Origin of the sequence: Streptomyces durhamensis (assembly GCF_000725475.1) — a bacterium.
In the GTDB taxonomy this organism is placed as follows: domain Bacteria; phylum Actinomycetota; class Actinomycetes; order Streptomycetales; family Streptomycetaceae; genus Streptomyces; species Streptomyces filipinensis.
In genome coordinates, this window is sequence record NZ_JNXR01000004.1 from 284,732 (window position 1) to 341,848 (window position 57,117).

A 57,117-nucleotide genomic window follows, 5' to 3' on the forward strand; every position below is an offset into this window, starting at 1 on the left:
TCCCGCGCGGCCCTGACCGCTTTGAAGGAGTCGCCGCCCAGGTCGAAGAAGTCGTCGTCGATGCCGATGTCGCCCGGGGCCGTACCGGCGAGCACCAGGCTCCATGCCCGGGCGATCTGCCGCTCGAGCGGATCCCTGGCCGGTGTCGGGGTCCGGGAGATAGCAGGGGCGGGCGCCGGGAGGGCGGCACGGTCCAGCTTTCCGTGCGCGGTCAACGGGAACGCGTCCATGACGACGACGGAGGCGGGCACCATGTAGCCCGGGAGGGTGTCCTTGAGGGCGGTGCGTAACGCCCCGGACGCGGGGGAAGCGCCGCGGGCCGGTACCGCGTAGGCCCTGAGGACCGCGTCACCGACGGCGTCGGTGCTCACGAGGGCCCGGGCGTCGGCGACCTCGGGCAGTGCCTTCAGCGCGGCTTCGATCTCACCCAGTTCGATGCGGAAGCCGCGGACCTTGACCTGGTCGTCCGCGCGCCCCCGGTACTCGAGCAGGCCGTCCGGCAGCCAGCGGGCGAGGTCCCCGGTCCGGTACAGGCGCGCCCCGGGTGGGCCGAAGGGGTGCGGCAGGAACCGCTGTTCCGTCAGCTCGGGCCGGTGGAGATAGCCGTCCGTCACCTGGTCCCCGCCCACGTAGATCTCGCCGGTGATCCCGGCCGGGACCGGACGCAGGGCACGGTCGAGGACGTACACCTCCACATTCGGCAGGCCGACTCCGATGACGCTGCCGGGGTCGTCCGCCACCAGCTTCGCGGTGAGGGGCAGATGGGTGGTGTGGACGGTGGTTTCGGTGATCCCGTACATGTTGACCAGGCGGGGCGCCTCGTCGGTGTGCCGCTCGTACCAGGGGGCGAGCCGCCCCAGGTCCAGGGCTTCGCCTCCGAAAATCACGTAGCGCAGCGCGAGTTCTTCCGCCAGATCCGGAGCGTCCTGTTCCGCCTGCATGAGCTGGTGGAACGCCGACGGTGTCTGGTTGAGAACCGTCACCCTTTCTGTGGTGAGCAGCGCGAGGAAGGCTTCGGGGGACCGGGCCACCGCTCCGGGGACGACCACGAGCCGTCCGCCGTGCAGCAGCGCCCCCCAGATCTCCCAGACGGAGAAGTCGAACGCGTAGGAGTGGAACAGGGTCCACACGTCGTCCGGGCCGAAGCCGAAGAGACCCCGGGTGGAGGAGAGCAGGCTCATCACGTTGCGGTGCGTCACCACCACGCCCTTGGGCGTGCCGGTGGACCCGGACGTGTAGATCACATAGGCCGGGTGCGTGCCGGCGAGGGGAGCCGTGCGCTCGGTGTCCTGGACGTCGTGTGAGGGGTACGAGGCGAGCGCCGCGCGGGTGCGGGGGTCGTCGAGCAGGAGACGCGGGCGACCGTCGTCGGGCAGGCGCGCGGCCAGCGCGCGGGTGGTGACGAGGAGTTGGGGCCGGGCGTCACCGAGGATGTGGGTGATGCGGTCGGACGGATAGTCGGGGTCGACCGGGATGTAGGCCGCACCCGACTTCAGGACGGCGAGGAGGGCCATGACGAGGTCGGGCGAGCGGGGCAGGGCGAGGGCCACGTGGCGGTGCGGGCCGGCCCCGGCTTCCGTCAGGCGGCGTGCGAGCTGGTTGGCCCGGGCGTTGAGCTCCCCGTAACTCAGCCCTGTTCCTTCGCATGTCACCGCGGTGCGCTCCGGGAACCGGCGGGCCTGGGCTTCGAACGCCCCGGGCAGGACGCCCGGGTCGGTCGCGACGGTGCCGCCGGAACGGGCCCAGCTCAGCAACTGCCGTCGCTCTGCCGGGTCCAGGATGTCGATGTCATCCACAGCGCGCTCGGGCTCGGTCACGAAGGTGTCGAGAACGGTCAGGTAGCGCTGGAGGTGTCCGGCGAGTTCGGCGGAGGTGTACCGGTCCGGATTGGCGTTGAGCACGAGGCGCAGGCCGCCCTCGCGGGGGATCACGGCGAGCGTGAGGTCTTCCACCGGCCCGGTGGCCAGGGCGTGCGAGACCGCGGTGGCGTCACCGAAGGCCAGGTCGTAGTCGAAGGGCATCAGGTTGATGTGCGGCCCGCACAGTGCGCCGCCGTCGTGCAGGAGGCCGAGGTCCCGGCGGATGTCCTCATAGCGGTGACGCTGGTGCTTGAGGGCGAGCCGGGTCTGGGCGACGACGTGCCGGACGAGCTCGGACAGCGTCATGCCGGGGGAGACGGTCAGGCGCAGCGGGACGAGGTTGGACACCATGCCGGGGGTGCGCTGCGCGGCCGGTGTCCTGCGCGCGGTCACCGGCAGGCCGAGGACGATGTCGTCCGCTCCGGTGACGCGGTGGGTGTACGCGGCGAGCGCGGCGATCAACAGGCCGTTCCAGTGGGAGCGCAAGGAGCGTGCCGCGGTACGCAGCCGGGCGAAGTCCGGTTCCGGGAGATGGTGGGTGTCGTGCAGGCAGCTGTGGGCCATGGCCGCTCTCCGCTCGGAGAGGGACGGCACACGCTCCACGCCCGACATCGTCGCCCGCCAGAACTCCCGGTCGGTCTCTGCGGCGGGTGAGGCCTGGTAGTCGGCGTCGTCGCGCACCAGGTCCTGGAGCTGTCCGAAGTCGGCGGGGGCGGGTTCCCGGCCGGACGTGACATCCGAGTAGAGGTCGGCTACCCGCCGGGCGATGAGCGAGTGGGAGAATCCGTCCATGACGAGGTGATGGAACTTCTGGTACCACATGTGTCTGTCCCCGCCGAGGGACAGGAGGGTCTCCGTGAACAGGGGTCCGCTGTATATGTCGACCGGGGTGGCCAGGTCGTCGCGCATCCATTGTTCGGCAGCGGCCTGCGGGTCGGAGGCCGTGCTCAGATCGAGGAGCGCGACGGGGATGTCCTCGGGTACGTCGACGATCTGCCAGGGGCCTGTGCCGTCCTCCCCGCACCGGATGTGCAGGCACCGTGCCTCGGCCAGGGCGCGGCGCACCGCGCCGCGCAGCGCCTCGACGTCGACAGGGCCGTTGATCTCGACGTATTCAGCCGTGATGTAGGTCGGGTTCGTCGGGGCGAGTCGCTGGGCGAACCAGATCCCGTGCTGTCCGGCGGTCAGGGGCAGCCGCATCGGGTGCGGGGCTTGCTCGGGCATGCCGTCCTCTCCCATTCCTTCTCTTCCGTCGTCGGGTCACCTGGGCACGACACTCGGGGGCGGAGGCGGAGAAACGGTGTGGTGCAGAATGCCATGGCCCCGGTGCGGCGAGACCGTGGCGAACCGGCCGTGGAATTCCTCGCTTTACGGCCGGAAACTGTTCGAATCACGCTAGTGGCGCCCGGCGTCGAACGGCCAGATGCACAATTCACGAGAGTGGATTAATTCTGCGCGGTGACGTCGAACGTCACGACGGCGGATTCTTCGGCTCCCCTCTTGAGCCGTCGCCGAAAGCCCTGCCGTGCGACACCGAAGGCGGCCAGTAGGTCGGCGATGTATTTCCTCATGGTCGGCGGGTGCGGCGTCGACCCGGCGCGGTGCAGCCAGCCCCAGGCAGGCCGCATACGTCATGCTCGCGAAATGCCGGGCCTGATCAGCGGGACGGCCCAGTTCGGCGACGGCCGCCTCGATGATCGCCGGCCGTCGCCGGGTGACCCGCTCCACGACCGGATCGGCCGACTCGGTCAGCAGCCGCAGGGCCAGTGGTCCGCGCCCTGCGGTGCCGTCATGGCATGGCGTACGAGCACCCGCAGCGGTTCAGCAGGGTCGCTGACCGCCGCGAGCGGAACAACCGTCACCTCTACAACCCGTACGGAACTGAGTGCGGGTACCGCCGGCGGCCGAGCCGGATCTCGGTCAGCCGGAGCCGATCCGCCCCGCGTGGGGCTGCCCGGCCGCAGCGCAACGGGTCGGCGGTCCGGGCCGTTCCGCGGCGGGATCCTGGCGGCCGGTCACGCGGGGGAAGGAGCGGGCGGCGATCAGGAAGCCCAGAGTCGTCAGCACGAACGGCCAGGTGAGCGGGTGGCCGCCGGACGGGGCGAGCAGATGGGCGAGGGTCGGAGTGATGGTCGTCGCCGTCGCGGCGCCCAGCAGCGCGTACAACAGCGTCGCCGGGGTGGGGGACAGGAACACCCCGCAGAGGGCCAGCGCGACGAGCACCGCGTTGTAGCCCATCGTCCCGTCGGCGATCCGTGCGGCCGGCGCGCCGAGCGCCCAGGCCGTCAGGATGCCTGTGGCACTGCCGGCGCAGGCCACCCACCCTGCCGCCCGGCTCGCCAGGAAGAGGCCCGCGAGCAGCAGCGCCCCCGCGTGCCACTGGTTCAGGAAGAAGACCTGGGCCACGTTGCGGAAGAACGCCGCCACCACGTCGGCCGGTGCCAGCAGGGTGGATCCGGAGGCGGCGCGGCGCCGCCGGCGTCCTGAGGCCAGATCCGCCCGAACGCGGGCGCGGCCACGGTGATCGCGCCCGCCAGCAGACAGTAGGGGGTGGTCAGCGCCGGCAGGGCCCACAGGTGCAGGAGCCGCACAACGGCCGCCGCGACGACGGTGACCACGACGCAGGCCGCGGCGGCGAGCAGTGCCGTGGACAGCCTGCCCGCGTCCAGGAACACCGCGCAGCAGAGCGCGGTCAGGCAGGAGTTGAAGCCCTCCAGCCCCGCTCGCACCCGGTCGCGGGCCACCCCCAGCAGATGCGCGGTGCCGGTACCGAGGACGGCGCCCCCCACGGCGTAGGCGCCGTACCGCCAGTCCGCCGTCAGCAGCGCGAGGGCGAAGACGGCGCCTGCCCAAGCGCTGTCGAGGAACACGACCTGGGCCACGCCGCGCAGCACGAACACCCCGAAACCCGGACCGCCGCGCGAAGACTGCCGGCGAGGACGCCTCGACGCCTGCCCGCCCGACCTCTCCCCGGACGCCTCACCACGACCGAGCACCCGCACCCGCACCTGGCGCCACATACCCCACCCCACAACCAGACTCTTCCGCTTCGCGGCATTATATTTCCGCTATACGACATAGTCTCGGTCGTCCGGCAGTCGGATCCCGACGATCACGCTGAGGTCTGCTGCGAGGCGCAGTTCAGTGGCTCGCAGCTCCGGGTGCTCCAGCCAGTGCAGCCGGGCCTGGTCGGGTACGCCGGCGAAGCGGGGTGGCCATGTGGTGGCCGGGGTGAAGTCGTCGATCACGACCGTGCCGCCCGGGCCGAGCAGGCGCGCCGGGTCCGCGGTCCCGTCGCCCTTGGCCTGGCCTCCGCCGTCCAGCACGAGCAGGTCGTAGGGGCCGTGGTCTTCGATGCGCCGCCAGTCGCCGTGGAGGACCTCGACATGGTCGCGGCCTCGGAAGACGTCCGCGGCGATGCGCGCGCGTTCAGCGTCCCGCTCGACGCTGATCAGCCGGGTGCCCGGACGGGCGCCCGAGGCCAGCCAGGCAAGGCCGACACCGCAGCCCGTCCCGGTCTCGGCGATGCGGTGCGGTGCGCCCGCGGCGAGCACCTGCAGCAGCCGTCCCTGTTCGGGCCTGCAGGAGTACGCGAACCCGTGCCCGCGCGCCGCCTCGACGGCCCGTCGGACCAGCGCAGGCAGTGCGTCGTCGTCCCGGTGGGCGTCGGTCCCCCGCAGCGACATGCCGAGCATTATGGCGACCTCACCAGCCGGTCGGGCGGATCGAGCAGCCGGCGTCGGGGCGCGGGACGGCGCGGGGGTGCGGTCGGCGAGGAGGGCGATGACCGCTGCCGTATCGGACAATCTGGGTGTACGCCCTTGGACGTCACACAGCTGCACGTGTCGGTCGACGCATGGCCGGGAGGCATGATGAGCCAGCAGCCGGTCCTTCTCCCGTACGACGACCCCGCCTTCGTTGCGGACCCCTTCCCGCTGTACCGACAGCTCCGTGAGGACGGCCCGGTCCGGCGCGCGGTCATCGCCGGCGGCCTGGACGCCTGGCTGGTCACCCGCTACGAGGACGGGCTGGCCGCCCTGTCCGACCCCCGGCTGAGCAGCGATGTCCGCGACGCCTCGGACCCCCGCCTCATCGCCCAGCTGCCCGAGTTCGAGCGCGAATCGATGATGAGCAACATGCTGCGTTCCGACCCGCCCGACCACACCCGGCTGCGCCGCCTGGTGTCGAAGGCGTTCACCGCGCGCCGGGTCGCCGACCTGCGGCCCCGAGTCCAGGAGATCACCGACCGGCTGCTCGACGCGGTGCTGCCGGCCGGCCGGGCCGAACTCGTGGCGGACTTCGCGCTGCCGCTGCCGGTCACCGTCATCAGCGAGCTGCTCGGCATTCCGGTGGACGACCGGCACGACTTCCAGCGGTGGACCGACGCGATGATCGTGCGCGGCGAGAGGATGCCCGACCCGGCCGTCGTCAACGAGGCGTGGCTGCGGATGCGCGCATACGTGACCAAGCACCTGGAGACCAAGCGGGCCCGGCCCGGGGACGACCTCCTCAGCGCGCTGGTCAGCGCCCACGACGAGGAACAGCGGCTGAACCACGACGAGCTGATCGCCATGACCTTCCTGCTGCTGGTGGCCGGGTACATCACGACGGTCAACCTGATCGGCGGCGGCATCGCCGCGCTGCTCGCCAACCCCGACCAGCTCACCCTGCTGCGGGAACGTCCGGAACTGCTGCCCGACGCGATCGAGGAGTTCCTCCGCTACGACGGCCCCGTCAGCCCGGGCATCGCCCGTTTCGCACGCGAAGACGTCGAGATCGCGGGCGTGACCGTCCCCCGTGGGGCGACGGTGCTGGTCGCCTCCGCGATCGCCGACCGGGATCCGGCTCGGTTCGCCGACCCCGACAGGCTGGACATCACCCGGCAGGACAACGGCCATCTGGCCTTCGGACACGGCATCCACTACTGCCTCGGGGCGCCACTGGCCCGGCTGGAGGGCCGGGTCGCCATCGGAACGGCACTGCGCCGGCTGCCGGGCCTGGCCCTGGCCGTGCCGCCGGCCGAGCTGAGCTGGCGGCCCGGCGGTCTGCGCGGCCCGGTGCGGCTTCCGGTCACGTTCACCCCGGCCCACCGGGCGGGCTGACCCCGGGAGGCGAGGCGAGGACGGTCCGGCGGGTGGGGTCAGCGGAGGCTTGCACCCTGTGCGCGGAGTGCTCGCTGGACCGCGGCCGCCGGGATGTCCCTGGGCTGCCGGCCCCGGGTTGCCGCGAGGGCCGCACAGACGCCCGCCGCCTGCCCGGTGGCCATCGAGATCGGCATCACGCGGTAGGAGGAGTGCGCCACGTGGTCGCCGGAGATGCAGCGGCCCGCGACCAGAACCCGGTCCAGGCCGCGGGGGAGGAGACAGCGCAGGGGGATGTCGTAGGACTCGCCGCGCGGCAGCCGCTTGAGCGTGGTGCCGCGCCCGCTCGGATTGTGGATGTCCACCGGGTAGGCGCCCCGCGCGACGGCGTCGTCGAACGTGCGCGCCGTGAGCACGTCGTCGCCGGTCAGGTGGTACTCGCCCAGGATCCGGCGCGTCTCACGGACCCCGACCTGGACGCCGCTCTGGACCACGTAGGAGTCGGCGAAACCCGGCACACGGTCGCGCAGGAAGCGGGCGATCTGCGCCATCTGGCGGTGCGCCGTGAACTCCGCGCGGGTGAGGTCCCAGACGCTCGTGCCGAGCACTTCGGTGACCCGGGTGGAGTTCACCGCCACCTCGCCGGCGTTCGGGGTGGCGAAGAAGAGCATGTCCTCGCGGGGCAGGTCCAGCTCCCCGGCGTCCGTGGCGGCACGGACCAGGTCCCACAGCCCGTGCACCCCCTTCCACTGGTCGGGGTGGGCGCGGGCGTAGGCGGTGAACTCCTCGTGGTCGAAGCGAACCATGCGGAACATCAGCGTCATGGGCTGTGTCCAGCCGTCCTCGGGCCGTCCGACCTCGTACGCCGCCCCGGCCGCCGCCGCGATGTCCCCGTCCCCGGTGCAGTCGACGATCACGTCGGCGTCCATGACGAGCGGGCCCGACTTGGTCTCGAACACCGCACGGGCGCGGTCGGACAGGCTGAGGACGTCGGAGGCGAAGGCGTGCAGGAGCGTCCGCACCTCATGGGTCTCCAGCAGCTCGTAGGCCACCAGCTTGAACAGCTCCGCGTCGAAGGGCACGGTGTAGCCGGTCTCCGGTGAGGGACGGATCGCCGCGCCCGCGCGCACGAGCTGGTCGAGGAGCACCCACAGCACACCGCCGACGACCGGCTCGCCCTCGCCGTGGTCGGGCGGCAGCAGGCGGGCGGTGTCGCCGGCCACGGCCTGCTTGACCTCGTTGTGGAAGCTCATCAGCGGCATCACCAGTGCCGCGGTGGCGTTGCCGCCGAGGAACCCGTAGCGCTCGACGAGGACCACCTCGGCGCCCGCGTTCGCGGCGCCGAGCGCCGCGCCGATGCCGGCCGGCCCGCCGCCGATCACCAGCACCTGGGTGGATCCCGCATGCAGGGCCTGACGCGGCGGAAGCTCCACCTTCCTGGGGATGCGAGGCGGCGTCAGATAGGACACGGTGACTCCCTCGGGAACGGTAGCGGCCGGATTCAGCCAGCTGTGGAGGCGGGCACCGGCGTGCCCTCTCGGACGACGTGGTGCGGAGCGATCTCCTCCAGCCAGCCAAGGAGCCGCTCAGCGGTCTCGGCCGCCCGAAGCCGCAGCTGTGCCGTACGCGCGGCCGTCTCGGCGGCCCGCCCGGGCCGCTCGTCCCACAAGCGGTCCACTTCCGCCAGCAGCAGCCCCGTCGTCTCCCGGATCACCCCGCGCAGGGCGGGCGCGCCGATCCGCTGGGCGAAGTCGAAGACCTTGCCCGCGTAGGGCAGGGGCAGCACGGGGATGCCGCAGAGCGCGGCGAAGATCAGAAAGTGCAGCCGCATGCCGACGGCGAGGTCCAGCTGGGCGACGATGTCGAGCACCTGCTGCGGTGCGTAGTCGCCGCGCAGCACCGTGCAGCGGTCCGCCGAGGCCATACGGGACGCCACCGCGTGCGCGTGCCTGATGTCGCCGCGCTCCATGGAGACGAAGACGACGTGGGCATCGAGCCGGTGGACGAGGAAGTCGCCCACACCGGCCAGAAGCTGGTGGTAGCCGTCCTCGTCGAGATGCTCCGCCGCGCGCCCGGGTTCTCGTACGCTCATCCCCACCAGGCGGACCCCGCGCGGCACGGCCTCCGCCCGCAGGAGCTCCCCGCCCTGATCACCGGGGGCGAGCAGCAGCGCCGGATCGGCGGTGACGGAGACGGGCCGGGTGAGTCCGGCCGCTTCGAGCACGAGTTTCGACTCCTCGTCACGCACCGTGACCTCGACCGCGTCGGAGAGCACCTGACGGACCCAGGCGCAGTCCACCTCGTCGGTCAGCGGACCGGCCCCCACCGCATAGGTGAAGACGGGTACGCCGAGATCCTGTGCGGTGCGGGCCATCCGCAGGTACCGACGCGCCTCGGTGTCGTAGAGGATCCCGCCACCGCCGAGCACCAGCGCACTCAGCCGGCGCAGATACCCGGAGACGCCCTCCCTGCACACACCCTCCCAGCCGGCGACCTCGACATCCGGATGGACGCGGCGGGTGTGTCCGGGATCGCGGGAGAAGACCACGAAGCGCGTCTTCGGCCGCCCGGCCCGGACCCGGTCCAGCAGGGCGGTGAGGATCGCCTCGTCACCGACGTTGCGGCCCCCGTAGGAGCCCAGTACGCCCACGGTCACGCTGTCTGCGCGGTCCATGGCCGCTCCCTCACGACGTTCACCAGAAGTGCTCCCGCGACTTGTGTGCCGGAAGGCGGGCCGTCTCCAATGTGCCCGTTTTCGGCGTTTCTCTACCAGAGGGTGTCCGCCGGCCGGCCACGAGGTTTCGTCCCTCCGCCGGCCGCGTGTCATCGTGGCTCCCATGGAGACCGGAGTAGAGGTGGCCGTGCTGGTCGGACTGCAGGCCTCTGGGAAATCCACGTTCTACGCGCAGTGCCTGTCCGACCGGTACGCACTGGTCAGCAAGGATCTGTTTCCGCGGGGCGCCAGGAACAAGCAGGTGCGGCAGCAGCGGCTGGTGGCGGAGCACCTGGCGGCCGAACGGCCGGTGGCGGTGGACAACACCAATCCCTCGCCACAGGAGTGGGCCCCGCTGGTCCAGGTGGCCCACATCCACGGGGCGACGGTGACGGCCTACTGGTTTCCTCCCGACGTGGACGGCTCGCTGCGACGCAACGCCCTCCGCGAGGGCCGCGAGCGCGTCCCGGACGTCGGCGTCCTGGCCACGTTGAAGCGGCTGCGCAAGCCGTCGCGGGCGGACGGATTCGATGAGGTACGCGAGGTGCGGTTCGACGGCCGCGGCGGCTTCGAGGTGCACGCGTGAGAAGGGAGAGCCCCCCGGGGACCGCCGTCGGACCGTTCGGACGCATCAAGATCCGTGTCGCCGCGGCCCTGTTCAGCGGCGACGAGATCGCCCTCATCCACCGCACCAGGAACGGTCAGGACCAGTACACGCTGCCAGGCGGCAACGTCGAACCCGGCGAACCCATCCCGCAGGCCCTCGCACGCGAACTCGACGAGGAGCTGGGCCTGGACCTGACCGATGCGATCGGCGTCCCGCAACTGACCTGGATCCAGGACGCGATGGTCACCCGCCCGGGCAGCACCCCACCCCGCAAGCTCCACCTGGTCTTCCGCGTCCACATCGCCGACTCCACCCGCGCCCGCCTGCGCACCGTCGAGCACGACGACACCGTCGGCGCGGGCCACCTCACCTGGAGCCACTACAAGGACACCGCCGACAAGCCGCTGTTCCCACCGGTCCCGCTCGCCGAACTCACCACACCCACCGCGCCGCTCGACGTCGTCCAGGCCTTCCTGCCGGCTCTGGACGACACGAACTACCACTGGATCTGACCCCGCGCGGACCGCGGCGGGGCCCGCCCGGTCCCACGCGCAGCCGACGGCGGAGCGCTGGGCGCGGCCGTGCACGGCGGCAGCGTGAGCGAGCGGCCGACCCGATCGCACCGCCGTCGGCCGCGCGCGCAGGCGTCGCGGGCACAGCGCCGCCCGGTGCATCGGCACCAGCGGCGAGCGGCGGGTGTCGTCCCGGCCGCCGCAGGGCCTGGCTGCCGGCCGTTCCCCTCGTGCCGGCCGGCAGCCGGACCCTGGCCATGACTCTTCCTGCCGGCGCATTGATCGGACAGCCGGTTCCGCCACCCTGATCAATGGCCGGCTTCGCAGGTCACAGGCCCGGCGACCGGCGATGACCAAAGAAGGCGCCGGCGGATCTCCCTCGGTTGGCGCCGAGGGGTGATCTTGCCGACGAGAATCGGGGCAGGGGGCCGCGCGGCGCCCTGCCGGAGCAACGAGGACCAGGCCGCCGCTCACCGGAAGAAGACGGTGAACCGCGCTCTTCCCGGCGGGCGCTGACCGGCGGATGTCGACACGCGCCAAGGTGGGTTCAGGCGGGCCGCGGGGCGGGCGTTGCCGGAGCGGCCGCGACCTCGCGGGTCTCGCGCATGAGCAGCAGGCCGTTGACCACCATCAGTGTCGCGGTCAGGCCGTGGACGCCGAGCGCGGTGGCCACGGAGCCGTGGTGGGCCAGCACGGTGGCCATGTCGCCGTACGCGGCGAGGGCCTCCACCAGCAGTACCCAGCCCAGCGCCCGGCGGTGGCCCGTGACCAGCAGGATGCCCAGGACCGAGGCCAGGACGACGTCGCGGATTCCCTTGACGATCAGGAAGCCGCCGCCGTCGCCGGACGGCCAGCTCGGCAGGCCGAAGCTCGGCGCCGTCGTCCCCGGGCTCAGGATGAACTCCGTCCCGAACCAGAGGATGAAGAGGATGAAGGCGGCGGCAAAGACGGTGTTGGTCTTCTTCAGCGACATTGTTCTTCTCCTTGCGGGTCTTCGTCAGCTTGGTGGGCTTCGTGGAGCTTGCTGAGTCGTGAGAGGCCTGAACTGGCCGCTCGGACGCGGCTGATGGAGAGGCGTGCCGGGACGTACGGGTCGCTGGAGCGACCGGGAGGGCAGGGCTTCTCCGGCTGCCCTCCTCCGGCTACAGCTGCCGTGTCATACGTCGATCCGCTCGAAGATGTGCGGGTACGACACGATGTCGTCGGGGAACTCGGCCGCCATGCGCTGGAATTCCGGGTTGCCGAACGCCGTGGCGAGCGCCTCGGTCGACTCCCACACCGCGACGTTCATCAGGAGCTGACTGTCCGCCGTTCCCTTGTGCATCTGCAGGGAGACGAATCCCGGCTGAGCCTTCATGAACTCGGCCTGCCTCGCGAAGAGGGCCAGGAACGCTTGCGTCCTCTCCTTCGGGACGACGAAGGTGTTGGCCAGGACGATGGGCCCGGTCTTCTCCTTGAACTGCGCGAACATCGGCGTGTGCGGGTCGAGACTCTGCAGCTTGGCCATTCTCGGCACTTCCTCTCGCTGTCGGTCCGTGGGTGTCGCCGGCGCCCGTGTCCTGGGGATGCCGGCGGAGTTCGAGGGTGTTGGGGTCCGGGTCCGGGTCCTGGATGTGGATGAAGGTGGCGGTGCCGCGCTGCGGGCGCACGGCCGAGCGGTTGCGGCTGAGCACCGGGCGGGTGAGCCCGTGGGCTCAGGTGAGGGCGGTGACCAGCAGGGCGAAGGCGGCGATGATGACGGCGACGCGGACGTAGTGGAAGCGCTCCCAGCGGTTCAGCTGCTGCTTCCAGTCGGCGGGCCGGTTGTCAGGGGTCCACGTCTTGTTCCGGTTGTTGATCGGGACGAGCAGCAGGATCGACATGATCACGCTGAGGATCAGCAGCGCGGCGGCGGTGACGACGAGGCCGGTGCCGCGGTGGTGCCATCCCGCGATGGCCCAGATGGCGGCGAGGACGAGCGAGCCTGTGTACCAGACCGGCATCACGGCGCCGAGCATCCGGCCCCCGTGGGCGTGGCCGAGCTGGGCGCTGTCCTCCGGGAGCGCGTTGAGGATCCGGTTCATGACGAAGGCGACGGAGAACTCCACCCCCACCATCACGCCGACGACCACGGTGGTGACGATTTCGAGCGCGTTGAGCATGCTGATCCCTCCCGGCATCTAGCGTTGCTAGCTGATGAGGCAACGCTAGTGCTTCTGCCGCTCGATTGTCTAGCGGTGCTAGGATCGAGTCATGTCGGTACAGGAACGCAAGCAGCGCGAACGGGCGGAGCGCGAGCGCCTCATCGTGGCGACGGCCCGTGAACTCGCCGAGGAACAGGGCTGGGACGCGGTCACCACCCGCCGGCTGGCCGAGCGCATCGAGTACAGCCAGCCCGTCCTCTACAGCCACTTCCGCGGCAAGCGCGAGATCATCGGCGCCGTCGCCCTCCAGGGCGCCACCGAGATGGCCGTGGCGGTGCGGGCCGCGACCGCCGCGGCGGACGGCCCGCGCGCCCGGGTGTACGCCCTCGCCCGCGCCTACCTCGACTTCGCCACCCGCAACCCGGCGGTCTACGACGCCCTCTTCCAGCTCGACGGCGGTCTCGCGTACGCGCAGGAGGACACCCCGGAACCTCTCAAGGACGCCTTCGCCGCGCTGCTGGAGAGCCTGGGCGAGGTCGCCGGGGACGGCGTCGACCCGGGGCTGTTCACCGAGGTGTTCTGGGCGTCCCTGCACGGGGTGGCGACCCTCACCCGATGGGGACGGCTGCCGCCGGAGTACACCGAGCAGAGGCTGGAGCTGCTGGTGGACCGGCTCGCTATCGCCTGACACACCATCCCGGCGCGCACGCGGCCGGGGCTCCCAGGCCCCGCCGCTGCCTGCCTGCGGCATCGCTTCCGGCCACTCGCGCCCACAAGGCGCAGCCGCAGATCGCCGGGTCCCGTCACCCAGACGGGCACCTCCCGGAAGCCGCGACAGCCGCGATGCTCATCGAGCACGACCCGGCGTCCGCCCTGACGCCGCGTCATGCGCCGGTGCTCCCGCCGCACTCGTCCAGGACGTCATGCTCCCGCTCCTCGGGCGGCAGGGCCCCAGGCGGTCGACGGCGGCGCCGGGATGGCGGTTGTCCAGAGCATGGCGGCATCGAGGACCAGGCCGAGTGCCCGAGTCGGCCCTCCTGCCCGGTCCTGTATGCGTCCGTGCTCTGTCGGTGCTCGCCCTGGCAGATGTGGATTCACACCGCGTCAGGCCGTCGACCGGCCGTTGAGGCGGTGTTCCTCGGAGGGTATCGAGTCCCATTCGGTGTACGCCCCGTCGCGCGGCACCATGAACAACGGACGCGATCGGAGGACCTGCCCCACCGGTTGCCCGCGCATCACGACCCCGGAATCATCCGGTCCCGCGTAGCCCTCGGGCGTGTAGCGGAAGTGCACATCCATCGCCTCGGCATACGCGATCGCGTCGCTCTCCAGCTCCGACAGGTCTCTCCCGACCAGCGGGACCCCGTCGTACGCGACCTGTGGACCGTGCACGGCGTCGGCAGCGATGCAGAACAGCCCCACAACCTGGCTCACATAGGCGGTCACGGCAGGCGGTGAAGGAGTCACCCCGCGACGGTGGACCTCGACCCTCCAAGTCGGCGAGAAGATCGCGTAGCGCCGTGCACAATCGCTGACCTGCGTCTGGCCGATTGTCTGAGCCGCCTCGACCACTTCATCGAGGGTCATACCGAACCGGAGGGGTCCGACGCCGACAGCCGGCGAGTAGGACCACTCGTCCCGTTCGGCGGCTCCGGCGTCGGGTTCGACCGTGAACGCCATACTCGCTCCTCCGCAGACACCAGACCCTTGTCGCTACCCGTCATGTCAGTCGCCGACCGGCACACCGTCGGGTGCCGCCGTGCTCGCGCAGATCACTCGGCGCGAGCCCCGTCTGGGCCCGGCCGGCACCTGAACATGCGAGCTCACCAGTCCCGGGGCCGTTGCCCCTCCCGGCCCGGCCTGCTGCGGAGAGGGGCGGCCGGCAGGTGCCTCGACGACAACCCGCCGGATGCCACGCCGGCCCGCCGGACGCAGGAGCACCCTGCCCGGCGTTGCCGCCGTCCTCAGCTTCCAGACCGGCTCGTGCCGCGGCCCTCGGTCAGCCGCAGGGTCACAAAGGCCGCGATTCCCGCCGTGACGCCGAAGGTGAGCGCGGCCGGGACGCCGTCGCCGAGATCAGCGAACAGGTACATGAAGCCCCACACTCTGGCGGTGTCGTCCATCGCCATGTGCAGCACCTGGCTCGCGAACAGGCCCAGCACGGTCGCGCAGACCGCGCCCACCGCCATCGCCGGCACCGTGGTCCGGGTGAGCAGACCGGGCAGCAGCCGCAGCGCCCACCACACCACCGCCAGCATGACCACGTCGGCGGCTCGGTACAGCAGCCAGTGGCCCAGTGGCGTGGTCGCCGGGCCCGACCAGCCGCCCAGCAGCAGCCACTCGCGCAGCAGGTCGCCCGGCTCGGACAGCATCCCTCCACCACCGAACGAGGTCTGGATCCAAGCCGCCACCGACTGGTACGAGAGGACCACCAGCGACAGCGCGACCACGGCGGTCCCGACGCTCGCGGCGAGGCGTGCGGCGCGTGGCGGCACACTCCGCCGGGGCAGCGGATCCGCACCCTTCGCGGTGACGCGCGCCAGGAACACCGTGAGCAGGGCGGTCAGCAACGCCGTGAAGACGACGACCGGACCGCTCGAGGCGACCACGACCGCCAGCTGCGGCAGGACCCGGTAGCTGCCGTGCCCCCCGGACACGATCAGCCACGGCGCGGAAACCGTCACGGCGAGCGTTCCGGCCACCGGGCCCCAGGCCCACAGCGCGAGCAGCGTGGCCGGCGTACGGCGCTGGACCGGCGGAAGCCTGCGGACCAGGAGCAGCGCGCCGGCCACGAAGAACACGAAGACCGCCACGAACCTGATCTGCATCGCGGTGTGGTACAGATCGGCGTACTGCGTGCCCCCGCTCAAGGCGGTGCCGCCCGTGCCCGCGGCCGCAGGCCCGTCGGACAGCAGCCCCGTCGGGGGTTCGTACGACCAGGGGAGCAGCCATCTTCGCAGTTCGGCCGCGGACTGGACGTCGAAGACGCTCGTCGTACCGCGCAGTTGCAGCGCCTGCGCACTCGCCCCCGCCCACCACAGCAGCAGCGTGATCAGCAGGCCCCCGGCCAGTGCCGGTATCACCGCACGCCGATATGTCATGTGTGTTTCCCCCGCTTGGTCCCGCGTCCAAGAGTGTGTCGATCAGCCGAAGAGTAGGGCTTGTTGATCAGTGTGGCCTGAGTACGCGTACTCAGGCCACCCCGGCCCCGAAACGACAGAATCCCCGCATGAACAGACCTGTGAAGCTCGGCATCGCCGGGACATGCACGGCACTGCTCGTCGCCGGGGGAATCGGCACCTACAACCTCGTCCGCGGGTTGACCGGTGGCGCATCAGGGGACGGCCGCCCCGACACGGCCCGCACATTCGACCCGTCCACACTGTCGAGCACGCCTCCGTCGAACGCCACGGCGGTCAAGCTGACACGTGCCTTCCTGGACAGCTGGTCCAGGCAGCGCTTCGAGGAGGCCGCCGGGGACACCGACACGCCCGCCACGGCGACGCGAGCGCTGCACTCCTACAAGGAGGGCCTGCGTCTGAAGAAGCTGACGTTCGACCACGTGGAATCGGCAGGCCCGTCCACGGTGACACCGGGCGCCACCAAGGTCACCTTCGACGTGCGGGCCGAGGTGGCGGGGGGCACGTGGACCTACCCCAGCGCCGCGGCGGTGGTACGCAGCACGAACGGCGTGCCGGCGGTGCACTGGAACAACTCGGTGCTGTATCCCGGTCTCGGTGACGGCCAGTCACTCACCGCCGGCAAGCTCCCCGCCGGTGCGAGCTCGGCGAAGGTGGTGGCGAGCGACGGCAAGACCGACCTGACCACGTTCTCCTCCTTGCGGGACATCGCGGCGACCATCCGCCAGAAGGTCAAGCCCAAGGGCGGCACCGTGGGTACCGGTGTCGCGGTGGTCGATGGCGCCGGTGCGGGGGTGAAGACGCTGGAGGTCTTCTCCAAGGGCCGGACACCGGTCATCAGGACGACGATCGACGCCCGCATGCAGACCGTGGCCGAGCACGCGGTGACGGACGCCCACCTGCAGAACAAGCCGGCCGGTACGGTAGCGCTCGACTGGAGCAACGGCCACATCCTCGCGATCGCGCACACGGGAGCAGACGGGGACATCGCCATCAACGGCATCAAGTCGCCGGGCTCCACCATGAAGATCATCACCTCGGCGGCCCTGTTCGACCAGGCGGGCCTCACCGCGGACAGTCCCGCGCCCTGCACGGACTCCCTGACGGCCAACAGCCAGCTTTTCCACAACGACCCGGGCGTGAGGGCCAACCCCGGCTCCACGCTCACCCAGGCGTTCACGGTGTCCTGCAACACCTCCTTCATCAAGGACGGCTTCCACTACCTCGTGCACGACGGCGACGCCTCCGCCCTGCACGACGAGGCCGTCAATGTCTTCGGCATGGGCAGCTGGTCCATCGGCGGCGGGGTCGCCACCACCGATCCGAGCATCCCGGCCGACGCCCAGGGCGGCGACCAGGCAGCCCAGTTCATAGGCCAGGGCAAGGTCACGGCCACGCCGTTGTTCATGGCGTCCGTGGCGGCCACCGTGCGAGGCGTCGGATTCAAGCAGCCCGTCATCCTGCCGGGTCAGCACCAGCAGACCGCCCCCCGCCCCATCACCGGCCGCACCGCGGGCTACCTCCAGACGATGATGCGCAGCGCGGCCTCCACCGGTACCGCGGCCCCGCGCCTCGCGGGGCTGCCGGGCGTCGGCGCGAAAACGGGCACGGCGGAAGAAGGGGACCACACCAACGGCTGGCTGACCGCGTACGACTCCCATACAGCGGTCGCGGCCCTGGTCGAAGGAGGCAGCTCCGGCGTGGACTCCGCCGGATACGTCGTCCGGCAACTGCTGACCAGCAGCTGACCACGGCCGACACCTGACAGGACACCGGACCTGCCCGGCACGTGATGTGCTGTGCGCCGCTTGCGGAGCGCGCCGCACAGCACCTTCATCCCACGCTCGTGAGGAATTCGCGCGACATCGAGCGATGCTTCTGGAACGCTGCGGGCTCGGGCCCTTCGGCCCGGATACGAGCCTGTGCCGACGTGGGAGTGGCGAGCGATGAGTTTCGTCCTGGAAGGACCGGTTCTGGAAGGCGCACTGGTGCGGCTGGAGCCTCTGGATCACGGGCATGCGGCGGACCTGGCGGTGGCGGCGGAGGAGGACCGCAGCTCGTACCGGTTCACCTGGGTTCCCACGGCGGACGAGGTCCACGGGTACATCGATGCCCAGCTCGCGCGAGCCGCTGCCGGCAAGCTCGCCCCGTACGCGCAGGTGGACCGGGCGTCAGGGCGGGCGGTCGGGACCACGGCCTACTGGGATCCGAGGCTGTGGCTGGACGGAGACGGTCTGAGCGCGATCGAGGTCGGGTTCACCTGGCTCGCGGCGTCGGCGCAGGGCTCGGGGGTGAACACCGAGGCCAAGTACTTGTTGTTCCGGCACGCGTTCGAGAACTGGGCGGTGGCACGCCTCGACCTGAAGACCGACGCGCGCAACAGTCGGTCGCGGGCCGCGATAGAGGCGGCCGGCGCACGGTTCGAGGGCGTGCTGCGGAACTGGTCCCGGTCATGGGTGCCCGGTGAGGAGGGCCGGCTGCGTGACTCCGCGATCTTTTCGATCACCGCGCAGGAGTGGCCCGACTGCCGGGCAGGGCTCGAACGCCGTATCGCGCGAAGCCTGGCCCGGCACCGGCAGGCGACCGCTGTCCCGGCCCCGAAGTGAGCGGCCGGCCCGCGGCCTACCATCGGGAGTGCTTCCCATCAGGCGGCGATCGTTCGGACGGGTGATGTCGAGATGACCGCAGAAGCGCTGGCCATCCTGCAGGCGGCCGGAGCCGAGGAGATCGAGCATCCCGGTGGGACCCTGCTGGCCCACCTGAAGCGAGTCAGCGCACTTCTCGCCGCGTGGGGCGCTCGTCCGGCGCTGGTGTCGGCCGGGCTGTGTCACGCGTTCTACGGGACGGACGGGTTCCCCGTCGCGCTGCTGGACCTGGGGCGCCGGGCGGAACTGGTCGAGGCGATCGGCGCCGAGGCGGAAGCACTCGTCTACTTCTACGCTTCCTGCGACCGCACATCCTCCTACCGGGGCCTGACCGATGACGCAGGCACGTTCGTCGACCGGTTCACCGGAACGCACACGCAGCCAAGCCTGACAGCACGTCGGGACTTCGCCGAGCTCACCGCCGCGAACGAGCTGGACATCGCCGCCGTCAGCCCAGAGGCCCGCTCGCGCTACGGGGCGGACCTGCTCGGCCTGTTCACCCGATGGCGGCCACTGCTGTCCGAGTCGGCCTGGGCACACTGCCGCACCGTGCTGGACCGGTCCGACGGCTAGCGGTCCGGCCGCTCCCCTGAGGACCCGTCATGCTCACTGCTGTCCGTTACAGCAGCCGTGCCGGGGCGTGGGGTCTGCGAAGGTCTCCAGACGACAGAAGCACGACGCTTCGATCGGTACGTCGGCCATCGCTGCGGCGAACTTCAGCTGCTGGGCCACGATCCGCGCCTCTCCCTGCCTGCCGAGGCGCATGAGGCACTCGTGGAGGCCGTGCAGGGCCCAGACGTTGCCCGGGTGCTGCAGGGGGCGTGGCAGCGTGTCGTCGAGTCCGAGGTCGGCGCGGTAGACGGCCTCGGCCTCCTTGACCAGGCCCCGTTCGAGAAGCAGGGCGCCGTACGCGTGCCGGGTGGGCTGCATCCACCCCCAGGGCTCGTCGTACGGAAGGCCGTCGTCCAGCTCGATCGAACGGCGCAGCGCCGCGAAGGCCGATTCGTACCTCCCCTTGCGGTAGTCCAGCTCTCCGTCCAGCATCTGCGCGGCGATCGCCAGGATGTCCGCGCAGGTGTTGTTGAACAGCGTCCGAGTCTGCGGGACACGGGCGGCCGCGTCGCGGAAGAGGGCACGTTCGGCGTCGGCCTCGTCGATGCGGCCCGTGGCCGACAGGGCGATCCCGCGCGCGTAGCGCAGCATCGCCGTGGTCACGCAGTACAGCTGGGCGTCGGCGGGCAGCGGAAGGCGCAGGATGTCGGCCCAGCGCCCGAAGCGGATCAGTACGTGCACCCGCATCGCGAGGAAGCCCTCCAGCCAGTCCGCCATGGGCGGGCTTTCCATACGCAGCAGTTCCTCGGGCACAGCCGCTTCGAGCCGGTCCGCCGTTTCCGTCGCGTCCTGGAAGCGGCCGAGGAACATCGCACCGTAGATCTTGAAGTGGTAGTTGTGACACCGGTAGAGGGTGTAGAAGTTCATCGCCCCGGCCCTGGCGTGGAACTTCTCGTCCGCCGCGATCGCCGCGGTGTTGTCGGAGATCACTCGGCGGAAGTCGCCGCAGAGCACTTCGAGGTGTGACGGCATGTGCTGGAGATGGCCCGCGTCCGGCACCAGACCGCGCAGCCGGTCCGCCACGGGCAGAGCCGCCTCGGGTGTCGGTGACATCTCCATCAGGTGGATGTACATGTGGAGCAGGCCTGGGTGCCGACCGCCGGCCTCCGTTGCGATCGCCTGTTCGAGCACTGATGTGGCTTCGACGGTGCGCGAGCCCCGGGCCGGACTGCCCGTGCGGATGTCCCACAGCTGCCAGGGCGTGAGGTTCATCAGGGCGTCGGCGTACAAGGTGGCCACGTCGAGGTCGTCGGCCGCCAGACGGTGCACGGCCCGCATGCTGTCGGCGTAGTCCGCGTTCCACACGGAGCAGTCCTCGACATCCGGGGCCTGGGCTCGTGGGTAGCGGGCACACAGCGCACCGATGAGGGCCTGTTCGACCGGGCCGGCGCCGGGAGCCTTGGCATGGGCGCGCTGCACGGCCGCGTGCGCACGCTCCACCGACCGTCCCAGATCCTGCTCGTCGAAAGCCTCCCAGGGCTTGTTGTAGTTCGGACCGAGCGCGTAGGCCACGCCCCAGTCGGCCATGGCGCAGTCGGGATCCGCCGCGGCGGCGGCCTCGAAACAGCGGACGGCCTCCTCGTGGTTGAAGGCGTACGTCCAGTTCAGCCCGCGGTCGAACCACGTCTGCGCCTCGGTGGACGACGTCGTCACGCGCCGTCCGTGGCTGCCGAGGTCGTAGTAGTGCATACGAGCTCCTCATGGCCGACGGCCAACCGTCCCGGTGGCGGGGGGGGGGGCACGACGGCGGCCGGTGCCATGACCCTAGCGAAAGGCGGCACCGATACGGCCTGTTCATGGAGGAAATCACCTGGGTGCAACATCTGTGCGCACATGCGCCACCTGGCAGGCGTTCTCGTCCGCTCTCAGCGCCGAGCCGAAGGAAGCGGCCTAGCCCGCAAGGAAGGCGGCCAGTGCCCGCGCGGTCTCCTCGGGCGCTTCGACCTGCGGGTAGTGGCCGATGCAGGCCTGCACGGTGAAGGCTGCGTGGGGGAGCCGCCGGCGGAGGCGATCCAGCACATGGGCTCCGCTGACGGGGTCGTCGGGACCCCAGACGAAGAGCAGCGGGCCCTCGTACTGTTCGAGGGAGCGGGTCCAGCGGTGGAAGTGGGTGCGGCGGTCGTCGATGTAGCGCAACAGGCGCGGGGCCAGGTGATGGCCGTCGTCCCGGGCGACGGACGTCCACATGTCGTGCAGGAGCTCGTCCGGGACGGGCTTGGCCAGGACGCTGCGCAGGTTCGCGGTGAATCTCCTCTCGTCGGTGAGGCGGGCCAGGAGCGGGCCGACGCGGCTGTGCAGGAGGCGCTGGAGCGGGATCGGACGGTGGAGGTCGGCGTAGAGGCCGCCGTTCAGCAGGGCGGTGCGGGTGATACGGCCGGGGGCACGGGCCAGCAGCTCCTGGGCGACCGAGACACCGTAGTCGTGGGCGACCAGTGCGGTCTCGCCGATGTGCAGCCGCTCCCAGGCGGCCTCGACCAGGTCCGCTTGCTCGTGGACGGAGTAGCGGTGGTGGCGGGGCTTGTCGCTCTGACCGAATCCGAGCAGGTCGAGCGTGGTCGTCCGGCATCCGGCCTGGACCAGGTGCGGGACGGTCATCGCCCAGTCGTGCGAAGAGGTGGGGAAGCCGTGCAGGAGCGTGACGGGTATGCCTTCTCCGTCCTGGCGGATGAACAGGTGGTGGCCGTTCAGCTCGATCCTGGTGCCACCGGTGATCCAGTGGGCGAGATTCATCTGGTGTCTCCCATGCTGCCGGGCCTCGCGCTCATTTCGAACTTCCGGCCACCCGGGCAACCCAACCAGAGCGCCGGCCGCGCGCACAGGACCGATGGGCCAGCGGGACGGCGTGGCGTTGTGCGTCGCGGACAATGGCGGGGTGACGAGCGAGGGCGTGCAGGAACTGATCCGGCTGGCCGGCGACGACCGGTCGTTGCTGGAGGAGACGGTGGCCACCGCGCGTGCCAGGTCGCCGCAGGTCGGTGCGCTGCCGGAGCACGAGGTCAGGCGGCACACGCAGGCCGTCCTCGAAGCCGCGTCCGCCGCCTTGGTGCGCGGCGGGCCCGACGAGGACGACCTCGCCGCGGCCGACCGGCTGGGAACCGACCGGGCCCTGCAAGGCGTGCCGGTCGCCGCGCTGCTGGACGGCTTCCAAGCCGGACGGTCGTGGCTGGTGCGGACGGTCGTGGAGCGCGGCCGGGCCGCCGAGATGACAGCCGAAGCCCTGCTGGACGCGGTCACCCGGATCGATACGATCACCACGGCCCTGGAACACCGGATGGTCCACGCCCACCGGATCACCGAGCTGGAGTTGGCCAGGACGGCCCGGGAGAGCACCGCCCAGCGGCTGCGGGCGCTCCTGCGCGGCGAGCCCGTGGACCGGCCACTGGAACCCGGGCGCGCCTACCACTGCGTGGTGAGTGAGATCAGCGACCCTTCGACGGCGCGGCACGTGGAGGCCGTGCTCGGGTCTGCCGGGCTGACCGGCATGGTCGACGGAACGCTCGCCGCCGTACTGCACCACATGCCCGAGCTGCCCGCGGGCCTGCCACCGCTGGTCGTCTCGCCGCCCGTGCCACCCGCGCGCCTGCCCGGGATGTACGAGGTGTGCCGCCGAGCGCTGCGGGCCACCACGGAGGCCGGCCCGCAGAAGCTGACGGCACTGGCGCTGCCGACGGCCCTCGCGGCGCAACCCGAACTGGGCCGCCTGCTGGCAGCGGAACTTCTGCCCGTCCTGGACCCGGCCGACCCCTTCCACCGGGAGCTCGCCCGTACGGCCGTGGCCTACCTCGACCACGGTGCCCGCATCGGGCCCACGGCTTCCGCCGTGCACGTGCACCCGAACACGGTGAAGTACCGCATCCGCCGCCTGCAGGACCTCACAGGCCACGAGCTCACCGGTTCCCTCGTCCACTGCGCACACCTGTGGTGGGCCCTTCGCGTCTGGCTCAGCTCCGGCACCTGAGTGCGAACGGGCCGTACGGGCCTACAGGTTCTCGCACGTGTTGCCGAACGTGGGGTTCAGGATCCCGACGACGGAGACACTGTTGCCGCATGCGTTGACCGGCACGTGTACGGGCGCCTGGATCAGGTTGCCGCTCAGCACCCCGGGAGAGCCCCAGGCAACACCTTGGGCCCCGGCGTCAGCGGCTGCGGCGCCTGCCCAACCGAGGACTGCGGTGGCGGCGAGAGCGGCGGCGGCGAGAGCAGGACGTACACGCATGGTGTTCTCCTTCGTCTGGAGGGCGATCGACCGATAGCTCTCCCGGCGCCCGGCAGAAAAACGCCGATACAGGGAGCAGCGGGAGAAACCACCTGTTCAGTTGGAAGCGTGCACAGTTGACGGAAGTCCCCGTAGGGGGAGGAGGAAGTTGCCCTTACCTTCGCGGTACGGCTGGTGCGGAGATCGGCCGTGTCGAATTCACAGCCCGGGAACGCTTCCGCGTCACCACCGCGATGATCGTCCCGACCCCCGCGACACCCAGTCCGAGCCCGCTGAAGATCAGCGGCAGCAGCCACAGCGAGGCGAACCCGTTGATCCGCGCGTCCTCGGGGGAGTCCGCCCGGTAGAGCACCTCGACCCCCTCACCCTTCTCGTACGCCGGTGGGCTGGAACCCGTGGAGTCCCGGAACGTCCTCGGTGTGCCATCCGCTGACGTGAACCTGACGACCGGGTACGCCATGGGCTTGTCGTTCACCCGCTTCCCGCGAGACGTGCTGCTGTGGTCGGTGCGCCACTCCAGGGCCACCACTGTGCCGCGGGCACGGTTCGCATCCGTCAGGAAGGAGACCGACACCCCCGCGAGGATCAGCCCGATGACCAAGAACAGCGACCCGAACCCGATCAACCCGAAGGCGACCCACCGGCGGCCACGCTGCCCGCGTATCTCAACTTGCACGACGTCCCTCTCACTTGTTCCGGAGTGAGAGGGACGCTATCCCAGACATCCGGGCCGCCGCGTTCCCGTCCCGGGCGGCCCGGGTCGGTCCGTGGCACCGTCAGTGGTCGCCGTCGCGTCCTGCGTGGCTGTGCCGGCGCGCCGCCGATCCGGCCCGCCGGACCGCGGGCGGCTGCGCAGGCGTTCCCGCAGCATGACCGTAGCCACCCAGGCCACCAGGCCGACCAGGACGCCCCCGATCAGTGCGCCATACACCACCCAGCGGCACCGGCTGACGCGGTCGGGGAGGCGGCGACCTGCCGTGGATCAGCCGATACGGATCAGCACGGGTGCGGGTGCCGGCGCGGTGATCGCGGGCGTGCCGGGGGCCTGGGCGCCGCCGCTGATCGGTGGCTCGCCCTGACCGGCGGCACCGCCTGGGAGCGGGCCGGTGGGTGCCGTGGCCGGGGCATGCGCGAGTCCGGTGGCCCACAGCTGGTCGACACGCGAGCGCTCGGTGGCGTTCGGGTAGCGGCTGGTGCAGGACGGGCCGGCGCTGCCGCCCGACATCAGCTCACTGCACGGCCCGCCGTAGTCGTCCGGCAGGCCCAGCACGTGCCCGGTCTCGTGGGTGACGACGCGGACCGAGTCGTACTGCTGGTTCTGGGTGTAGTCGAGGAAGACGATGCCGCTTCCGTGGCCGTTGGCGGAGGTGTAGGAACCGCGCGGGTCGTTGCCTTCGCGGTAGGAGAAGTCGGCACTACCGGTTGACGTCTCCTGGAGCTTGACGTTGGACTCGGAGCTGTTCCAGATCGAGGCCGCGCTCGCTATCTGCGAACGGAAGCTCGGTGCCTGGGAGGCGTTGTAGTGGAGAGTCACCGCCTGCGCGTTCGGCTGTGCGGCACGCTTCTCGGCGACGGACTTGAGCACGGCCTCGAAGAACGCCTTGTTGTTCGCGGCCTCCTCGACCGACCCGGTGTACTGCGGCGCGGAGGTACCGGTGGCACCGGAGGGGGTGTCGGCCGTCTGGGCGCCGGCCGGCACCGCCGCGCCCAGCGCGCCGGAGGCCAGACCGAGGCCGAGAGCGAGGGCGAGGAGTCTCGCGGACGTTCGGGACGACTTCATGTGGGGGGCTCCTACTCACTCGGTGACGCCGAGCCCCCGGTGCGTGGTCGACTCTGTGTGAACACCGGTTCCGAACTGCGGCGACGTCCTGTGGGTCGTCATTCTTAGAACGGCTCGACAGGGAGCGCAACGGGCCCCCGCCACTACATCGCCTCGTAGGTCCCGGAACCTCGCCAGGGCAGTGCATGGGTCTGCGGTCCGCACAGGGCGGGCGGGAGGGAAAGCTGCCGCGGCGTCAGATGCCTTACATCACGCGGCGAGGGGCGCGTGGGCCGACCGGGGGAACCCCAGGACGCGCGGCGGGATCCACATCTGGGCTAAGTCGGACAAATGCTTGATTGTCTTCCATATCGCCTCTACTAAGCGTGCCCCTATATCGGCGGAGTGCTGTGACCGACGCCATAGCACGGCGCCGCCGAGTGCCGCGCCGCCGAGGAGGTGGTCACCGGCAGACCGTCCCCGCCGAGGAGCGGGCCTGCCGAGCAGGCCCGCTCCGGGTGTCATGGGGTGTGCGGGGCGGCGGCTTCCAGGTCGGCGACACTGCCCGACATGAGGGTCCGTACGTGCTCCGTGATGTGCTCCGCGGGCCAGTCCCACCAGGCCACCGCCAGCAACCGAGCGATGTCCGGGTCGTCGTAGCGGGTGCGGATGAGCCGGGCGGGGTTGCCGCCGACGATGCCGTAGTCGGGCACGTCGCCGGTGACGACGGCACCGGAGCCGATGATCGCTCCGTGTCCGATCCGTACGCCGGGCATGATCGTGGTGCCGTGGCCGAACCAGACGTCGTTGCCGACGACGGTGTCACCTCGGTTGGGCAGGCCGGTGAGCAGATCGAAGTGTTCGGCCCAGGAGCCGCCCATGGTGGGGAAGGGGAAGGTCGAGGGACCGTCCATGCGGTGGTTGGCGCCGTTCATGATGAACCGCACCCCCGTGCCCAGCGCGCAGAACTTGCCGATGACCAGCCTCTCCGGCCCGTAGTGGTAGAGCACGTTGCGTGTCTCGAACGCGGTCGCGTCCTCAGGATCGTCGTAGTAGGAGTACTCTCCGACTTCGATCAGCGGGGACTTCACCAGCGGCTTGAGCAGCACCACCCGCGGCTGCTCGGGCATCGGGTGGAGGACCGTCGGATCGGCGGGTACGGGCATGACGAGGGGCTCCTCGGCGGTCGCGGGACTGTGACTGGTCCATGATCGCGACGATGAGCCCGCCCGGGTACCGATTTCGCGCCGGCCGGTCGTGGACCGCGCTGCGGAACTCGCAGGGTGTGCGGTGACGTTGCCGGCGATGATCGTGAAGGCGGGTGACGGGCCTTGCCGGTCACCGGCTGGATGCTTGTGGTCAGCTCGCGGCGGGGGCGTCGAGGCGGCCGGTCACGACCAGGTTGCCGTCCGGGGTGCGACGCGCGAGGTCGCCCGTGCGGAAGTAGCCGTCGGGGGTGAAGGCGCGTGCGTTGTGGTCGGGCGCCCGGTAGTGGCCCCGCGGGGTGTACGGGCCGCGGGTGAGGAGTTCGCCGGATTCCCCGTCGGGCACGTCCTTGCCGTCGGCGTCGACCACGCGGATCTCGTCGTCGGGCGAGAGCGGGCGGCCCCGCGTGGTCAGCATGGTCTCGTCCGGGTCGTCGAGCCGGGTGAGTGTGAGCAGTCCCTCGGCCATGCCGAAGACCTGCTGCAGGCGGCATCCCAGTTCCGGACCGACGCGTTCGGCGGTCGCCCGGTGCAAGGGCGCACCACCGACCTGGAGGAGACGCAGAGACCCCAAGTCGGCCTGGACCGTGGGAAGTACGTCGAGCCACGACTGGGTGACGGCGGGTTCCAGCGATGTGACGGTGACCCGCTCCCGGTCGATGACGGGAAGGCACTCGGCGGGTTCCTGGCCCTCGACCAGGACGACGGTGCCGCCCACGGAGAGGGTGCCGACGATGCCGGGACAGCCGAAGGCCAAGTTGAACGCGGCGGGCAGTGCGGCGAGATACACGTCGCTCTCGGTCAGTGACACCAGTTCGGCGGCGGCCCGCGCCTGGTAGGCGTAGTCGTTGTGGGTGCGCGGAACGAGCATGGGCGCGGTGGTCGAACGGCCGGAGAGCAGGAAGAAGGCCACCTGGTCGGCGCTCTGCGCGAGGGGCCCCTCGGGCGGGGCGTCGATGGAGCTCAGCGGGAAGTAGTGGCAGCCCGACGGGTCGGTCCTCAGACCGCCGTACGGGAACGAGGTGGCCGTCTCAAGGGTGAACACCCGCCGCAGGAAGGGTCCCTGGGCCGCGATGTCCGCGGCCATCGCCGTGTGGTCGAAACCCTGGTACGTCGACGGACCGACGTAGCCGGCGGCCTCGGTGACCCGCGCGACATGGGACACCTCGGGCGCGCGGAGTGGGACCGGGCAGAACACGGGGACCGCGCCGGCGCGCATGAGCGCGAACGCGGTGATGACGAACTCGGGAACGTTCGGCAGCTGGACGACGACCCGTTGCCCGGGTCGAAGGCCGCGCAACCGGAATCCGGCGGCCATGCGGTCCACGCGCCGGTTCAGGTTCGCGTACGTGATCCGGGTCTCGGCGTGCACGAGCGCGGTCCGCGGTCCGTACTGCAGGGCCCAGCCGCGCAGCAGGTGGTCCAGCGTGATGCCGCGCCAGTGCCCGACCGCCCAGTAGCGGTCGGCGAACTCCTCGGGCCAGGGCGTGCAGCCGTCGAGCATGGAGACCATCTGCTTCTTTCCCCTTTCCCAACGCCCGGGGGCAACCTCGCCGCCCTGACCTGGGCCATCCCAGCTGTCAACTCCTCCGGGCGCAATGTGCCTTCCCGACCAGGCACGCCGGACGCCCTCGGCAGAACGTCCAACGAGCGCCGCTGACCAGGGGGGACGCTCACAGCGCGCCCAGCCCTCATTCCCGGTCCACGGGGACGGCCCGGGTCTGCCTCACTCGGTGTGTGCTCTGCTGGTGAAGGCGGGGTGGGGGAGTTGTCGTATCTGGTCCACGCGCGTAGCGGATGCTGCTCGGGCTGGGGTTTTCTCATAGGTGTATCTCCAACCCCCCACATTCCATGGAGACTTCATGCACAGCGCCGCTTTCGGGCTGCCCGCCACCGCTCTGCCCCTGATCAGAGCAGGTGCCGTTCCTTTCCCCGGTGAGCCTCCCGCGCCCCCTGGCAGGGACGGCCGCCCGCGCTGAGCCGGCCGGCCGTCTCGCTGTGGGACCGCCGCATGCGAGGAGCGGTGACTCCCACGACTCCGGTCCGCGACGACACCACTGTCCCGATGTCACCGAGGCCGCCGTCGAGCACATGGTCTCTCCGTGAGGTGTGGCGCTCCGGTGTCGAAACCCGGTCCGCGGGTCGGTGCGGGCCGACGGTGAGAAGTCGGCCATGTCGTTCCTGCTCGACACCTGTACCGGCTGCCCGCCCCAGAGGGTGTGTGCAGCCGCCCAGCCCTTCAGCCGTGCCGGTCGGTGCGCGGAATCGGGCGGCCCGCGAGTGACACATCACGTCACACCAGGCCGACCGCCGAGGGGAGTTCTCCCATGCCGCGGCACGGTATGTGCGCGGCCTCGGTCCTCGTTCGCGGATTGGCGGTTTGTCGTCAACATCACCTTGAAGTTGATGACATGAGCATGTCATTCATGGCAGTCTCTCTCCCACCGCCGCACGAGCACGACAACGTCCACAACTGTCCCGGTCGGCCCCATACCGGCCGGACATTCCCCCCACAAAGGAGCTTGTGTGACCTCCCGTTACACACATCACCGGCGTACGGCACTGGCCGCGGCCACTGCCGTCGCCGCAGCCGCGGCACTCATGAGCACCACGCTCACCACCACGGCCACCGCCCAGCCCGCCGACGGCGCCTCCCGGCTGACCGCGGCTCCGGTCACGCTGTCGGCCGCTGCCCGAACGGGTCTGATCCAGAAGGCGCAGGCCGGCGCCGCCGCGACCGCGCAGCAGATAGGCCTGGGGGCCAAGGAGAAGCTGGTCGTCAAGGACGTCGTCAAGGACGCCGACGGCACCGTCCACACCCGCTACGAGCGCACCTACGCGAGGACCGAGGGTGTGACCAGAGCGACCAAGGCGGCCATCAAGGTTGCCTCGCTCAAGCCGCGGTTCGCCGCCGCCCAGGCCGAGAAGCAGGCTCTGGGCCTGGCAAGGACGGCGGGTTCGGCGAAGACAGCCGCGGACCAGGCTCCGCGCAAGATCATATGGGCCGTGAGCGGCAAGCCCGTGCTCGCCTACGAGACGGTCGTCGGCGGTCTGCAGGACGACGGCACCCCGAACCAGCTGCACGTCATCACCGACGCGGCCACCGGCAAGAAGCTCTTCCAGACACCCAGTACAGCGGCAAGGTGGACCTGACGACGGCGCAGTCCGGGTCGTCGTACTCCCTGACCGATGCCTCGCGTGGTGGCCACAAGACCTACAACCTCGACCACGCGACCTCCGGTACCGGCACGCTGTTCTCGCAGTCCAGCGACACCTGGGGCGACGGAAAGGTCTCGAACGCGGCGACCGCCGCCGCCGATGCCGCCTACGGCGCGCAGGAGACCTGGGACTTCTACAAGAAGACCTTCGGCCGCAGCGGCATCAAGAACGACGGTGTCGGCGCCTACTCGCGGGTCCACTACGGCAACTCGTACGTGAACGCGTTCTGGGACGACAGCTGCTTCTGCATGACCTACGGCGACGGTGAGGGCAACAACGACCCGCTGACCGCGCTCGATGTCGCCGGGCACGAGATGAGCCACGGCGTCACCGCCAACACCGCGGGCCTGGAGTACACCGGTGAGTCCGGCGGCCTGAACGAGGCGACCAGCGACATCTTCGGCACCGGCGTGGAGTTCTACGCCGACAACAGCTCCGACCCCGGCGACTACCTCATCGGCGAGAAGATCAACATCAACGGCGACGGCAAGCCGCTGCGCTACATGGACAAGCCCAGCAAGGACGGCGGCTCCGCCGACTACTGGTCCTCCAGTGTGGGCGGCCTGGACGTGCACAACTCGTCCGGCGTCGCCAACCACTTCTTCTACCTGCTGTCGGAGGGCAGCGGCGCGAAGACGATCAACGGCGTGAGCTACGACTCGCCCACCAAGGACGGCTCCAAGGTCACCGGCATCGGCAGGGACAAGGCGCTGCAGATCTGGTACAAGGCGCTGACCACGTACTTCACTTCGACGACCGACTACAAGGGCGCCCGCACCGGCACCCTCAAGGCGGCGTCCGACCTCTACGGCGCCTCCAGCACCGAGTACAAGACGGTCGAGGCGGCCTGGTCCGCGGTCGATGTGAGCTGACCCACCGCAGGCCAGGGGCGGCAGCCGGGACTCGTCCCGGCTGCCGCCCCGAGCCGTGCCGAAGCGGACACCCCCCGGATCAGGGGTGCGGCGCCACGCCCTCGTCGACGGGCAGTGCGACGGGCTCCTCCGCCGGCCGTGTGCCCGCTGCGGTGGAGGCCGCGCCGGCACCGCGTGTTCCACGCGTCCCCCGTGCGGGGGCTCGCGGGCTGATGCGGTGCAGGACCAGATGAAGGACCGGTATCAGCACGCAGGTGACGGCGGCGGACTGCCACAGCAGTGCGTCGAGCCGGCCCGCCGCCAGATACGCGCCCGCGGCGATGGCGGCCACCGCACACACACCACGGTCCACGATGCTCTCGACCGACAGCAGCGTGGCACGCGGCGCCCCCTTCGGGATGGCGTCGTTGATGAGCTTGCGCTGTACGGGATAGCCGAACCCGGTGATCGCGGCGAACACGCACAACAGCCCGACCACGGCCCAGGGACCGCCGACGGTGGTGCCCGCGAGTGCGGCGGCGAGCAGGACGCTCAGCAGCGACACCCAGGCCGCGGGCGACAGCCGCGGGCTCAGCCACTGGGGCCGGGCGGAGGCCACCGCCTCGGCGACCGTCATCGCCGCGAGGACACCGCCGTGGGTGCTCTCCGCGATGCCGTGCCGGAGGAGCACCGGCTGGAACAGGTTGACCTGGCAGATCCGCGACAGCGTGAAGACCGCCACGCCCTGCACCATGAGCAGGGCCAGCCACGGTGACGACCGAAGCGTGCGCAGGGCGGCCCGCATGTCACGCAGCAGGGCTCCGCCCCGCCGCCGGGGAGCGCCCCGCCCGTCGCCCGTACCAGCAGCGGCGATCCGGGGCAGGGCGAGTGCGCAGCCGAGAGAGCCGGCCGCGCTCGCCGCGCTGAGCACGTACGGGGACTGCGGGGCCACGGACATCAGCGGTCCGACGAGCGGCCAGCAGACGACCTTGGCGGCGAGCCCGAGGGCACGCGCCGTCCCCTCAGCCCTGAGGTAGTGGGCGTCCGCTCCTTCGGCGCGCAGCCCGTCGTACAGGCAGGCGCTCGCCGCGCCCGACGTCAGGGAGCGACCGGCGGCGATCGCGAGGAAGTGCACGAGGAAGCCCGTGTACGAGGGGGCCAGTACCGGCACCAGGTTCGCCGCCGTCATGACCACCGCACCCGCGCGCAGGCAGTTGCGGGCACCGACGCGGTCGGCGACGACTCCCGTCGGCACCTCGAACAGGCAGAAGGCGACGTAGTAGATGCTCTGGATGCCGAAGATCTGGCCGTCCGACAGGCCCGCGGCACGCTGGTAGGCGTAGAACACGGGCATCCACCACAACAGGTTGAACAGCAGCTGGAACCCGTTGTTCAGACGGATGATGCGGCGGGCGGCCGGGGTCATCGCCGGATCCGGAGAGCGGGTCCACAGCGAGGACATGGCGCGCCTCACCGGGCGTAGGGACGGATCTGGACCAGATGGAACGCCCCCTCAGCGGTCATGAGCCACTCGATGTCCAGGGCGTCGTCGGGATCGGCCGCACTGAAGTGGGACTGCAACAGGCGCCCGGCCAGCGCCAGTTCCCCCAGCGACGTGCGCGTGTCCGCCGGGAGGTCCTCGCCCGCCGAGCCGACGTCCACTGTGCGCCCGCCGCCCTCGACCGTGTTGTACAGGTACTGGTGGGGCAGGACCCTGCCGTCGACCACCCGCTCGGGCGAACCGGTCGTGCAGTTGAGGTACACGTTGCGGAAGTCCTCGCGCCGGGTCGGATTGCAGGTGACCAGCACACCTCCGAGTCCGGCCGGCACATACTCCTGGATGATCACTCCCATGTAGGTGTCGTCCAGCACGATGCCGGCCTCGTGCCGCAGACGCACGCTGCGCGGCGACAGCAGCGAAGTCCACACCTGCCGTACGGCGTCCATCAACTGCTCCTCGCCGCGTACCGTCGTCACCGAGTCGTAGATCCCGGCCGCCGAGAATCCCGGCAGGTCCTCGGCGTTGGAGGACGAGCGCACGACGAGACGACGCCCGTCGGCCAGCAGACCCGGCACCGCGCCGGTGACGGCCCGGGCCACCTCGTCGGGGATCGGCGTGCTGTGCATCAGCCGCTGCAGGTCCAGACACAGCGAGTCGATCACGTCGAGCGCCTCCAGCTCAAGCGCCATCTTCAGCTTTCCGATGCCCTGCTGGAGCGCGGACGACGAGGTCAGGAAGAGATGGTGCAGGCGGAACGGGAGCGCCACCCCCTCGGGCGCCCGGACGGTGTCCGCCACGCGTTCGGCCGCCGCGGCCTGCAGCCGTTCCACGGGTGCTCCCGGCTCCCCGAGCCGTAAGGCCAGATGGGTGAGCAGATCGGGCCGCGGCGGCCGCGGACGCGCGTAGAACGCGGTCAGGTCCGCCGTGCGGCTGTCCAGGACGTGGTGCAGTTCGCCGAGGTTGGCGGCCTTGGTGCCGTAGCTGTCGCGGTCGGAGCGCCGCAGCCGGTGCAGCGCCATGACCGGCGCCTCGTCGAGCAGGGGCGCGTCCATGCGGATGCGCTGCTGGTGCCAGACCGGCCTTTCCAGTACCGGGGCGCTGGACAGCCTCTCCAGGGTGACGGCGTCCTCGCACACCCGGTAGCGCACCCAGGCGCCATCCAGTCCCTCTCGCCGCACCAGAGCGTCCAGGTCACGGACGATGGCGTTCGGGATGCCCCAGCCCGAGGCCAGGACGTTGGTGTGCGAAAGCGGCGTGGTGGGCGCCGTGTTGATGAACCCGGCCACCCGGGGTATGTCATCGGGCAGGCAGGACATCGCGACGATGTCCGCCCAGCCGGGCTGTGCGGCGGCGCCGCGGTACTCCTCCGGACTGCGGAAGTAGCGCAGCCGGCCTTCGGCGACCCCCGGATTGAGGCAGGTCCGGATCCGGTTGCCGAACAGCTCCTGGCTGAGGATGCGCGGTACGCGTGCCTCGCTGACCGAGGCGAGTTCGTGCTCCTGACCGTGGTTCGCCGGTTTCAGCAGCAGCGGCAGGCGCCCGTCCACCCTCGTGCGGACGTAGTGGTAGAACTCCTCCAGCAACGCGGCGTGCATGGTGTCCGCCTCGGTCGTCTCCAGGACCAGGAAGGGCCGCTCGGAGCCGTCTGTGTCCTCGTCGCTGTGCAGGGACAGCACCCCGAGCAGGAAGCGGCGGTCAGGCGCCATGTACACGGAGGCGTTGAACGCGTCGAGTTCCGTGTCGAGTTCGTCCGGCCTCATACCGAGGATGCGCGTGGCGATGTAGTCGACGTGGAAGGGGTGCACCCGGGTGTCGAGCAGATGCCAGGTGTCCTCGGCCCTGTCCACCACGACCTTCAGGTACGGGTGTCCGGCGAGCACGCCGGACAGCGCGCGGAACAACGGCAGCGACAAGTTGCCGCCGACGACGGTACGATCGCCCGCCACGTCGGGGACCCCGGCTGCGCGCGGTGCGTGTGTCATGGCCGGGCCCCCTCGGTGACGTCCGTCGGCAGGATGCGCGGCAGCGCGTCGACCAGGGCGGTGAAGTCACGGACGACGGACTGCGGCTGGTCCGCCGACAACAGGCACAGCCCCGCCATGGTGTTGGCCCCGGCGGCGGGGTCGTAGACCGGCACGGGGCACCCGTCCGGCAGGGAGCTCTCACGGACGACGGACAGCGTGCTGCCGGCACCGACCGGCGCCGAACGGACGACCGCCGAGGAGTCCCATCGATGGCGGCGGGGCCAGGGGCTGCCGTCGGCCTGCACGGCGAGGACCACCAGCGATCCGGCCGCGCCGGTCGCGTCCTCGGGCGTCAACGCCCGTGCGGGCCAGCCGGGTGAGCCGCCGAGCAGCTGGTCGGTGAACATACCGGCCACATCCAGGCCGAAGACCTCCTCGATCTGCGGCACCGTCATCGCCCCGCCGAACCGTGCGGCCGTCTCGATGACCCACATACGGCCCTCCCCGCCCAGCTTGATCTCCGTGTGGGTGCCGCAGTTCTCCAGCCCCAGGGCGTCCACGGCGCGCCGGGCGAGGTCCACGATGGTGCGCTGGGCCTCGCCCTGCACGGCGGCCGGGGTGATGCCGGCGCGCTCGGTGAAGGGCGCCACGGTCGGCATCCGCCCGCTCAGGCAGACCGGGCGGAAGACGCCGTCGACGACCGCACCCTCGACGCTGACGTAGTCACCCCAGCCGGGGCCGTCGAACCACTCCTCGGCGCAACCGCTGACGATCTCCTCGACGATGAAGTCCTCCGAGGCGCCGGGAACGTGCAGTTCCGCGAATCCGAGCAGCGCGGACTCGGCCATCACCGCGCGCGACCGCTGCCAGGCGTCGAGGGCGTCCCCGGGCCGCTCGATGATCTGGTGTGCGGTCGAGCCGGCGCTCCAGGCCGCCTTCAAAAGGAGTGGGCATGACAACTCGATGGTCGCCTGCTCCAGTTCGGCGGCGCTGGTGACGGCGCGGAACCGCGGCTGCGGTATGCCGCGACGCTCCCACGCGGCCCGCATCAGGCGTTTGTCCCGGGCGAGGGCGGCGGCAGGCCCGGCGCCCTTCAGGCCGAGCCGCCGCGAGGCCTCGGCGACCGCGACCACCGCGTACTCCGAAAAGGTCAGGACGGCGTCCGCCCCCACCTCCCGGGCTCGGGTGGTGATGAGGTCGACCAGGTCATCACCGGGTGCGTCGAGGGCGGCGACGACCGATGCGCACAGCCTCGCCGCGTCATGCGCCACGGGGGCGGGCAGTTCGCTGAGGGCCAGTAGGTGCACCGCGGACCTCGCGGCCACCCGCGTCAGTGCATGACCCACCGGGGGCCCGCCCTTGGCATGCACGTACAGCACCTTGCTCACGGAACTCCAACTCCTTTGATGTCATCGGACGGGCCGGGGTCGCTGCCCGTCCGTGGTCCGCGGCTGCGTCAGTACATCGACCACCGTCACGCCGTCTCCCTCAAGCGAACCAGCACCGTCCCGCCTCCAAGACGCCGAGATCCGCGAACCACTCAGGCAAATGCCTTACTGCTCCCGCCGGTTGACGCCATGGGCAGGTCCGGCCGTGCGCTAGCCCCGCCGGCGCGGCAGCGCAGCGACTGCCCCCTCGCATGCCCCATCCGCTACGGGATACGCATGAGGTATCACCCAAAGTGATGTTGGTGCAGGGTTGAAGGAGTTGGACCGTGGACGAGGCTGATTTCAAGGCACTGCTCGCGCCCCTCGCGGTGTCCTGGTGGGAAGCCGACAGCGGCATGAGCGTGGTCGACAGCGGGGGTGCCGCGTTCGACGACCAGCACACCACCCGCCGCTTCCTCGACGCCCTCCTCGCGGACGGGGGCGGCGTGTCCGGAGCACCCGGCTACGGCCCCTACCGCACGTGCTTCGAAGGCCGGACCTTCGATGTGCACTGGCCCGACGTCGGGGACGGACCGGGCCGGCACGGGAGCAGAGGCGTGGCGATCGAGGTGGACGACCGGCCGGAAGACGACCCTTACGCCACGTTCGCCGACCTGGCCCCGGCCGCGGCCTTCGTGCGCGACGCCGCAGGCCGCTACGTATGGGCCAACCACGCCTATGCCCACCTGTACGGCACCACACGCGACGCCGTGATCGGCCGCCACCTCGCCGAAGTCGACGAAGCCGGTGACATCACCCGGTTCCTCGCCCTGGACCAGGAGGTCCTCACCCGTGACCGGCCCGTACGGCACAGCCTCACCTACCGGCGCGTCGACGGGTGCCCCGGGCACGCGGCGGGCTACCGCTTCCCCGTCCGCTGGGGCGCGGCACGCTGCGTCGCGGGCATCTACGTCGACGTCACCGACTACACCCGGGTGCTGGACCAACGACACCAGGCCGAGGCCGACTTACAGGCCCTGCGCGACCACAGCGGACTGCTGTGCCTGCGGCTGACCCCGGACGGACGGGTGAGCGAGGCCGGTACCGCGGTCGCCGATGTCCTGCGCGTCCGCCTCTCGGACCTGATAGGCCTGCCCGCCGACACTCTGCTCGCGGAGACCCCCGAACGGAGCACGCTGCACCGGATCTGGGACGACCTGATCGGCGGCCGGCGCCGGAGTGCCCGCACCTGTGCGGTACTCGTCGACCAGGAGGGCTGGCAGCGCCGGGTCAGCCTCCATCTGAGCACGGTGTGCGGCAGGACCCGCGGTGTGTCCGGCGTCTGGGTCGTAGGCACCCACCTCGGCCTGCGCCACCAGCACCGTCCGGACCTCACAGCGGCCCAGGTGCGCATCCTCGCCCTGCTGGCGGCCGGGCACAGCAACGCGGACATCGCGGCGACGCTGCACCTCTCACGGCAGACCCTGGACTACCACCTCAGCCGGCTGCGCGTTCTCCTCGACGCAGCGACCCGTCCGGCGCTGGTCGCCCGAGCCTATGTGCTCGGCATCCTCTCATCGGGGACCTGGCCGCCCCGGTCCTCGACGGCGGTGAACCCTTCGAGCCCGGTCTGAAGGACCGGCCGGGACGCGTGCGGGCCCGTGGACGAGCGCACCGGACGGCGGTGTGGTCGCGCTCCCGGTGTACCTCGAACGCGACCACGACCGACGCTGGGATCAGGGACAACGGTTGGCGTGCCGGACGTCCAGGACGAAACGCCCGGGGGAGTGGAGCCTGAAGGTGTGGTAGTCGGGCTTGGCGTGGAAGGCGGCCCCGAAGCCGACCACGCCCTCGAAGTCACCGGTCAGGGCGAGGCCCCTGAGCTGGGGAAGACGGATCTTCGCCAGCCGGGGTCCTTGATAGACCGGCTTTCCCGCCGTGTTGTGCGCGGCGGCTGGAGACAGCCTGATCTGGAGGAAGTGCTCGCCGGGAAGGGGGACCCGCTTCCCGGAGGGGTCGTAGCGCAGTTCCTTGACCGGGTTCACGGTGACGGAGGGCAGGGCGCCCCGGACGTCGATGACGAGCCGGTCGAAGGTGCAGTGCCCGCCCCACCGGGCGTCGACGACGAGCGTGGTCGCCGGGGCCTGCCCGGTGCCCCCGGTCCGGGCGGCGGCCGAGGCGGGAATCGTGGCACAGGCGGCGGTGAGAAGGAGGCCGGCGGCGACGACCGCACGGCGAGAGGGATGTTGCATGTCGCCCCCCGATCTTTCTGTAAGGGGACAGTACTTTCACCATGGGGGACACCTGGCCGAGCCGCATGGTTGCATCGCCGTCTGTTCCTGCAGGCACCACCGCGGGTCGGGATCCCTATAGGGTGACTCTCATGCGATGGGGGGATCGTCCGGTATGGGTCCGGTGTGTGGCGGCGGCGTACGTGATCGGGTTCCTTGAAGGGACAGGCTGGCACGCGTACTGTCTGGTGGCCGGCGGCCTGCATGCCTACAGCTACGCGCCCCTGCTCATCCAACTGCTCTTCCACGCGCTCCTGCTGCTGGATCCGCTGGTCGCCCTGTTGATCGTTCGGGCCCGCCCGGGTGGACCGCTGCTCGCTGCCCCGGTGATGCTCGCGGACCTGGTCGGCAACTGGGGCACCGGATGGAGAGCCGTGCTGGCGCATCCTGCGGCATACCTACGGCCGGTCGGGCTGCTGCCGATCACCCTCTTCGGCATCTTCGTGCTGCTCACGGCCTTTCCACTGCGTCGCGCCCTGACGCCCGGCGGTGACGCCGCCCGCAGCCCACGGCGCCGACGCCCGACTGCCGAGCGGCGGCAGGGCCAGGACCTGCCTCTTTGAGGGAAAGGCCGATGTCAAGGCCTGGGTCCTCGGTAGCTCTGCCGAGGGCAGGGCGGCCAGGGGAGCGGCTATCTCCTATGGCGCCCAGACGACGAACGAACCTGCGACGCCGTCTCACGCGTCGCTGACGCTCGCTCAAGCCCCCTTGGCGTAGGACCAGGCCGTCGCGAGATGAAGGAAGGCGAGGAGGCCGGCGGAGACGGCCATGCCCTTGTTGCGCTGCTGTACACCGATCGCGGAGTCGCCCAGCTGGGCCAGGCCGGCGATGGCGAGAACGGGGGCGACGGCAGATGGGTCGCCCATGGCGAACAGGGCGAGGGTGACGGCGGCGAGGGGGATCGCCCGGGCTCCGTAGGCGTTCGCGTAGAGATGCGTGCCCCCGTTGACGGCCGTGCCTGCGGGCAGTGCGAGGCCGGGACTGATCATTCCGGCGACGCAGAAGCCGGCCGAGGCGAGGGAGGCGAGACTGTTGGCGGCGATGAGGAGGATCTGGGCGGTGGACGAGCTCATAGTTTCATCTCCCCATGAATCATTCTGATCGTGAATGGTTTTGAGAGGCTATCATTCTCGGCATGAGCGAAGCTATGGGTGCGACGGCCGGCGATGCCTCGGGCCTGACCTCGACCGTGGTGTTCAGGCTGGGCACTCTCGGCACGGTGGTCACCGACCGGTTCACACGGGAGATCGAGGGGCTGGGCCTCAAACCCAAGCACGTCGGCCTGATGGCCGCGCTCGGTCATGCTGCCGTGGCGTCCCAGCAGGAACTGGCTGCGCGCATGGGCGTCGCGCCGAGTCTGATGGTGTCGCTGGCCGACCACCTGGAGGATCTCGGCGCGGTTCAGCGGGTCCGGGATCCGCGGGACCGCCGACGGCAGGTGCTGACACTCACCGAGGAGGGGCAACGCCTGCTGGACCGCTGCGCGTCCATGGCGCGGACCCTGGACGAGGAGGTCATGGCCGGGCTGACGGAGAAGCAACGGAAGGCGCTGGCCGAGGCGCTGCACGTGATGGCGAACCGCGCCGGCCTGCCGTAGAGGAGGAGGGGCGCCCGCTTCGGTGGGACGGGTTCAGCGGATGCGCACGCAGGCCAACGTCAAGGAGAGGGCGCGCCCGGCTGTTGTCCGGCCCGCGGCGCAGACCCCCCCGTGCTCCAGGTGAAGCGCGTGTTCGGCTTCGGCCGGAGGCCTCCCGCGCCTGGCACCTGGCCTCAGGAGTCGGACGGCGCCTTGTAGAGCCGTACCGTGCCGGCGATCTTCCGTACGGTCGCGTCCGGGACCTCGGCGGGCACGTTCTTGGCGCCGAAGAACGACCAGGAGACGAGATCTCCCGCACTGTTCTTGAAGGCGAAGGTCCATGCCTTGCCGTCCGTGGTGCACTTCTTCGACTTCTTCACACCCACGGACCACGCGGTGCCAAGAGTGCCCTTGAGGCCCGAGTTGGTGGTGAACGCCTCGACGGTGCCGGTCTTCGCCTTCGACCTGTCCGGCTGGGTGTACCCGCCGTACACCCAGGTCTTGGGGTCGGAACCGGCTATCTCCCGGGTGCTCCGGTAACCGTTGTTGCCCCTCGTGCCCACCTGGGCCAGGGGTGTGTCCTGCAGCGTGCCGTTCCGGTCGTCATCCGAGGAGCACCACTTCTTCTGGAGCATCGCGACGTTGCGTATCGCGATGAGCGGCTTGTCGTTCGGATCGCCGTCCTTGGAGACATAGGTGACCCAGTCGGCCGACTGGATCTCCCATCGGGGCGGGATGTCGAAGGCGATTCCCTGGGTCGGATTCGTCACGACCTGCCAGCCCTTGATCGTGGCGGTCCGGGTGTCGGCTCCCCTGGGGTTGGCGGAACTCTGCGAAGGCGACGCGGTGTCGGTCGGCTTCGGGGCGGGATCGTCCCGCTTGTTCCCCCCGAGCACGAGGAATCCGGTGACGCCGGCCGCGAGCACGACGGCCGCCGCGGTGATGACGGCGACGAGTCCGCCCCGGTTCCGGCGGCCGCCCGCCGGCGGCGGCACGGGTGCCTGGCCGCCGGGCTGGGTGGGCAACTGCCAGGGCTGAGGCTGCCCGTAGGAGTTCGGCTGGAACGGGCCGGGGCCAGGCTGCTGGTACGGGTTCGACTGGTGTCCGACCGGGGGCTGCTGCGGATTCTGCCCGCCCCCCGACGACTGCTCTCCTGGCCACATGGGCCGATACGATACGGCACGCTTTCAGACAGCAAACTCCGGGCTTGCCGGCGCTGGCCCACCGCGCCTCATGGCGACGTCACCCGCCCGAGACCGCTGCTCTGGCGGCTCGCTCGTTCGCGAAATCACCGATCACGGAGCACGAGCCGGTCATGCGCCGTCGGCGTGGCTCAACCTGCGCCGGGCGTGACTGCGGGGCTTCAGCGTCGGCGGACTGAGGCGGCCCACGCTCGACATGGAGGGCATACGCCCGCTTGACGCGGCCGGTGCCACACCTCGCAAGCCGGCCGGCCGACGGTGACCGGCGACCGCAAGACGGGCCTAAGGCCACCGACAGACCCCCGGCCAGGATGGTGCCAAGGCAGGAACAGCAACGCCGGAGGCGACGATGGACCGAACGGCACAGACGGGTGACGGTCCCCGGGATGTCATCTGGGACATCACCTACGCGTGCCCGCTGCGGTGTACGCACTGCTACTCCGAGTCGGGCCGGCGCCCCACCCGGCAGGCGGACCGTGACCGGATGCTGCGGATCACCGACGCGATCGTCGCGCTGCGCCCCGGCGTGGTGTCGCTCGGCGGCGGCGAGCCGCTGATGGTGCCCTGGATCGACGAGGTCGCCCGACGGTTCACCGACAGCGGCATCAAGGTGCTCCTCTACACAGGGGGCTGGCCGGTCACCCGGGCCATGGTGGAACGGCTCGCGGACGTGTGCTACCGCTTCGTGGTCAGCCTCGACGGACCGAACGCCGAGGTGCACGACGCGATCCGGGGCAGGGCGGGATCGTTCGACCGGGCCCTGCGCACGCTGGAACTGCTGGACGAGGTCTCCCGTGCGCGCCGTGGACAAGGGCTGAAACCGCTTCAGTTCGGCACCGAGTGCGTCGTCGTGCGCAGCAACGCCGACCACCTCGACGCGTTCTGCACCCGGATCGCCCCGCGCTTCCCCGAGATGCGGATCCTGTCGTTCCAGGCGGTGATTCCCGCCGGGCTCGCCAGCCGGCCCGGATTCGTCGAGCGGGAACTGCCGGACGACGAGCAGGTGCGCCGGCTGGGCAGTGAGCAGGAGCGGACGCGTCTGGCCGCTCTCGCGCCGCCGGGCGTGCTGGTGCTCACCTCGGACAACCTCGAACTGCGGATGGCTCCCGACCAGGTGGCGCGTGGGCTGGGCTTCCAGGTCATCCAGGTGGAGCCGGACGGCGAGGTGCGGGCGATGCCCGTGTACGAGGGCACGGTCGGCAACGTCCTCGATGAGCCGGTGGACGTGCTCTGGCGGCGGGCTCTGCAGCGGTGGGACGACCCGTTCGTGGCCCGCACGCTGTCCGCGGTCCGCACCATGGCCGACTGGGCGGAAGCGGTACGGCTCATGGACCACCGCTTCGGAACGGACGCCGACCGCGCCCGCTTCGCTCGCCGCCCCGACCTGACCGTGCGTCCCGTCGGCTCGAACGGAGGCAGGTGACATGAACCAGGACACGGTGCTGTTCGACGTCGTCACAGCGGTGCTCGCACGCGCCGGGGACGGTGACGCGGGCCCTCTCGGCGGGTGGCGGGTACGGGCCGGGGACTTCTGGTGCTACGTCTCCCCGCCGCGCGAGCCACAACAGGCACAGGGCTGGAAGCTGCACATCTCGGCGACGCCGCTGTCGGCCCCCGTCGTGCTGTCGCGTGCCGCCGAGGTGCTGGTACGCCGTGGCTGCCGGTTCAAGTTCGCCGGGACCCTTGAGCGTGCGGGCGAACTGATCTCCCGGCACTACGAGCGCGGCGGCGGCGGGAAGTTCCTCACCGTCTACCCGGAAGGCGACGACGACTGGCTGCGGGACCTGGCCGGCGAGCTGCACCGGACAACCCTGGGGCTGCCCGGGCCGGGCATCCTGTCCGACCGTCCGTGCTTCCCGCACAGCCTGGTGCACTACCGGTACGGCGTCTTCAGCGGGGTGAGCACGCTGGACGGCGACGGGATGCGCGCCGCGATGCTCATCGCCCCGGACGGTACGCTCGTCCGCGACAGCCGCCGGCCCTGGTTCGCTCCGCCGCCGTGGGCCCCGCGCGATCCGTTCGCGCCCGAACGGGGCACCGAACCGCCCGAGCCCGCGCCGGTGCTGCTCCACGGGCGGTTCCTGGTGCGCGCGGTGATCCGGCACGCCTACGCCGGAGGTGTCTACCGGGCCGTGGACCAGGACACCGGGGGCGCGGTCGTCATCAAGCAGGCGCGCCGTCACGCGGCGGCCACGCTCGCCGGGGGTGACGCCCGCGATCTGCGGCGTCACGAGGCGAGGATGCTGGAGGACTTCGCCGACAGCGGCTTCACCCCGCGCCCGGTGGCCCTCTTCGAGCAACAGGGCGACCTGTTCCTGGTCCAGGAGGCCGTCGCCGGTGTCACACTGCGCCGCTGGGTGCTCGACCGGCTGGTCCTCGACGACGGCGACGCATGGGGACCCGACCCTGACGAGGCGCTCGCCACGGCCCGCCGGCTGGCCGAGATGATGCGTGCGGTTCACCACAGGGGCTGGGTCCTGCGGGACTTCAACCCCAACAACGTGATGGTCACCGACGAGGGAATCCTGCGGCTGGTCGACCTGGAGACGCTCGCCCGGCCGGGAGAACCCGTGCTGCGCGTCCACACCCCGGGGTACGCGGCGGCCGAGCAGGTGAACGCGGCACGCATCGATCTCGCGCCCGGGATCGAGTCCGACCTGTACAGCCTCGGCGCCACCCTGTTCTATCTGGCCACCGGAGTCGATCCGCTCCTCGCCCCCGGTGACGGCGGCGTCGGCGCGGAGAAGGAGCGGCTGGGCTCCTGGCTGGGACGGTTGTCGGAGGGCAACCCGGCCGCGCGTCGCCTCGCCCCGCTCGTACGGTCGTTGCTGGACGACGACCCCGCGGCACGTCCCGCCCTGGACGAGGTGCTGCACCGGTTGCGCGAGGCGGACGCCGCACGGGCGCCGTCCGGTCCGGCTCCGGTGTCACGGTCCATCGGGGAGGGCGAGCTCAAGCAGCTCGTCACGGACGGTCTCGATCATCTGCTCGCCACCATGGACCCACGGCGCTCCGACCGGTTGTGGCCCTCCGGCCCCGTCGGCACCGCGTCGGACCCGTTCAACGTCCAGCACGGCGCCGCAGGAGTGCTCGGCGTCCTGGTCCACGCCCATCGGCTCGAACCGCAGCCGGCCCTGGGTGCGGCGGTGCGCGCGGCGGCGGACTGGATCAGCGGGCTGGTGGGGCGCGAACCGCGTCGTCTGCCGGGGCTTTTCTACGGGCGGTCCGGTACCGCCTGGGCGCTGCTGGACGCGGCCGGGCTGCTGGAGGACACGTCGCTGCTGGCACACGCCATGGACCTGGCGGAGGGGACGCCGCTGGAGGGACCCGTGCCGGATGTCTGCCACGGTGTGGCCGGGGCCGGGCTGACCCAGCTGCGGTTCTGGGAGGCCACCGGGGAGCCGCGGTTCCTGGACCGGGCGCGGCGGGCGGCCGACGCGGTGGCGGCCATGGCGCTGCGCCGGGACGGGCTGTTGCTGTGGCCCATTCCCCGGGAGGTTCTGACAGGCTCCGACGACCTCGCCCACTACGGGTTCGCGCACGGCGTGGCGGGGGTCGGCGCCTTTCTCCTGGCGGCCGCACGGGCCACCGGCACGGCCGCGTACGCCGAGCTGGCCGTCGAGGCCTCCCGCACGCTGCTGGGCGTGGCCGAGGCGGAGGACGGGGCGGCGTACTGGCGGACCGGGGAGCCGGGCAGCCCGCGCAAGACCCACTGGTGCAGCGGCTCCTCGGGGGCGGCCACGTTCCTGCTGCACGCCTGGCAGGAGACCGGCGACGAGGGTCTTCTGACGGTGGCACGGCAGGCGGCCGTGGCCGTGCGCCGCACCCGCTGGCACGAAGGGCCCACCCAGTGCCACGGCCTCGCCGGCGACGGCGAGTTCCTGCTCGACCTCGCTCAGGCCACCGGTGACGGCACATACCGGGGCTGGGCCGAGGAGCTCGCGGCGGGCATCCATGCCCGCCATGTCGTACGGGACGGGCGCATGGTCGTCCCCGACGACACGGGCACGGCCGTGTGGGCCGACTTCAACACCGGGCTCTCCGGAGTGGTCGCCTTCCTGACGCGCCTCGCGCACGGCGGCCCGCGGATGTGGCTGCCGCGGTCGCTGACGGCAGCCGGACCCGAGGACTCCGGTGCGGAGGCGGCCCATGCCGCTCCCGCACCGGCCGACCACCCGCGATGACGAAAGGAGGTGAATGGCAATGGAGTTCGACGTGAACGCCCTGCAGGTTCTGGAGCAGGAGGAGCCCGAGAGCGGCGCCTGGCCCGAGCCGACGCGGTGCTCGTGCTGCAGCACCTTCTGACGGCTGCGGCCGGCAACCAGGTCACCGCCCTCGCTCCGACGGGGGCGGTGACCGACCCACACCACCGACCAGGCACCGGGAAGGGCACACCATGCGGACACGCCGGGCCCACGGCAGGGCACTGAGGCCGCTCTTCGCCGCCCCGGCGGGGGCCGTCGTCCTGGCCGCACTGCTGGCACCGCCGCCCACGCCGGCGTCCGGACCTTCCTCCCTTGACCGTGCCGTGCTCTCCACCGACCGGGCCGTGCCCCGCCCCTGTCACTCGGCCGTCCTTGGCCCGGGCGCCCCGGGAGTCTCGGTGCGCGAGGTGACGTCGCCGGCGGACGGTGTGCTGCGGGCGCGGCTGACACCACGGGGCGACGCGACCGGAGACTGGGACCTGGCCGTGTTCGACAAGGCCGGCGGGACCCTGGTCGACGCCTCCTCCGGGCCGCACAGCCGGGAGCTGGCCGAGGGCACCGTCACCCGAGGGCAGCGGCTGGTGGTGCAGGGCTGCCGCTATTCCGGACGGGCCCGTACGGTGTCGCTGGATGTCGAGGTCGTGCCCGGGCAGGGGCAGCCCGCCCCCGCTCGCCCTGCTGCCACCCCGCCGACGCCCCCCTCCGCGCTGCCCTCCGGCCGCACCGCGTATCGGCAACTGTACGACTATCAGTACGAGTTGAAGGAGCTCGCCCGTACCCATCCATCCCTGGTCACGTCGATCACACTGCCCTACCTCACCGCCGAGGGACGGGAGGTGTCCGGGGTGGAAGTGGCCACCGACCCGGCCCGGACCGAGGACGGCAAGCCGGTGATGCTCACCCTCGGCCTGCATCACGCCTCCGAGTGGCCCAGCGGGGAGATCGCCATGGAGTGGGCGTACGAGCTGACCTCCGGCTACCGCACCGATCCGCGGATCCGTGCGCTGGTACGCCGGACCCGCAGCGTCATCGTGCCGGTGGTCGACCCCGACGGCTTCGCCGTCTCCCGCACAGCGTCACCCAAGGGCGACTTCTCCCGCTTCGACTACGAGGACAAGCGCAAGAACTGCGAGGCCGGGGACTCGCCGCCGGAGTACCGCACGGGGCCGTGCTCCGCCAACCCGGCCGGCCGGATGCGCGGAGTGGACCTCAACCGCAACTACGCGGGCTTCTGGGGCGGTGCGGGGGCCTCCCCCCTGTGGGACGACGACCACTACCGCGGCTCGGCGCCCTTCTCCGAGCCCGAGACCCGCAATGTGCGCTCCCTCGTCTCCACCCGGCAGGTCACGGACCTGGTGACCCTGCACACCTATGGCGACCTCGTGGTGCGCCCGCCGGGTTCCAACGACACCCAGCCGCCGCTGGACGAACCGGCGTACCGGGCCCTGAGCGACCGGCTGGCCTCCCACAACGGCTACCGCAGCATCCCGGCGCGGGAGTTGTACGAGGCGACCGGGATGACGGAGGACTGGTCGTACTGGGCCACCGGAGGGTTCGGCCTGACCCTGGAGATCGGCCCGCGAACAGCCCATCCTCCCTACGCTGAGGGGGTGGTGGCCGAGTACAACGGTACGGCGCCGGCGGCCGGGGCGGGCAAGGGGGGCAACCGCGCGGCGCTGCTGGAGATGCTCGCCGACACCGCCGACCCGGCGACGCACGCCACAGTGACGGGAACGGCGCCGCGCGGATACCGGCTGCGGCTGCACAAGTCCTTCCGGACCCCCACCTCACCGGTCCGGCGGCCGGACGGTTCGCAGGGGCCGCCGCTCGAGGTGGCCGACACGCTCGATTCGAGGCTGCTCGCCCCGGGCGGGCGGTTCACCTGGTCGGTCAACCCCTCCACCCGGCCCTACGTGGCAGGGCGGTACGGAAGGGAGCCGCAGGCCCCCGTCCAGCCGGCCCTCCCCCTCGCCCACCCGTCCGCGCTGCCACCGGTGAACACCGACTACCCCACGAACCCGGCGGCGGACCGGGTCCCCTTCACCGTGGAAGGACCGCCACGGGCCGACAACGGCAGAATGACCGTGTCGGTCAACTGGCGGTCCCGGCAGACCGAATGGGACCTGTACGTCCTGGACCCCGCCGGGAAGACGGTGGGCGAGTCGGTGGTGGGCGACACCGACTCCCAGCAGGTCGTCATGTTCGACCCGCCGCCCGGCCGGTACACGGCCGTGGTGGTCGACTTCCAGCAGGCCGACCCCGCCACCCCGGACGCCTGGACGGGCCGGGTCGACTTCCGGTCACCGCTGCCCACCGTCCACGGCCCCACCGAGGCGTACACCCTGACCTGTGCGGACCGGGCCGTACACCGCGTGGGGAGCACCGAGGTCACCGTCGGCCGGGGACAGCGGGTCGATGTCGGGCAGGTGTGCGGGAGCGGCGGCCGGCGGGCGGACCGTCAGGGTGCCGGTTCGGGGCCGTACCGCAGGTAGGTGAGCACCGCGGTCACGCGGCGGTGCAACTGGGTCTCCTCCGCCAGGCCCAGCTTGGCGAAGGTGGAGTTGACGTGCTTCTCGATGGTCGACTCCGACAGTGACAGGGACTCCGCGATGGACCGGTTGTTCTTGCCCTGGGCCATGTGCCGCAACACATCGAGCTCCCGGCGTGTCAGCTGCGACAACGGCGCGTCCGTGGTGCGGGTGAGACTGCCCACCAGGACCTCCACGATACGCGGGTCGATCACAGAACGTCCGGCGGCGACCTCCCGCAGGGCCCGTAGCAGCTCCTCCAGCTCGCCGATGCGTTCCTTGAGCAGGTAGGCCAGCCCGTCGGTGCCGTGCTGGAACAGCGCGAAGGCGTACTGCTCGTTGGCGTGCTGCGACAGGACGACCACGCCGATGCCGGGGTGAGCGGCGCGGATGGCGTGGGCGGCGGTGATGCCCTCGGTGTGGTGGTCGGGAGGCATCCGGATGTCGGCGATCACGGCGTCGGGACGGAACCGGTGCACCGCGTCCAGCAGTTCGTCCGCCGTGCCGACGGCCGCGACCACGACGACCTCGCCGGTGTCCTCCAACAGGCGTCGGGTGCCCTCGCGCACCAGGTAGTGGTCCTCGGCGATGACCACGCGCATCCTGCCGGACATCGGTTCAGACATCGGTGGTCTCCCGTCGCGTCTCGGTGATACGTGCCCGCAGAGTGGTCCCGTCACCGGGCCGGCTGATGATGGACAGTTCGCCGCCGACCGCCTCGATCCGGTCCCGCATCCCGGTGAGTCCCGAGCCCGGTCCGGTCGTCGGGCACAGCCCCACCCCGTCGTCGCTCACGTCCAGCAGCAGCGATCCGCCGGCGCGCCCGATCCGCACCGTCACGCGGCCCGCCCGGGCATGCTTGAGGACATTGGTGAACGCCTCCGACACCAGGAAGAACGCCGCCTCCTCGATGTCGGGCGTGAAGCGCGCCGGACGCACGGACGGCTCGATCTCGACCGTCACCGGGATCGGCAGCCTGCGGGCCCGGGACATCACGGCCGCCGCCAGGCCCTGGTCGGTCAGCACGGGGGGATGAATGCCGTGGGCGAGCTCGCGCAGCCCGTCGATGACCCGGCAGGCGTCGTCCTGCAGTTCGGTGAGGGTGGTGTACACCGTGTCGCCGTTGCGGCACAGCTGGTTGCGGGCGAGCCGCAGCTTCGCCACGAGAGCGACGAGTTCCTGCTGGATCCCGTCGTGGAGCTGGCGTTCGATCCTGCGTCTTTCGGTGTCCTGGGCCTGCACGAGGCGCGTGCGGGAGGCGTTGAGCTCGCTGGCCTGACGCTGCACCTCCTCGATACGGATGGAGAGTTCGGCGTTCAGCCGTGCGTTGTGCACCGCGAGTGCCGCCTGCCGGGCCAGGGTCTCCACGAGGTCACGGTCCTCGGGGGTGAACCGGCCCTCGTCCTTGGGCCCGTACTCGATGAAGCCGAGAGCGTCGTCGCCGTAGCAGAGCCCCACCCTGGTGCGTGACGAGCCCGCACCGTCGGGCAGCACACCCGCCGTCCCGCCGGCAGAGGGCAGCCGGCCGGGCCCTGAGGTGCCCAACTCGACGCGCACCCAGCGCAGATCCAGCCACTCCTGCAGGCTGACCGCGAGCTGAGGTGCCAGCAGCGTCAGGTCGTAGGCGTGCTCAAGGGTCGTGCCGAACTGCACCAGCAGTTCGAAGTTGGAGGGGCGCACCCCGAACACACGTCGCGCGGCCAGCCGGTTGGCCTGTCGGCGCAGGGGCTGGCACAGCATCGTCACGCTCACGGCCACCAGGACCGCCGCGCTGATGGGCAGGTACTGGCTCGCGGTGAGCCCGAGGGCGGTGACCATGCCCAGGTACCATCCGCCGATGATGGTCCAGAGCAGTCCGTAGACGGTGGAGCGCCGGGCGGTGAAGTCCAGCCCCGGCAACCGGTGCTGGAACGCCCCGTACACCAGACCCGCCGAGACCACGACGTAGGGCAACGCGCCCAGGGCGCAGCCGATGAAGTACGCCGGCCCGTCGTCTCCCTGCCACATCCGGAACAGCCTCATGGAGCCGCGTCCGGCGAACAGGGCGAAGGCCGCCGCCGCGACCGTCCGCCACCGGCCCGCGTTCCGGGCGCCGGGCCGCCGTGCGTCCAGCACCGACCGCACCAGCATCAGACCCGCCCCCACCGCGGGCATCCACGCCTCCGGCTGGACCAGCAGCCGCAGCCGCAGCCACAGGGGCATCGGCACCAGCATCACCACGAGGGGAGCGGCGAGCAGCAGCCACAGAGACCGCAGCGCGACGCGTTCGTAGGGGTGGTGCTCGCGTCCGTCCGGCAGCAGCGCGAGCAGTCGGGCGACCATGACGGCCGCCACCACGTCGACCATCCGTGCCAGCACCAGCAGCGGCCAGCTGACGGCCGGCCCCGGGACCCAGCCGGCAGCGGAGCCGAGGAACGCCACGGTGAACCGCACCACCAGCCCCAGGGCCGCCCACGACCCGACCGCCAGCAACCGTCGCGCGACCGGATGCCCCGGGGCCTTCCAGCACAGCGACAGCCCCGCCAGATAACACGGCAGCACCGCGCCCAGAGCCCAGGGAAGCGTCCGCGAGGCCGCGAGCCCGGCCCCGAGCGCAACGGCGTAGAGCAGCCCCAGTCCACCGCTGACCGCCAGGACACGCATGCCCCGTGCGTCCTCAACCGCCATGGATCAAGTGTCGCTTGACCGTTTTGCGCTGTACAGCACGCATGCCTCCGTCCGGGATGGCGGAGAACCTCCATACAGGAACAGAGGGCGCCCGGATTCGCCGCCCGCGCGCGGCCGAGCACACTCGTCGAGGGGCGGTCCGGCGGTGCCGGGTCGCGGTGAGCGTGGCAGCGCCGCGGCGGGCGGCGCGGAGGGGGCGGGGATGACCACCACACAGACGGCAGCACCGCGGCACCGGTTACCCGACCGGGAGGAGGCACGATGTACGGCGGTCGCACACCTGTTGCGCGACCGCGCCGGCACGGACGGCCGGCTGGTCGCGGTCTACCAGCTGCTCGGCGAACCGGAACGGGCCGTGGCCGCCCACCGGCGCCTGGCCTCCGGCGAGTTGCACACGCCCGAGGAGATCACGGCGGCGGCCTGGGCCGCCGCCGCCCACTGCGCCCGGGGCGTGCTACGACAGGCCCAGGCCCTCGCCCGGCGCACCGTGGACGCGCTGGACCGCTGCGGTGATCCGTACGCCTGCGTGGCGGTCCGCACCACGGCCTCGGTCGTGGCGGCCGCGGACGGCCGCTGTGCGGCCGCCGAACACCACCGGCAGTGCGCACAGGACACCGCCCGTGCGGTGGGCGACCCCCTGCTGCGGCTGCTCGCGGTGACGGGCACGGCGCACCAGCGGATCGAGCGGGGGGAGCCCCGCGAGGTACTCGCCGAGCTGGACAGCGCACTGGGCGTGGCCGACGGTGACGCCGCCCTCACGGTTCCCCTGGTGCTGTCGGCGCGGTGCCGCCGGGCCGCCGCGCTGCTGGCGCTCGGCGAACTCGACCGCGCCGCCGCGGAGTTCACCGGTGTGCTCATGGAATACCACCGGCTCGGGGACGGCATGGGCCTGGCCCTGGGAGCGCAGGCGCTGCTCGGTGTCGCCGACGTCCACCGGGAACGCGGTGACCTTGGGCCGGCCCGGGCGGCCTACCAGGAGGCCGTGGTCCTCACCGAACAATCCGGCGACCGTCAGACGCTGTCCTCGGCACTGACCGGGCTCGCCGTGTCCCGAGGGGCCGGCGAACCCCACTCGGCGGCGGTGCTGGCATCCCGGGCCGCGCAGGGCTGCGCCGGGCCGCCGCGGATCCGTGCCCTGCTGGCGGGCGGCTGGATCGCCCTGTCGGGCGGGCGCCGTGAGGCGGCCGTCGAGGCGGCCTGGCAGGCGGCGCACGAGCCGGGCGCGCAGGGCTGCCGGGCGGTGTTCGCCGAAGTGCTGGAACTGGAGGCGATGTGCGCCGCCGACCCTGGTACCCGGCACGGGCTGCTGCGGGACGCCGAGGCGATGTGGGCCACCGCGCAGCGTCCGATCGCCGTGGCCCGGATCGCCGTCGCGCGGGCGCGACTGGAGGGCGCCGGCGCGACACGGGTGCGTGAGGCCACCGCATGGCTGGGCGAGTTCGGGGTCGGCGCCGGGGCAGGCGACGCGGCGGGGCTGCTCAACCGGGCGGCCGCAAGCCTGCGTCCGTCGGCGACCGTACGGGTGCTGGGCGGCTTCCAGGTCGTCCGGGACGGCTGCCCGGTCCCGGCCGAGGAGTGGCAGTCGAAGAAGGCACGGGACCTGCTCAAGCTCCTGGTCGCCAGACGGGGCCTGCCCACACCGCGCGAACTGCTGATGGAGGCCCTGTGGCCCGAACAGGATCCGGCCCGGTGCGGAAACCGGCTGTCGGTGGCCCTGTCCATCCTCCGCCTGGTCCTGGATCCACAGCGGCGCATGGCACAGGACCACTTCATCGTCGCGGACAAGGAGGTGGTGGGCCTCGCCCGGCTGCAGGTGGACGTACAGGAGTTCCTGGCCACCGCACGCCATGCGCTGGGTGTCGCCGAGCGGTCGGCCGAGCACGCCTTCGCGGCGCTGACCGCCGCCGAGGGCCTGTACCGCGGCGACGTCCTGGCGGACGATCCCTATGCGGAGTGGGCCACGGCGCTACGGGAAGAAGCCCAGGCGGCCCATGCGGAACTGCTCGCCAGGCTCGCGGCGGCGGCTGCCGAGAACCGCGACACGTACGCGGAGATCCACTACAGGCTCCGACTGCTGGAGCGCGATCCCTACGACGAGGACACCCACCTCGCCCTGGTCTGCCGACTGGCGGAGGCCGGCCGCCATGGCGAGGCACGGCGCCGCTACCGGCTGTACTCCGGGTACATGAAGGAAATCGACGTCACCCCGGCGCCCTATCCCGTCCGAGCGGTCAGGGACTGACCGGACGAGGGCGACGGTCAGTCGAAGAAGTGACGGTTCTGGCGCACGAAATCGGCGAAGCCCATGGGCGCACGGCCCGTGAGGTCGGCCACGGTGGGGGTGACGGTCTCGGCACCGCCGGTCCGGTAAGCGCGGGCAACTCCCATCAGCGCGTCGACGGAGAACCCCGGCATCCCGCGCCGCAGCATGGCCGCCCGCGCTTCGGCGTCCGGCAGGCCCACGTAGCGCACCGGCTTGCCGAGGACGTCGGAGAGCTCATCGGCGGCTTCGGCGTAGGTCAGCGCCTTCGGCCCGGTGGAACACGGTCCCATGCCGTCGCGTGCGGGACCGATCGTGTCCGGCATTTCCAGATCGAGTGTCACCGCCTGACCGCCTGGGTTGATCACCTCCCAGCGGTTCGTCCGCTGCGGCCGTCGGTGAAGGCCGCAGCGGACGAGGGAGGCCCGTGCAACGGGAAAAGGCGGGGAATCCGGCTCAGGTCACTGCCGGAGCCCGGCCAGGCCGGCCGCTGACGGGTGCCTCACGGGCGCCAGTCGGCCTCCAGGTCATGGGAGTCGGCCTTGGTCAGCTGGGTCAGTCCGGTGCCGTCGGCCCGTACCAGGAAGAGGTGCTCGGGGTCCGCGTCGTCGCCACCGCCTCTGGTGAAGACCAGGCGGCTGCCGTCCGGGGACCACGAGGGGTTCTTGTCGTTGAGGCGGGCCGCGGTGATCCGGTGCAGTCCGGTGCCGTCGGGGCGGACGAGGTAGAGGCGGGCGAAGCCCGAGGAGTCCACGCGGCTGAAGGCGATCCGGTCGCTGTGCGACCAGTCGGGGGCCCAGTCGTGGGAGCTGGAGGGCGTGACCGCCGTCTGGGCCAGGGTGGAGAGCCGGATGCGCATCACCCTGCTGTGTCCGCCCGCGTCCGCGCGGTTGAACGCCAGATACTTGCCGTCCGGGGACCATGTCGGATGGAGGTCGTCCGCCGCGGTGTGGGTGAGTCGGGTGGCGGGGGTGCCGTCGATGTCGGCCACATAGATCTCGCGCTGGGTGCCGACCGGCTTGTCGTAGGCGATCCGCTTGCCGTCCGGGGACCACGCGGGGTCGGAGGCGCCCTTCGTACCGGGGACGGCCTTCAGGTCGCTGCCCGTGCTCGTCATCGTCCAGATGCCGTCGATCGCGCCACCGGATCCATAGCGCACGAAGGCCACCCGCTTGCCGTCCGGGGACCAGCTGGGCATCACGTCGCTGACCCCGGCCGTGTGGGTGAGTTTGACGGGCGTACCGCCACCGGGGGAGACCGCGTAGAGGTCTTCGACGGGCGCGGTGGCGGTGTAGCGGGCGAAGACGATCGAGGGGTCCCCCGCCGCCCCGGCGCCTCCCGCGGCGCCGAGTGTCAGTGGTACGGCCATGGCGAGCGCCGTCGCGGTCACCGCCGCAAGGCGGCGCCGCGGTGAGCTGCTGTCACCGGCCGTGCCGGTTCTTCGAGCCGTTCCGGCGGTTCTGCCGTCGTCGGCGCGGTGTCGTCGGTGCGTCAAGGTTGTTTACCCCGATCCCTCCCCGCGGCCCCCTTCGGGCCGCTCCGGCCGGTAAACATCCCATCCGACGGGGCTTCGTGCGAAGCGGCGGCGCCTGGCGGTACGAGCCCTGTGACAGGTTGCGTACATCGCTGTCACAGGGATGCGATCACGTCAGGCCGCGGTTCCCCGCCGTTGGGGGCCGTCGCCCCCGGACGACGCGGCTCTGTGACCGCAGGCGTACGTCCCGCGATGACTCACCGGTCGCCGGTGCCCGGACAGCGGACGCCGGGGGAGGGGCGCGCGCCACGCCACGCCCTGGTCGGTCGGAGTTTCGGCCGACTGGATGTACCAGCGGTCACCGTGCCGGGTGAGGCATACGGTGGACAGCGGCGGCGCCCGGAGTGTCCAGAAGGCACGGACCGGTGCGGACAGGGCATGCACGAGCAGGGCCCGGACGACGGCTGGTTCGGCGATGACCAGGGCAGCGTCCGTCTCCTCGGGCAGGCCGTCGAGCCAGGCCGCGGCCCGGCGGCAGAGCTGGCGTACGGTCTCTCCGCCGTGCGGCGCCGCATCCGGGTCGGTGAGCCAGACACTGTATCCGTGCGGGTCCGCGGCGACGATGTCGGCCACCGCGCCGCCGCGCCACGCGCCGTAGTCGATGTCGCGCAGTACGGGCTCCGAGGTGGCCGCAAGGCCCAGGGCCGCAGCGGTCAGCGCGGAGCCGCTCGAAGGTGAGCGCACGGCCCACGAGTGCGGGCGAAGCGATGCCGACGCGGCGCCCGCCCCCCGCGGGTCGTACTCGCTGTCCAGCGCATGGCCGAAGACGGCGTCCGCGAATGTGTCTGCGGGTCGCGCGCACACGAGTGTCAGGCGGATCGTCATGGTGCTCCGCTCCTTTCCGGCCCGCCGGGTCGCGATGACGTCCCTCCGGCGGCAGCGTGCGGCTTGACGTGCCCACCGGCTCGACGTCGCAGGCCATGGGCGGTCGCCACGTTCGGCGCCATGTAGTTCAGGGTTGGCGAACCCTTCTCCCGTAGCCATCCGGCAGGAGTCCGAAACGCCCCCGCCGACCGGCTGGTGTAGGCCCCGCCACCTGGAGAGTCCTCGCGTGCGGAAGCGGAGCGCCGGCCGGCGTGGTACGACGGACAGTGATCCGAAGGCGAACGGGAGCACACGTGGTCCGGGTACTGGTGGTCGACGACGAGGCCCTCATCCGTACGGGCTTCCGGTGCATCCTGGACGCCGCGGACGACATCGAGGTCGTGGCGGCCGTTCCCGGCGCGGAGGCGGTCCGCACGGCGCAGGAGACCCACCCTGACGTCGTACTGCTGGACATCCGCATGCCGGACGTGGACGGACTCTCCGTCCTCACGGATCTGCGCCGGCTGCGGGAGCCTCCTGTGGTGGCGATGCTCACGACGTTCGACATGGACGACTACGTGGCCACGGCCCTGCGCTGCGGAGCGGCGGGCTTCCTGCTCAAGGACACCGACCCGGTGGAGCTGCCGTTCCTCGTGCGCGCCCTGGCCGACGGCGGCACCGTGCTGTCGTCCAAGGTCACCAGGGCTGTCGTGGACGGATACCTGGAGGCGGGAGGCCAGGGACCCGCCCCCCACAGCCTGGACCGACTGACCGATCGCGAACGTGCCGTCCTCGTCCTGATCGCCGAGGGACTGTCCAACGCAGACATCGCCGCGCGGATGCACCTGGGCACCGGTACGGTCAAGGACCACGTGAGCGCCATCCTCACCAAGCTCGAGGTCTCTAGCCGCGTCCAGGCGGCGCTGGTCGCCGAACGCGCGGGCCTTCTCAAACCGCCCCGAAGCCTGGAGCCGGGATGATGTCCCGCCCCCTGGCCACCGCCCTGCGCGATGCCACCCTCGTCGGTGCGGCACTGCTCGACGTCTTCGTCCATGTCACCTGGGACGAGCCACTGCGCATGGCGGTCGCCCTGGCCGCCGCCTGCCTCCTTCTGCTGCGCCGGCGCCTCCCGCTGCTCACCTTCCTGCTCACCCTGCCCTCCGTCCTCCTCTCCGACGCGATCTTCGCCTCCCTGGCGGCGCTGTACACCCTGGCCACGATCACCCGGCGCCGCACGCTCCTGGCCGTGTGCGCCATGGCGTACACGCTCAGCGACATGACCCGGTGGACGCCGTCCCCGCATCTCGATCTGTGGAATCCCTCGGCCCTGATCACACTCGGCTACACCGCGGCGACGGCCGCCGCCCCGGTCTTCCTCGGCCAGCTCGTCCAGGCGCGGCGTGACCTGTCGCTGCGGCTCACCGAGATCTCCCAGGCCCGCGACCACGAACGCCGGCTGAGCGCGCAGGCCGTCCTGGCCGAGGAGCGCGCACAGCTGGCCCGCGAGATGCACGACGTGGTCTCCCACCAGGTGAGCCTCATCGCGGTGCGGGCCGGAGCCCTGCAGGTCGCCACCCAGGACGCCGAGGCCAAGCAAGCCGCGGCCACGATTCGCCGGCTGAGCGTGCAGACACTGAACGAACTACGGCACATGGTCAACGTGCTGCGCGGCTCGCACAACCGGCCCACGGAACTCACCCCCCAGCCGTCCCTGACCGATCTGCGGAGGCTGATCGACACCAGCGGCATCGACACGGAGCTGACGACGGACCTGCCCGGCGACCTTCCGCCGACTCTCCAGCGCGCCGTCTACCGCACCATCCAGGAAGCGCTGACCAACGTACGCAAACACGCCCCGGGGGCCACCGCCGACGTACGCGCCTGCTTCGAGGGCGACACCGTCCGCGTCACGATCAGCAACACCGCCCCGACGCGGCCCGCCCTGCCCCTTCCCAGCGCGCACTACGGCCTCATCGCCCTGCACCAGCGCGCCGCCCTCCTCGGCGGGACCGTCACCTCCGGTCCCACCCCCGAAGGCGGCTACCGACTTCGCCTGGAACTCCCGGTCAAGCAGGAACCGTGACCGACGCCGTCAACGGCAGGGTCGTCCCTCGCCCCTCCCATGAGCTCTCAGGCCGGCTCGGGGACCACGGCGACCGGGCAGTCCGACCGGTGCAGCAGGGCGTGCGCGACCCTCCCGAGCTGCAGGCCGGACTGTCCCTGCCGACGGCGAGCGCCGACGACGACGAGGTCGGCCTCGGCCGATGCCCGCAGGAGCACCCGGTGGGCGGGACCCTCGACCGGCCGGCGATGGATGTCGACGGCCGGGACTTCCCGTGTGGCCTCGCGCAGGGCGTCGTCGAGACCGGCTGAGGCCCGTTCCTCGCACAGGCGGGGATCGTCGTCAGCGATCAGCCCATGGTCCACGCGCTCCTGGGCGGGGGTCCGCCAGGCCCGTACGGCCGTCAGGGCGCAGCCGCGCCTTTCCGCCTCGCGGAGGGCGAACCGTACGGTGCTCACCCGGCCCGTCGAGTCGCTCACCCCCGCCACGACCCGGTCGAACGATCCCTGCCGGTTCGGAACCGCACCACGGACCACGATGACCGGGCACACCGCGCGAGCCGCCACCGCGAGGCTGACCGACCCCAGCAGCAGCCCGGCGACCTCGCCACGCCC

48 protein-coding genes and 1 pseudogene (2 of these 49 only partly in view) are annotated in these 57,117 nt (G+C 71.4%); 19 read left to right on the plus strand and 30 right to left on the minus strand.

The window, feature by feature from the left end:
• The 4 genes from IO33_RS0107335 to IO33_RS0107350 form a co-directional block, all read right to left on the minus strand.
• Positions 1 to 3,083, minus strand: partial view of a non-ribosomal peptide synthetase gene (locus IO33_RS0107335; protein ID WP_167349439.1) — the 5' portion only. It extends 850 nt beyond the left edge of the window; the window shows 3,083 of its 3,933 coding nt (coding positions 1-3,083); the start codon lies at positions 3,081 to 3,083; the stop codon falls past the left edge of the window.
• A 696-nt stretch (positions 3,084 to 3,779) separates the two neighbouring features.
• A complete protein-coding gene (locus IO33_RS54440) occupies positions 3,780 to 4,265 on the minus strand; it encodes an urea transporter (protein ID WP_280921755.1) in 486 nt (161 codons plus the stop codon).
• Entirely contained in the window at positions 4,244 to 4,741 is a 498-nt protein-coding gene (locus IO33_RS54445; RefSeq protein ID WP_280921756.1) for an urea transporter, read from the minus strand. Before IO33_RS54445 ends, IO33_RS54440 begins: the two co-directional genes overlap by 22 nt.
• Before the next feature lie 186 nt (positions 4,742 to 4,927).
• Complete coding sequence (locus IO33_RS0107350) at positions 4,928 to 5,545, minus strand: O-methyltransferase (protein WP_031161581.1); 618 nt, start codon at positions 5,543 to 5,545, stop codon at positions 4,928 to 4,930.
• A gap of 186 nt (positions 5,546 to 5,731) precedes the next feature.
• Here IO33_RS0107350 and IO33_RS0107355 point away from each other — a divergent pair, with 186 nt between their 5' ends.
• The gene (locus tag IO33_RS0107355; protein ID WP_031161583.1) at positions 5,732 to 6,961 is read left to right on the plus strand and encodes a cytochrome P450 family protein; all 1,230 of its coding nucleotides are present in this window, start codon (positions 5,732 to 5,734) and stop codon (positions 6,959 to 6,961) included.
• Positions 6,962 to 6,999: 38 nt separating this feature from the next.
• Here the strand turns inward: IO33_RS0107355 and IO33_RS0107360 are convergent, their stop codons facing one another.
• Together IO33_RS0107360 and IO33_RS0107365 are read right to left on the minus strand one after the other, a co-directional pair.
• Complete coding sequence (locus IO33_RS0107360) at positions 7,000 to 8,409, minus strand: FAD-dependent oxidoreductase (RefSeq protein WP_051926501.1); 1,410 nt, start codon at positions 8,407 to 8,409, stop codon at positions 7,000 to 7,002.
• A gap of 32 nt (positions 8,410 to 8,441) precedes the next feature.
• The gene (locus IO33_RS0107365; protein ID WP_051926503.1) at positions 8,442 to 9,614 is read right to left on the minus strand and encodes a polysaccharide pyruvyl transferase family protein; all 1,173 of its coding nucleotides are present in this window, start codon (positions 9,612 to 9,614) and stop codon (positions 8,442 to 8,444) included.
• 163 nt (positions 9,615 to 9,777) lie between these two features.
• Between IO33_RS0107365 and IO33_RS0107370 the strand changes: the two genes are divergently transcribed.
• Complete coding sequence (locus IO33_RS0107370) at positions 9,778 to 10,239, plus strand: ATP-binding protein (protein WP_031161589.1); 462 nt, start codon at positions 9,778 to 9,780, stop codon at positions 10,237 to 10,239.
• Complete coding sequence (locus tag IO33_RS0107375; RefSeq protein WP_031161591.1) at positions 10,236 to 10,772, plus strand: NUDIX hydrolase; 537 nt, start codon at positions 10,236 to 10,238, stop codon at positions 10,770 to 10,772. Before IO33_RS0107370 ends, IO33_RS0107375 begins: the two co-directional genes overlap by 4 nt.
• 547 nt (positions 10,773 to 11,319) lie before the next feature.
• On the opposite strand, the gene IO33_RS0107380 is transcribed toward IO33_RS0107375, so the two are convergent.
• From IO33_RS0107380 to IO33_RS0107390, 3 genes are all read right to left on the minus strand, one after another.
• Positions 11,320 to 11,745: a DUF4267 domain-containing protein gene (locus IO33_RS0107380; protein WP_031161594.1), complete on the minus strand. Its 426-nt coding sequence runs from the start codon at positions 11,743 to 11,745 to the stop codon at positions 11,320 to 11,322.
• A gap of 183 nt (positions 11,746 to 11,928) precedes the next feature.
• Entirely contained in the window at positions 11,929 to 12,279 is a 351-nt protein-coding gene (locus IO33_RS0107385) for an antibiotic biosynthesis monooxygenase family protein (protein WP_031161596.1), read from the minus strand.
• A 187-nt stretch (positions 12,280 to 12,466) separates the two neighbouring features.
• On the minus strand, positions 12,467 to 12,913 hold the full coding sequence (locus IO33_RS0107390; RefSeq protein WP_031161599.1) for an anthrone oxygenase family protein: 447 nt from the start codon (positions 12,911 to 12,913) through the stop codon (positions 12,467 to 12,469).
• 91 nt (positions 12,914 to 13,004) lie between these two features.
• Here IO33_RS0107390 and IO33_RS0107395 point away from each other — a divergent pair, with 91 nt between their 5' ends.
• Positions 13,005 to 13,583, plus strand: a complete 579-nt coding sequence (locus IO33_RS0107395; protein ID WP_031161601.1) for a TetR/AcrR family transcriptional regulator — start codon at positions 13,005 to 13,007, stop codon at positions 13,581 to 13,583.
• A 416-nt stretch (positions 13,584 to 13,999) separates the two neighbouring features.
• Here the strand turns inward: IO33_RS0107395 and IO33_RS0107400 are convergent, their stop codons facing one another.
• Both IO33_RS0107400 and IO33_RS0107405 read right to left on the minus strand, forming a co-directional pair.
• Positions 14,000 to 14,575 (minus strand): hypothetical protein, encoded by a 576-nt coding sequence (locus IO33_RS0107400; protein ID WP_031161603.1) that lies wholly within the window; start codon positions 14,573 to 14,575, stop codon positions 14,000 to 14,002.
• Positions 14,576 to 14,859: 284 nt separating this feature from the next.
• Entirely contained in the window at positions 14,860 to 15,996 is a 1,137-nt protein-coding gene (locus IO33_RS0107405; RefSeq protein WP_031161605.1) for a hypothetical protein, read from the minus strand.
• Positions 15,997 to 16,124: 128 nt separating this feature from the next.
• On the opposite strand from IO33_RS0107405, the gene IO33_RS0107410 reads away from it, so the two are divergent.
• The 3 genes from IO33_RS0107410 (at position 16,125) to IO33_RS0107420 (ending at position 19,253) form a co-directional block, all read left to right on the plus strand.
• Positions 16,125 to 17,783 carry a penicillin-binding transpeptidase domain-containing protein gene (locus IO33_RS0107410; RefSeq protein ID WP_031161608.1) on the plus strand — a complete coding sequence of 553 codons (1,659 nt, stop codon included), beginning with the start codon at positions 16,125 to 16,127 and terminating at the stop codon, positions 17,781 to 17,783.
• A gap of 198 nt (positions 17,784 to 17,981) precedes the next feature.
• Positions 17,982 to 18,641 carry a GNAT family N-acetyltransferase gene (locus tag IO33_RS0107415; RefSeq protein WP_031161610.1) on the plus strand — a complete coding sequence of 220 codons (660 nt, stop codon included), beginning with the start codon at positions 17,982 to 17,984 and terminating at the stop codon, positions 18,639 to 18,641.
• A 72-nt stretch (positions 18,642 to 18,713) separates the two neighbouring features.
• Entirely contained in the window at positions 18,714 to 19,253 is a 540-nt protein-coding gene (locus tag IO33_RS0107420; RefSeq protein ID WP_031161612.1) for a DUF6817 domain-containing protein, read from the plus strand.
• Between the two features lie 33 nt (positions 19,254 to 19,286).
• On the opposite strand, the gene IO33_RS0107425 is transcribed toward IO33_RS0107420, so the two are convergent.
• Both IO33_RS0107425 and IO33_RS0107430 read right to left on the minus strand, forming a co-directional pair.
• Positions 19,287 to 20,981, minus strand: a complete 1,695-nt coding sequence (locus tag IO33_RS0107425) for a tetratricopeptide repeat protein (protein ID WP_031161615.1) — start codon at positions 20,979 to 20,981, stop codon at positions 19,287 to 19,289.
• Between the two features lie 201 nt (positions 20,982 to 21,182).
• Complete coding sequence (locus IO33_RS0107430) at positions 21,183 to 22,022, minus strand: alpha/beta fold hydrolase (RefSeq protein WP_031161617.1); 840 nt, start codon at positions 22,020 to 22,022, stop codon at positions 21,183 to 21,185.
• Between the two features lie 142 nt (positions 22,023 to 22,164).
• Between IO33_RS0107430 and IO33_RS0107435 the strand changes: the two genes are divergently transcribed.
• Complete coding sequence (locus IO33_RS0107435; protein ID WP_037685068.1) at positions 22,165 to 23,250, plus strand: RsbRD N-terminal domain-containing protein; 1,086 nt, start codon at positions 22,165 to 22,167, stop codon at positions 23,248 to 23,250.
• A gap of 21 nt (positions 23,251 to 23,271) precedes the next feature.
• On the opposite strand, the gene IO33_RS0107440 is transcribed toward IO33_RS0107435, so the two are convergent.
• From IO33_RS0107440 to IO33_RS0107460, 5 genes are all read right to left on the minus strand, one after another.
• Complete coding sequence (locus tag IO33_RS0107440; protein ID WP_031161620.1) at positions 23,272 to 23,508, minus strand: chaplin; 237 nt, start codon at positions 23,506 to 23,508, stop codon at positions 23,272 to 23,274.
• Between the two features lie 154 nt (positions 23,509 to 23,662).
• A complete protein-coding gene (locus IO33_RS0107445; protein WP_031161622.1) occupies positions 23,663 to 24,184 on the minus strand; it encodes a DUF3592 domain-containing protein in 522 nt (173 codons plus the stop codon).
• A 306-nt stretch (positions 24,185 to 24,490) separates the two neighbouring features.
• A complete protein-coding gene (gene snpA, locus IO33_RS0107450; RefSeq protein ID WP_078963378.1) occupies positions 24,491 to 25,288 on the minus strand; it encodes a snapalysin in 798 nt (265 codons plus the stop codon).
• Positions 25,289 to 25,788: 500 nt separating this feature from the next.
• A complete protein-coding gene (locus IO33_RS0107455) occupies positions 25,789 to 26,433 on the minus strand; it encodes a CatB-related O-acetyltransferase (RefSeq protein WP_031161627.1) in 645 nt (214 codons plus the stop codon).
• Between the two features lie 193 nt (positions 26,434 to 26,626).
• Complete coding sequence (locus IO33_RS0107460; RefSeq protein ID WP_245235728.1) at positions 26,627 to 27,985, minus strand: (2,3-dihydroxybenzoyl)adenylate synthase; 1,359 nt, start codon at positions 27,983 to 27,985, stop codon at positions 26,627 to 26,629.
• Between the two features lie 1,013 nt (positions 27,986 to 28,998).
• Between IO33_RS0107460 and IO33_RS43945 the strand changes: the two are divergent.
• Positions 28,999 to 30,563 (plus strand): annotated as a pseudogene (locus IO33_RS43945) (M4 family metallopeptidase).
• A gap of 79 nt (positions 30,564 to 30,642) precedes the next feature.
• On the opposite strand, the gene IO33_RS0107470 reads toward IO33_RS43945, so the two are convergent.
• From IO33_RS0107470 to IO33_RS0107480, 3 genes are read right to left on the minus strand one after another with little or no spacing between them, the layout of a single operon-like run.
• Complete coding sequence (locus IO33_RS0107470) at positions 30,643 to 32,004, minus strand: MFS transporter (protein ID WP_051926506.1); 1,362 nt, start codon at positions 32,002 to 32,004, stop codon at positions 30,643 to 30,645.
• Between the two features lie 8 nt (positions 32,005 to 32,012).
• Entirely contained in the window at positions 32,013 to 34,025 is a 2,013-nt protein-coding gene (locus IO33_RS0107475; protein WP_031161634.1) for a PEP/pyruvate-binding domain-containing protein, read from the minus strand.
• Positions 34,022 to 35,395 carry an ATP-grasp domain-containing protein gene (locus IO33_RS0107480; protein ID WP_031161636.1) on the minus strand — a complete coding sequence of 458 codons (1,374 nt, stop codon included), beginning with the start codon at positions 35,393 to 35,395 and terminating at the stop codon, positions 34,022 to 34,024. Before IO33_RS0107480 ends, IO33_RS0107475 begins: the two co-directional genes overlap by 4 nt.
• A gap of 326 nt (positions 35,396 to 35,721) precedes the next feature.
• Here IO33_RS0107480 and IO33_RS0107485 point away from each other — a divergent pair, with 326 nt between their 5' ends.
• Positions 35,722 to 37,008: a PAS domain-containing protein gene (locus IO33_RS0107485; RefSeq protein WP_031161639.1), complete on the plus strand. Its 1,287-nt coding sequence runs from the start codon at positions 35,722 to 35,724 to the stop codon at positions 37,006 to 37,008.
• A 102-nt stretch (positions 37,009 to 37,110) separates the two neighbouring features.
• Here IO33_RS0107485 and IO33_RS0107490 read toward each other — a convergent pair whose 3' ends face one another.
• The gene (locus IO33_RS0107490; protein WP_031161641.1) at positions 37,111 to 37,626 is read right to left on the minus strand and encodes an AMIN-like domain-containing (lipo)protein; all 516 of its coding nucleotides are present in this window, start codon (positions 37,624 to 37,626) and stop codon (positions 37,111 to 37,113) included.
• A gap of 131 nt (positions 37,627 to 37,757) precedes the next feature.
• Between IO33_RS0107490 and IO33_RS0107495 the strand changes: the two genes are divergently transcribed.
• Entirely contained in the window at positions 37,758 to 38,228 is a 471-nt protein-coding gene (locus IO33_RS0107495; RefSeq protein WP_031161643.1) for a hypothetical protein, read from the plus strand.
• 135 nt (positions 38,229 to 38,363) lie between these two features.
• On the opposite strand, the gene IO33_RS43950 is transcribed toward IO33_RS0107495, so the two are convergent.
• Positions 38,364 to 38,738 (minus strand): DUF4267 domain-containing protein, encoded by a 375-nt coding sequence (locus IO33_RS43950; RefSeq protein WP_037685017.1) that lies wholly within the window; start codon positions 38,736 to 38,738, stop codon positions 38,364 to 38,366.
• Between the two features lie 62 nt (positions 38,739 to 38,800).
• Between IO33_RS43950 and IO33_RS0107505 the strand changes: the two genes are divergently transcribed.
• A complete protein-coding gene (locus tag IO33_RS0107505) occupies positions 38,801 to 39,262 on the plus strand; it encodes a MarR family winged helix-turn-helix transcriptional regulator (protein ID WP_051926508.1) in 462 nt (153 codons plus the stop codon).
• Positions 39,263 to 39,435: 173 nt separating this feature from the next.
• Here IO33_RS0107505 and IO33_RS0107510 read toward each other — a convergent pair whose 3' ends face one another.
• Positions 39,436 to 40,404 (minus strand): DUF8017 domain-containing protein, encoded by a 969-nt coding sequence (locus IO33_RS0107510; protein ID WP_031161649.1) that lies wholly within the window; start codon positions 40,402 to 40,404, stop codon positions 39,436 to 39,438.
• A gap of 388 nt (positions 40,405 to 40,792) precedes the next feature.
• Between IO33_RS0107510 and IO33_RS0107515 the strand changes: the two genes are divergently transcribed.
• The 4 genes from IO33_RS0107515 to IO33_RS0107530 all read left to right on the plus strand — a co-directional run bounded on the left by IO33_RS0107515 (position 40,793) and on the right by IO33_RS0107530 (position 47,140).
• Positions 40,793 to 41,866 (plus strand): radical SAM protein, encoded by a 1,074-nt coding sequence (locus tag IO33_RS0107515; RefSeq protein WP_051926510.1) that lies wholly within the window; start codon positions 40,793 to 40,795, stop codon positions 41,864 to 41,866.
• A 1-nt stretch (position 41,867) separates the two neighbouring features.
• A complete protein-coding gene (lanL, locus tag IO33_RS0107520; protein WP_051926513.1) occupies positions 41,868 to 44,627 on the plus strand; it encodes a class IV lanthionine synthetase LanL in 2,760 nt (919 codons plus the stop codon).
• Positions 44,628 to 44,646: 19 nt separating this feature from the next.
• Positions 44,647 to 44,748, plus strand: a complete 102-nt coding sequence (locus IO33_RS51675) for an ALQxL family class IV lanthipeptide (protein WP_191873955.1) — start codon at positions 44,647 to 44,649, stop codon at positions 44,746 to 44,748.
• 91 nt (positions 44,749 to 44,839) lie between these two features.
• A complete protein-coding gene (locus tag IO33_RS0107530) occupies positions 44,840 to 47,140 on the plus strand; it encodes a M14 family zinc carboxypeptidase (protein ID WP_078963380.1) in 2,301 nt (766 codons plus the stop codon).
• On the opposite strand, the gene IO33_RS0107535 is transcribed toward IO33_RS0107530, so the two are convergent.
• Positions 47,107 to 47,802, minus strand: a complete 696-nt coding sequence (locus tag IO33_RS0107535) for a response regulator (protein WP_229854108.1) — start codon at positions 47,800 to 47,802, stop codon at positions 47,107 to 47,109. The genes IO33_RS0107530 and IO33_RS0107535 overlap by 34 nt on opposite strands.
• On the minus strand, positions 47,795 to 49,843 hold the full coding sequence (locus IO33_RS45845; RefSeq protein ID WP_157857816.1) for a GAF domain-containing sensor histidine kinase: 2,049 nt from the start codon (positions 49,841 to 49,843) through the stop codon (positions 47,795 to 47,797). The genes IO33_RS0107535 and IO33_RS45845 overlap by 8 nt, the downstream gene beginning before the upstream one ends.
• 202 nt (positions 49,844 to 50,045) lie before the next feature.
• On the opposite strand from IO33_RS45845, the gene IO33_RS0107545 reads away from it, so the two are divergent.
• Positions 50,046 to 52,085 (plus strand): AfsR/SARP family transcriptional regulator, encoded by a 2,040-nt coding sequence (locus IO33_RS0107545; RefSeq protein ID WP_157857817.1) that lies wholly within the window; start codon positions 50,046 to 50,048, stop codon positions 52,083 to 52,085.
• A gap of 17 nt (positions 52,086 to 52,102) precedes the next feature.
• On the opposite strand, the gene IO33_RS0107550 is transcribed toward IO33_RS0107545, so the two are convergent.
• From IO33_RS0107550 to IO33_RS0107560, 3 genes are all read right to left on the minus strand, one after another.
• Positions 52,103 to 52,471 carry a Rossmann-fold NAD(P)-binding domain-containing protein gene (locus tag IO33_RS0107550; RefSeq protein WP_157857818.1) on the minus strand — a complete coding sequence of 123 codons (369 nt, stop codon included), beginning with the start codon at positions 52,469 to 52,471 and terminating at the stop codon, positions 52,103 to 52,105.
• Positions 52,472 to 52,605: 134 nt separating this feature from the next.
• Positions 52,606 to 53,493, minus strand: a complete 888-nt coding sequence (locus IO33_RS0107555) for a PD40 domain-containing protein (RefSeq protein WP_031161670.1) — start codon at positions 53,491 to 53,493, stop codon at positions 52,606 to 52,608.
• Between the two features lie 258 nt (positions 53,494 to 53,751).
• Positions 53,752 to 54,462 carry a histidine phosphatase family protein gene (locus tag IO33_RS0107560; RefSeq protein ID WP_063765744.1) on the minus strand — a complete coding sequence of 237 codons (711 nt, stop codon included), beginning with the start codon at positions 54,460 to 54,462 and terminating at the stop codon, positions 53,752 to 53,754.
• Between the two features lie 293 nt (positions 54,463 to 54,755).
• On the opposite strand from IO33_RS0107560, the gene IO33_RS0107565 reads away from it, so the two are divergent.
• Positions 54,756 to 55,421, plus strand: coding sequence for a response regulator (locus IO33_RS0107565; RefSeq protein ID WP_031161675.1), 666 nt, complete (start codon positions 54,756 to 54,758; stop codon positions 55,419 to 55,421).
• Positions 55,418 to 56,524: a sensor histidine kinase gene (locus IO33_RS0107570; RefSeq protein WP_031161677.1), complete on the plus strand. Its 1,107-nt coding sequence runs from the start codon at positions 55,418 to 55,420 to the stop codon at positions 56,522 to 56,524. Before IO33_RS0107565 ends, IO33_RS0107570 begins: the two co-directional genes overlap by 4 nt.
• A gap of 47 nt (positions 56,525 to 56,571) precedes the next feature.
• Here IO33_RS0107570 and IO33_RS0107575 read toward each other — a convergent pair whose 3' ends face one another.
• A protein-coding gene (locus IO33_RS0107575) for a universal stress protein (RefSeq protein WP_031161678.1) crosses the window boundary here: on the minus strand, positions 56,572 to 57,117 show its 3' portion. The gene runs 330 nt beyond the window's last position; 546 of the gene's 876 nt are visible here — the last part of the coding sequence; its start codon lies beyond the right edge, outside the window; the stop codon is at positions 56,572 to 56,574.

Coding starts and splice junctions, on each gene's coding strand:
- IO33_RS0107545 (WP_157857817.1), top strand. CDS start 50,046: ATGACCACCACACAGACGGCAGCACCGCGGCACCGGTTACCCGACCGG.
- IO33_RS0107380 (WP_031161594.1), bottom strand. CDS start 11,745: ATGTCGCTGAAGAAGACCAACACCGTCTTTGCCGCCGCCTTCATCCTC.
- IO33_RS0107385 (WP_031161596.1), bottom strand. CDS start 12,279: ATGGCCAAGCTGCAGAGTCTCGACCCGCACACGCCGATGTTCGCGCAG.
- lanL (WP_051926513.1), top strand. CDS start 41,868: ATGAACCAGGACACGGTGCTGTTCGACGTCGTCACAGCGGTGCTCGCA.
- IO33_RS0107495 (WP_031161643.1), top strand. CDS start 37,758: ATGCGATGGGGGGATCGTCCGGTATGGGTCCGGTGTGTGGCGGCGGCG.
- IO33_RS0107560 (WP_063765744.1), bottom strand. CDS start 54,462: ATGACGATCCGCCTGACACTCGTGTGCGCGCGACCCGCAGACACATTC.
- IO33_RS0107490 (WP_031161641.1), bottom strand. CDS start 37,626: ATGCAACATCCCTCTCGCCGTGCGGTCGTCGCCGCCGGCCTCCTTCTC.
- IO33_RS0107400 (WP_031161603.1), bottom strand. CDS start 14,575: ATGGCGTTCACGGTCGAACCCGACGCCGGAGCCGCCGAACGGGACGAG.
- IO33_RS0107390 (WP_031161599.1), bottom strand. CDS start 12,913: ATGCTCAACGCGCTCGAAATCGTCACCACCGTGGTCGTCGGCGTGATG.
- IO33_RS43950 (WP_037685017.1), bottom strand. CDS start 38,738: ATGAGCTCGTCCACCGCCCAGATCCTCCTCATCGCCGCCAACAGTCTC.
- IO33_RS0107430 (WP_031161617.1), bottom strand. CDS start 22,022: ATGAATCTCGCCCACTGGATCACCGGTGGCACCAGGATCGAGCTGAAC.
- IO33_RS0107505 (WP_051926508.1), top strand. CDS start 38,801: ATGAGCGAAGCTATGGGTGCGACGGCCGGCGATGCCTCGGGCCTGACC.
- IO33_RS0107470 (WP_051926506.1), bottom strand. CDS start 32,004: ATGTCCTCGCTGTGGACCCGCTCTCCGGATCCGGCGATGACCCCGGCC.
- IO33_RS0107420 (WP_031161612.1), top strand. CDS start 18,714: ATGACCGCAGAAGCGCTGGCCATCCTGCAGGCGGCCGGAGCCGAGGAG.
- IO33_RS0107395 (WP_031161601.1), top strand. CDS start 13,005: ATGTCGGTACAGGAACGCAAGCAGCGCGAACGGGCGGAGCGCGAGCGC.
- IO33_RS0107425 (WP_031161615.1), bottom strand. CDS start 20,981: ATGCACTACTACGACCTCGGCAGCCACGGACGGCGCGTGACGACGTCG.
- IO33_RS0107405 (WP_031161605.1), bottom strand. CDS start 15,996: ATGACATATCGGCGTGCGGTGATACCGGCACTGGCCGGGGGCCTGCTG.
- IO33_RS0107535 (WP_229854108.1), bottom strand. CDS start 47,802: ATGTCTGAACCGATGTCCGGCAGGATGCGCGTGGTCATCGCCGAGGAC.
- IO33_RS0107460 (WP_245235728.1), bottom strand. CDS start 27,985: ATGGTCTCCATGCTCGACGGCTGCACGCCCTGGCCCGAGGAGTTCGCC.
- IO33_RS0107350 (WP_031161581.1), bottom strand. CDS start 5,545: ATGTCGCTGCGGGGGACCGACGCCCACCGGGACGACGACGCACTGCCT.
- IO33_RS0107510 (WP_031161649.1), bottom strand. CDS start 40,404: ATGTGGCCAGGAGAGCAGTCGTCGGGGGGCGGGCAGAATCCGCAGCAG.
- IO33_RS0107440 (WP_031161620.1), bottom strand. CDS start 23,508: ATGCGTGTACGTCCTGCTCTCGCCGCCGCCGCTCTCGCCGCCACCGCA.
- IO33_RS0107570 (WP_031161677.1), top strand. CDS start 55,418: ATGATGTCCCGCCCCCTGGCCACCGCCCTGCGCGATGCCACCCTCGTC.
- IO33_RS0107530 (WP_078963380.1), top strand. CDS start 44,840: ATGCGGACACGCCGGGCCCACGGCAGGGCACTGAGGCCGCTCTTCGCC.
- IO33_RS0107415 (WP_031161610.1), top strand. CDS start 17,982: ATGAGTTTCGTCCTGGAAGGACCGGTTCTGGAAGGCGCACTGGTGCGG.
- IO33_RS45845 (WP_157857816.1), bottom strand. CDS start 49,843: ATGGCGGTTGAGGACGCACGGGGCATGCGTGTCCTGGCGGTCAGCGGT.
- IO33_RS0107455 (WP_031161627.1), bottom strand. CDS start 26,433: ATGCCCGTACCCGCCGATCCGACGGTCCTCCACCCGATGCCCGAGCAG.
- IO33_RS51675 (WP_191873955.1), top strand. CDS start 44,647: ATGGAGTTCGACGTGAACGCCCTGCAGGTTCTGGAGCAGGAGGAGCCC.
- IO33_RS0107515 (WP_051926510.1), top strand. CDS start 40,793: ATGGACCGAACGGCACAGACGGGTGACGGTCCCCGGGATGTCATCTGG.
- IO33_RS0107365 (WP_051926503.1), bottom strand. CDS start 9,614: ATGGACCGCGCAGACAGCGTGACCGTGGGCGTACTGGGCTCCTACGGG.
- IO33_RS0107410 (WP_031161608.1), top strand. CDS start 16,125: ATGAACAGACCTGTGAAGCTCGGCATCGCCGGGACATGCACGGCACTG.
- IO33_RS0107355 (WP_031161583.1), top strand. CDS start 5,732: ATGAGCCAGCAGCCGGTCCTTCTCCCGTACGACGACCCCGCCTTCGTT.
- IO33_RS0107475 (WP_031161634.1), bottom strand. CDS start 34,025: ATGACACACGCACCGCGCGCAGCCGGGGTCCCCGACGTGGCGGGCGAT.
- IO33_RS0107370 (WP_031161589.1), top strand. CDS start 9,778: ATGGAGACCGGAGTAGAGGTGGCCGTGCTGGTCGGACTGCAGGCCTCT.
- snpA (WP_078963378.1), bottom strand. CDS start 25,288: ATGAAGTCGTCCCGAACGTCCGCGAGACTCCTCGCCCTCGCTCTCGGC.